This window comes from Sporosarcina aquimarina (assembly GCF_033253705.1).
Lineage (GTDB): Bacteria > Bacillota > Bacilli > Bacillales_A > Planococcaceae > Sporosarcina > Sporosarcina aquimarina.
On sequence record NZ_JAUBDH010000004.1, the window covers coordinates 230,687 to 288,035 of the forward strand.

Consider the following 57,349-nt stretch of genomic DNA (forward strand, 5'->3'; position numbering starts at 1 on the left):
AGTGGCTGCCGAAATTATCCCTACACCTTTCTTTTCCAATAACTGTCCCTATCGGAAAAGGCAAACCTACGAAGGATTATCCTTATGTTTGGTCGATTAATAAATGGATAGATGGAGAAACCGTGACACAAGATAATGTGGATCTTAATCAGTTCGCACGAGATTTAGCCAAATTCTTAAAAGAAATGGAGAGCATTGATGCCAGCGAAGGTCCAAAAAGCGGTGCTCATAATTTTTATAGGGGTGGAGATTTAAGTATCTATGACTCTGAAACAAAAGAAGCTTTAGATAAACTTGATATAAGGGTAACATCTCTGATTTACCCTGAACGATGTTAGCTTTAGTACTTTCTTTAAAATTGTGACTCAGCAAAATGTATGAAAAACGAGCAAAATTTGTTGAGGAATTGAATGATATTGATTAATGATGGAAGAAAGAATTACTTTAATATCCTATTTTCATGTGTGTTTTCATATTGTTATTGCTAGCCAAGCTTACGAATTGGTCAGGCATTGCTGGACTACCTACAAGTAGAGTTGCTCCTGATTTATAATACGCTTGCCAAATAATTAATGAACAATATAGAGTAGACAAATTAAATGAATCTTTAAGAGCACCTACAGTTACTTTATAAGTTTTATTAGAGCTAGGACCACCTGTGCCAAATTGAGAATTTGCCCAGTTTGCTGCGTTATTTGCTAATGTGGAGTTGTTATGTCTTACAACTATAGTTTTGGGGTACTTTGTAAACCACTCTTTCATAGGAATAACTTTTGGTTTTGCCCAGGACCTGCTATGTGTATTACATGAAGTGTAGACGGGTGTACTAAGCCTGCATGACCGCTTATATTTTTACAGATATCTGTGTTGTTAATGCATTGAGTATTTGGAGTATACAAGATATCTCCAGACTTGGCAGTGTAGTTATTGGATGTTGCTAAAGTACTTAGTATTTGATCTTCCTCGTCTACATAAACCCCTGAAGGAGTTTCCTCTAGAATTTTCTCAAATAATATTTGTTGTTCTTTTAATTCCTCTTTTGAAAAATCAGTATTCCCTGAGGTGTTGGCAAATGCATTTCCTAAGTTAAAGTTAAAGCTGAGAAGTAATACTAGTAGTCCCAATAATGTTTTTTAAAATTCTGACACCCTTTCTGATTAAACAGTTTTTTTGTATTTTACAGTAGAATACCATAATTGGATTTCAAATACGCCATTTTTTTTGAAAATTAGTAAACCATGGAGAAGTTAAAAGTACAAACTATCGGAAAAAAAGAGGTGATAATGTAATGAATAAAAATATTTTAATTTATATATTGATAATTTCTCTAATAGCAATGTTTATCTATTTTAATTATGAAAATTACAAGGTTGGCGAAGTGGAAGAGCGGGAAGAACTTTTAGTTGCTACTACATTTGATTTGGTTGAAAACCAGAATATTAAAATGGAAGATATCGAAAATATAAAAGTTTATAGATTAAATACAGGGGTATATCCTTTTTTTTATAATATCGTAGTTGTATTGAAAAACGGAAAAGAATTTTATTATGAATGGGCAGATAAAGACAAGAAAAAGTTAAATATAAAGTGAGAATGAAAATTCGTTGAGATGAAAGCGACAGGAGTTAGAAGATTTTTGGTGTACCTAGCTGACAAAACAGATGAGGTATATGAGCGAGAAGTGCAACAGGCAGTCAAGCGGTTTTTATAGGAACAGGTGACCCCTTTCTTGGGCGACATCCTGACCTGATCTAAAAGTTAGACGTGACGTTTGTCAATGTCTAGAAGCGGTAGCGGAGCGAGGGTGGTTTTTCCGAGTGAGCATAAGGAGCGGAAAGGCATTGACAAACAGATTACACCCGAACCCTCTCGGCTTGGAACAAACCACGTTTGTTCCTGCCTACCGGCGAGGAGTGAAGATATGAAGAATTCTATACGATTTACATTCGGGTATTTAGGATACTTCTTAATTGGTCTAATGGCCATACGGGCATTAATTGTTCAAAACGATAAAATAGTGTTTGCTATATTATTAGTTGGATCATTGTTACTTATTGACTATATTGCCTCTTTCGAAAAAAACATGGAACACCGAAATATAGTGGATACATAAAATCTATTTTAATTGTTGCTTTTTTATTTTCGGGATTTTTAATGCTTTAATTTTCTTAATCAAACGGGCCAGTATCTGAATTCGGAAGTCCTTCGAAACATATCTTATTAGAAAGTATGTTCGAAAAGGTGATGGGGGATATTGGATAGTCAACTTATTTCATTTATTTATGGTTTGCAAACGGAAAACCCTAAACAAGCAGTAGAATTATGGATATTGGGCGTGAAGAATCGAAGTGGTGCCGTACAATATGCCGTGTTTTCACCGTCTCTTCAGAAACGTACACAGAAACAGTTTGAAGAAAAGGGTTGGGTGACTGGACAATCAAGTCCGTGGGTTGGCAATGTTCATTTTGTAAAAGTAAATAAGATTAGCGATTCAAAAGTAAGATATACAATTGCATATGATTTATTAACTTCATACGCAAACTTTGGAAGAGGATATAAGGTTATTACTGTTGAAAAGAATCCAGATCCTAATAGAACAAATTGGTTTATTACTATAATAAAAACAACGTATTTTCCAAATGAAGCTATTACTCCTGCTGAAACAGTGGCTAAATAAAGCCCAATTTATATCAATTACTTGAAATAGAAAAAATATCTTCTTCAAGTAACGGGCGCAATTCCAAAGTAGGGTTGTGCTGTAATCGAGCCATTTTGTGAGAAGTAAACGATGGAGGAGAAAAAAATGGGTGTTAAAAGAAAATTAGGAGCACTAATTTTAACAAGTGTTATTGTAATGTCTGTTGTATTTTGGTTCGTGCAAAAAGAGCCGTATAGTACAGAGCTAGTTATGGATTCATTGTGGGATAAATATGAAGTGCAAAGTACTCAAATTGGCATTACTGATCCTGTTATAACGATAGACGTATACGATAAAAATGATATACCTGAAGTTGAAAAGTATTTAAAAGCCAAATTGTATAAAGATGATTTAGAGCACTATGAAATCGAGATATTTTCTCGGTGGTCGTGAATTATTTGTAAGACTATAATAAACTATTTAACACAATAGGGCGCATTGACGGAATATGGTTTACACAGGAATTGGGCCAAAATTGCGAACAAGATAAATCAGAAGTTCTGATATTAAAAAGACTAGATAATCAGTATTTTATATTTGTGGAAGAGGTATATTGAATGCGAAATAATGAATTAAAAGCGTTGGAAATACCGAAGTGGGGACGCTATTTACGAAGGAAATGGCTTGAAAACTTTGCTGGTCATTTGACAGATGAAGAGCAACGAGAAATATATATGGATTCATTTTTATGGCATTTATGCAGTTATGAAAAAACGGAATGTCTTGAAAAGGAAGAAGCAATAGCAGCATTCGAAAGACAAAAAAAGAAGAAATGTACGATTTTTTATCAATATATGAATGATGCATTCTTAGTTGAAAATGCGAAAAACCTCAAAGTGAATGATTTACCGTATGACGAAGATGCAGACCTAGATTCCAGAGATATGTACGTTATGGATTGGGACGGTAACTGGACATTTATTATTACACATGAAAACGATTATCTCGGTCCATATTTTATTTTAAATTTCTAAACACAACTCCGCTAACGGGCGCGTTTGTGTGATAAGGACAGTGCATCAAACGGGCCACTTTGCAGCATAATTAAACTTAATGAGGTGAGCAATGAAAACGTTATTAAAAATATCTTTAGTGTTTTTATTAACATTATCTTTAACTGGTTGTCTTGGAGAAGACTACGATTTTTCTCCCCCAACAGTTTCTCTAATTAATCCAGATGATATTAACCAAGAAGTAGAATTAGAAGAAACCAATATCGAGTGGTATTCGGATGAACAATACAATAAGAAAACGGATGATATTCAAGCGTTAGCAAAAAAACAAGAACCAATGCACTTTAATTCCGGACAGAAAGTTGAATATACCCTTGAAGAAGGACATTTCGATTCTGATGGAGTAAGTGTTTCAGTTTGGCAAAACAACAGTGAGACAAAGTTGGAAATTGAAGAAATTCAATCCTTCTATTTACCAAATGAAGCCGGTGAATATGTAATTGTGTTTGATCTAGATACTAATAAAGGAAATGCTCAATATGTAGGGAACATTGTGATTGACTAAATAATATTCCATGCCTGCTAATCCCTGCCGAATAGCATTCCGTTTCAATCTTCTTGCCATGTATTGCATTTATTCAGGAATCTACATTCGATTACGTCCATTCCCCAATCGGGTGCGTTTGCGGGATAAGGACAGTACCTCAAACGGACCATATTGAGAACGGAGGAATTAATATGATTAACGCAACAATTCTAGGTTCGATTGTGCTTGTTTTTGGGCTTGCCTTAATTGCACTTGTGATTTGGTTAGTAAGGAGTTTGAAATCTAAAAACAACTAATTAAATTTACATAATCGGGTGCGATTGTAGCACAAGAAATTAAAGGGGTGGTGATTGCCATCTCTTTTTTATTTTGACCTGTGCAAAATAATACTTAAAATAGGTGCAAATTAACTCCTAAAGTGACAAGCAATCACAAAAACGACAACAGGGTATACTCTGTTGTCCACTGCCGAAGGGAAAAACTAAAAAAACGCCCGCGTGGAGGACGGTTGTTTATAGAAAGAGTGATAACAAATAAGTGAGTTTGAAAACTATTGCAAAAAAATGATGAAAGACATTAAACAAAGATTTCAGACGAACTGCTTGTAGAAGTCGTCTGGAATGCACAGAGAGAGGGGTTAACTATGAGTGAACAGGTTCTCTTACAAAAGCTCAGGAAGAATATGCAGGACAAGTAAAGAGGAACGGTTCCTATGAAGGGATCCGTTGCTCTTTTTTATCGCAGATATACTATGGGGTGTAAGTGTACCAGTAAGCTTAGCCCATAAGTTTCATTCCTATATACCTTAAATTTATTAATTAGCAAAATTGAAATCTACTGTAATTGTATGCGTTGATCCTTCCATTCCAGTTACATGAACCTTAGCGCTGCTCCAGGCTCTTGGACCACCATCTCCAAGGACTCTAGTATTATAATTAAATCCTGTATTATAGAAGAAAGTATTGTAGGCTGGAGTTTTGGACAGCTTATAACCCCAATAAGTTGAGGAATGCGCATTAACTTTTCTGTTTGTCACAACATACATAGAATCTGGTGTCCAACTACCCCAGACTGAATCTAACCTGATTTGTGTGCCACTTGCATTTAAGACATAGTCTACAAATATTTTAGCAGTTACACCATTTTCTTTTTTGTCTTTTCCCTCTTGAACGAAAGGTTTAATATCAGAAGGGTTTAAAAACTCTAATGGAATAAAAACCTCATAGCCTTCAACTGAATTATTTTCTGAGTCAACCGAATTTTTATCAGAGTTAACTGAAAATGGTTTTGTGATCTCTGTAACTATTGGATCTAAAAACGTAGTTTCTCCAGTTTGATCATTTGTAATACTAACTTGAACTGGGTTTTCTTTTAATTTTGTTTCATCTTTACTATTCGCATAACTTATATTCGGTTGCAAAAGTCCAAAAAGAAACACTGCAGTCAAGAGCGAAATAAAGTTTCTTTTCTTCATAGTAAATCCTCTCCTCATTTTTTCACTATCGTAATATATGCTCTGCCGATTAACTATATGCAAAATTCAAAGTAAATTTAGACAGATAAATTATCCGTGCTAGATGATGTTTCTAACCTTTATGTTTAAAACACAGAGTCTCATGAAAGCGACGGATATGATATCCAGGGATTGGTTTAACAAGGAAGGAATAATTAAAGTAGGATTTTGATATATGCTCATATATTGAACAGACCATTTTAGGTGAATTATTTTGAAACTCTTTTCGTTTTGGAACATATTATAATGGTAAAATAAAGGTTTGGGGGGTTGTTCATGAAAAAATGGTCAACTTATATATGGAAATTAATTTGGGTTATTGGTTTGTTTTTCTTATCAATTGCCAGTTTTGATATTTTAAATCATTTTAAAAATAGCTCACATATCAACACTACTTCTTGGGCTAGTTCTATTATCCTCTTTTTGTGGGGTATTTATCTATCACTTGTCTTTATAAAAAAATGGTCAATAAAAATAAATGTACCTTTACTTATTTGCGTATTTATTCCTAGTTTCCTCTTTTCATTAATTCCTCTACTAACATCAATTCTTTCTATTTCTATTCCAATTGGCATGTTGTTTCTAAAAATTTTTAGTTCAAATTTGATTGAAATTGTTGCTGGTTTAACATTCATGTTAAGTATTTTCGACAATTCTAAAACCGAGAGTGAATAAACCAACAGATACAATCACTTTGAAAGTTGTTTCTTGTGTACATTTAATATCAACAACTGGTAATGAAGAATTTTATCGAAAACTTGGATTGAAAAAACTGAAAACTGGAATGGGAAGGTATTTAAATCCAAGTCTAAGTGATGAATATTTAGAGTAATTTTTCTTGTTCAACAAACGGGTGCGTTTGTTGAACATCGCTTTGCCAACACGAGGGGTTTTTCAATAGCTCAGATATGAAATAACAAAAAGAATCCATTTTGAACAATTACTGTTCAAAATGGATTCTTTTAATATTCTAGCATCCATCAACCGCGGAATGGCCACCAGACGCCTCGGCCGAACGATACGGTAATCGCTGGAATCAGAAGCGGCAGGATGATGAGGCCATACAGCAAAAGACCTGTAATGACGATGGTTGCAATCTGTACAAGGCTCAATACACCGGACGGCATCATGGCACCGAATGTACCGGCCAAGATGACAGCTGCCGTGATGATGACTGTACCCATCTTCGCCATGGAAATCTTCAATGCATCGGCAATCGTACTTCCTTTGATGCTCTCTTCACGGAAACGGTCGAGTAGGAAGATTGAGTAATCGACTCCGAGTGCAATCAGCATGATGAATCCGAAGAATGGAACTGCCCAGCTGATGCCGTCGTAGCCCAGAATATTTACGAAAATCAACTCCGTCACGGAAATGGCTGTGTAGTAAGTCAGCAGCAACGAACCAATCATATACAGTGGCATGATTGCAGAACGGAAGAGAATCGTCAATACAACGAACAGTCCCACCAACATGATTACCACGGTCCGGGTAAAGTCTTTCGATGAAATATCATCAAGGTCTGAGTTCATGCTGGAAATACCGGCAAACGCAACTTCGGTATCTTCAAACGGAGTACCGATGACAGAAGTTCTTACGCTGTCCTTGATCGCATGTACGGTGGTAATCGATTCGCGGGCATAAGGATCATCTTTCAAAATGACTTCCATGAGAATTCCGGTTTCATCGCCGAATGTATAACGATCGATGACTGGCTGGAACTCTTCTTCACCAAGTGTACCTGCAGGAATGTAGATTCCTGTATCGCGGATGCTTGGTGTTTCACTCATATCTTTCAGCATATCCGTCACTTCAGTGAGCCCTTTGCTGATTTCAGTGAGACCATTTTTAGAATCAGTAACTCCTTTGGCAAGTTGACCAAGTCCGTTGCTCAGCTGCCCGATCTGAGAACCGGACCCTTCAATCTGGCCTGCAGCACCATTCAAACTTGATGAAATCTTACCGAGTTCTGTACTTAGTTCATTCAAACCGCCTGCAGCCTGAGCAGCTGGCATTCCTTGCGACAGTCCTCCAGCAATTTGACCGAGCTGGTCATTGATCTGCCCGATTCCTTGTGCTGCCTGACGTAATCCGGCACCGCCTGACGATGCTTCAGTTCCGGACGGCAGCTGGCTTGCGGTATCGTTTAGTCCGCCTTCAACTTGCCCGAGTCCGTCTTGAACGCTTTTTATGCCGTCGTTCGCTTCTTTTAAGCCATCGGAGATTAACCCTAACTGCTTATCGACATTTAAATCGTCGATCTGTTCACCCGTTGGACGAGTAATCGTACGGACGGATTTCACTCCATCCACTTTCTCTAAGTTACGGCTGATTGTCTCTAAGTAAGGGACGTCTTTTTCATCAACAATTGAATTTTTGTCTTTCAAAATGACCTGGACTGGTAGAGAATCCCCCTTACCAAATCCTTCAGAAATCAAATTCAATCCTTTTACGGATTCTTTCGACTGGTCGATTTCATCCACAGTATTAAAAGAAAGGTCGTTGTCGTACGTTAGCAATAATGGCACCGTGATGACAGCGACGATGGCCATGGAGAGCAATGGACGTGAAACCGACAGCTTGCTGAAACGGATCCACAATTTACTGTCATTGTGAGTCGTAGCTTGTTTTGCTGGCCAGAACAATTTGTCTTTCAGCAGCATCATGAACAAGGGAACAACTGTGAATAGCACGAGTATCAGAACTGCGATTCCGACAGCAACCGCAACTGCGGATTTAAAGATTGGGAAATCTGCGAATCCGATTGCTGCAAAGCCGATGAATACGGCAAGTGAACTAATAATCAAAGTTCGGCCAGCGGTTTTGTACGTATTCACAATCGCTTCTTGGATTTCATGCCCTTCAATTAACTCTTCTTTGTATCGACTCAAGAGCAAGATACAGTAATCGGTACCGAGACCGAATAGAATTGCGACTAGGAAGATCTGCGTGTAATTGGAGACCGGGAATCCGAACCAATCGACGAAGAATGCAACAAGTGATTGGCTGAGTAAGTACGTAATCCCGACAGCGATCAATGGAACGATTGGTGTCACGATTGAACGGAACACGATAAGCAGCAAAGCAAAGATAAGGACAACGGTAATGACTTCCGTTTTCTTCAATCCTTCTTGCGCGCTGTCGTTCACATCATTATTGATGATGGCTTCACCAGTCAAATAGACAGTTGTGTCTTTCGGAAGCATTTCAGAACGGATTTTATCGCTCAGATCAATGATTTCTTCTTCTGAACCGTCTACTGTAATCGGAACGAGCACCGTCTTTTTATCTTCCGAGACGAGTTGGTCCTCAATCTCTTCGCTTTCAAATGGATCCATGACATCGGTCACAGGTTTTCCTAAATCCGAAATCTCTTTTGCTGTGGCCTGGACTGCTTTTTTGTCTTCATCAGTCACGGCGTTGTCGAAGTCATAGACGAGCGAAAGTGTATCTTCTGAGGCACCTGCTTTTTCCAGGATATCCGCAGCTTTTTGAGAATCGGCATCATCGGCCAATTGGAATGAACCGGCATCTTCCGCCTGCTTCGCAAGATCTGGAGCAACGAACAGTAATCCGATTGCAAGACCGAGCAGGACGATGAAAATCGGCCACCTGAATTTCAATATCGTTTTCATTGGTCATACTCCCCCATTTGTAAAATATCTTTCAGTTTACGGAACGTGCTAACGAATTGAACCAATTCTTCTTCAGATATTTCATCATGAAAGAGTTTTGCAATCGTTTCGTTAATCGCCGTATTGGATGCAGCAAGAATCTCTTGGCCAGCATCTGTTAGGCGCACCACTTTTGCGCGCTGGTCTTGCTCGGAACGTTCTGTTCTCACTAATCCTTTGTCTTCGAGTTTCTTCAATCGCGCCGTGATGGCACTTTTGTGTACGCCTTGTAAATCAGCTAGCTTGCCGTTTGATAATGAGCCATAAGCAGCTAAAAGCTTTAACGTTTGGATCTGTTCTGGTGAATATTCTTTCCATATTGGAGATTGAACTGATTTTAGGAAATGCTCAGTTCCGTAAATAATTACTTCCTCGAATAACTCAATCGCTTCTAATAGTGTTTCTTTCATAATCAGTTCACCCCCTAAACCATTTACTAGTTTAGGGGATAAACTATCAGACGTCAACTAGAAAGATTCTGATGAACTAGGTACACATTCCGGAACTGCTCATGTGCTAAACTAATAGAAAAGGAGTGATAATGATGGACGGTAAAAACAGAAGTGATATTCATCCAGGGTTAAGAGTGGCAGTCATTTTAAAGAAAGACCAAAGAAGCGGTGTGAAAACAGAGGGTGTGGTCAAAGACTTATTGACGAATTCAGCTCATCATCCTCACGGCATTAAAGTGCGTCTTGAAGATGGACAAGTCGGCAGAGTGTGTGACATTTTAGAGAACTAAAAATAGCAGCACCCGAATAGGAGGGAGATCATGGAGTTCAAACAAACTCTAGGTATTCAACATCCAATTATTCAAGCACCAATGGCAGGTATTACAACGCCTGAATTCGTTACCGCATGTGCAGAAGTGGGAATCTTAGGTTCAATTGGAGCAGGTTATTTATCTGCCGAAGACACACGTATTTCAATTCAGAAAGTGAAGTCATTAACCAAAAGACCATTTTCCGTGAATCTATTTGTTCCAGACAACACACCTTTTGACCAAGAACAACTGCGCTTAGCGTATTTAGCACTGCAGCCAATCGGTGAACAACTAGGCATGCCATTTTGGAAAGTTCCGTTGTCTGAGCCAGACTTTCATGGGCAGGTTGAAGTAGTTATAGAAGAAAAGCCAGCCGTTTGTTCGTTTACGTTTGGAATTCCAGATGAGGACTCGGTTGAAAGACTTCGGAGAGCTGGAATCATTTTAATAGGAACTGCAACAACTGTGGACGAGGCAATGGCTGTTGAGCAAGCGGGATTAGACATGGTTGTCATTCAAGGTGCTGAAGCTGGCGGACATAGAGGGTCATTTCATCCAGAAGGGCCACTCATTCCAATAGATGAATTGCTAACAGAAGTCCGTGAACTTATTCGGATTCCTATCATTGCGGCTGGGGGAATTGCCAATAACGCGCGCATGGTCGAACTGCTAAAAAACGGTGCATCCGCAATTCAAATTGGAACAGCTCTTCTTGCAACAGAGGAAAGTGGTGCAGCAGATGCTTATAAACAAGCCGTTTTGAATGCAACTTCGGATAATACGGTGATTACAGAGGCATTCTCTGGCAGACCGGCACGTGGTATTCATAATCGATTCATCGAACAGATGAACCGATCTGCAATTGCACCGTATCCCTACCAAAACGATTTGACGAAACGTATCCGAAAAGAGGCCGCTGCCCAAAGTAATTCGGAATTTCTATCGTTATGGGCCGGCACCTCAGTTCATCATACGCAAGCAGGCTCTGTTGAGAGCATTGTAAAAACATTGTTAACAAAACAATAAGCGGGGAGAATGTATTCGTACATTCTTCTCTTTTGAGATGACGGAAAATACAGTATACTTAAACGAATAAAAGATTGAGAGGTGAGGGCACAGTGGATTTACTGATCATTATGTTGGAACGTGTGGGTACGATTGTCGCAGTTGCATTCATCTTGACGCGTTTCCGATTCTTTAAGCAGCTTGTGCACCACGACACTCTCGATCGCAGGCAAACTGTTAGTGCTATTGTATTTTTCGGGTTTTTTGGGATTATTGGTACTTATTTAGGTGTTGCTTTTAATACTGAAACGTTCCATTTCAATAGTGTGACGATGAATTTAGCTGGCGACGAGGCAATCGCCAATTCCCGTGTTATTGGTATTGTAGTGGCAGGCTTACTTGGGGGCTATCGTTTTGGTATTGGTGCAGGACTGATTGCAGGACTCCATCGCATGACTCTAGGTGGATTTACTGCATTTTCTTGTGGATTATCGACCATCCTGTCTGGAATAGTAGCAAGCTATTTCTATAAAAAAGGGAAAACAGTCAAGCCACTAACCGCTTTTGCAATCGGTGCACTGGCGGAGTCTATGCAGATGGGTCTTATCCTGCTCTTGTCAAAGCCATTTACTGAAGCATGGGCATTGGTTCAAGCGATTGGTCTGCCGATGATCATCGCAAATGGTGTTGGTACGGCTATTTTTCTTCTTATTGTATATAACGTCATGAGTGAGCAGGACAGGGCAACTGCGCTTCAAGCGCAAAAAACATTACGCATTGCGAACCAAACGCTCGCTCACTTACGCAAAGGTATGACACCTGATACATGTAATGAAGTATGCCAAATTCTATTTAATGAGCTTTCACCAAGCGCAGTTGCCATGACGAATCGGAACGAAATACTTGCACACGTTGGTGTCGCTAGTGATCATCACCGCTCATACAGTCTGATTAAAACACATATTACAAAAGAAGTGCTTCAGCACGGAAACCGTGTTGTGGTAAATGACCAAGCGATCCACTGTGTCGACACGGATTGTCCGCTAGGGGCTGCAGTCATTGCACCGTTAAAACAGCGGGACCAAGTAGTCGGCACCTTGAAATTATATTACCCTTCTGAAAAAGCGATTACAGACGTCACAATTGAATTGATCGATGGCTTAAGTTCACTATTGAGTGATCAGTTGGAAATTGCCGCTGCGGACCAAGCGCACGAACTGGCGAAGGATGCAGAGATAAAAGCATTGCAAGCTCAAATCAGTCCGCATTTCTTTTTTAACTCACTGAACGTAATCATTTCACTAATACGTACCGACCCTGATCAGGCTCGTCAGTTATTAACCTCGTTGTCAAAATTCCTCCGTCAAAATGTTGAAGGAACAACAGCGTCCAGGGTGACGCTTGAACAAGAATTGGCACACGTTCGTGCATATCTTCAAATTGAAGAAGCCCGTTTTGTTGATAAACTGACGATTGACTTTGACATCGATCCGACCGTTCTATCACAGCTTATCCCGCCTCTTACGCTTCAACCCATTGTCGAAAATGCGGTTAAACACGGAATTGCTGATATGGCACGGGGAAGTGTCGTAAAAGTGATCATTGCTGCAAAAGATGGCGAAACCGTTATAACAGTTCAAGATAACGGAAAAGGCATCACATCCGAACGGCTGCAAAGTTTGGGAGAGCACCCGGTTGAGTCTGAGTTCGGGACCGGCATGGGACTGTATAACGTACATCGACGTTTGATGATGACGTTTGGAGACCAAGCAGGACTTCAATTTACAACAGAAAATGGCAAAGGCACAATCGTACGTTTTGCGATTCCAAAAGAAGAGGTGATCCGTCATGCCATCTAACATTCGAGCACTTGTCGTGGATGATGAACGCTATGCACGTGAAGAACTCATATTTTTACTGAGCCGTCATCCAAATGTGGAGATTGTAGGAGAAGCAGATTCAGGAGACACCGCAATTATGCAGGCGATTCGACTGCAGCCGGACGTCGTGTTTTTGGATGTGGAAATGCCCAAGATGAACGGAATCGAAGTTGCAGCCGTTTTGAAAGAATTGAAGACACCGCCTCAAATCGTTTTTGCAACTGCCTATCCTCAATTCGCTGCAGATGCATTTCGTGTGAACGCAATCGATTACCTATTAAAACCATATGAAGAAGATCAGCTCACTCAAACATTACATCGCATAAAGGTTAAGGAAACAGTAGAAACGGCTAACGATTCTCTTCATCAGTTAGGGAAACTTGCTATGGAGAAGGATGGAGAAATCGTCTACATTCCCATTAATAGTATTTTATACGTTTGTCGTGAAGGCAGCGTCACACGTATTACTACCAAGAAAGAAGTATACGAAGTGAAATTGACACTGAAAGAGTTGGAAAAGCGTTTACTTCCTTTTTCGTTTTATCGGATTCATAAAAGTTACCTAGTCAATCTTTTACATGTCAGCCGTCTATCACCATGGTTCAATGGCGCTTATCAGCTTGAAATTGAAGGGATCCCAGAAAAACTGTCGGTGAGCCGTAATTATGTAAAAGGATTACGCGCAACACTTGAACATTGAACAACACGTAAGCATGCTTAAAGTGCATCTTGATCCTGAATTATGACATCTTAGCGTAAAACCCATCCATTGTTTGAATAATTAATCTAGACTGATAACAGATTATAAAAAGACAAAGGGGTGGGAGTTGCATGTATACATTTCTATTTGGGGTAGTGTTACTCGTTGTCGGTTATTTCACGTACGGGAAATTCGTGGAGCGCGTTTTCGGTGTGAAGGAAGAGCGTCAGACGCCGGCCTATGCAAATGCAGACGGCATTGACTATGTACCGATGAATACAAAGAAAAACTCATTGATTCAGCTGCTTAATATCGCAGGAGTGGGACCAATATTCGGTCCAATCATGGGCGCACTATACGGCCCTGTTGCGTTTCTCTGGATCGTCCTTGGAGCCATTTTTGCAGGGGCAGTACACGACTATTTAACAGGCATGATCTCCATTCGAAACCGCGGAGCACACTTACCAGAACTTGCCGGTAAATTCCTTGGTAAATTCATGAAACATCTTGTAAACGCTTTCGCAATCTTGCTTTTACTGCTCGTTGGAACGGTATTTGTTTCAGCCCCTGCAGGCTTACTTTACAACTTGATGAATGGTTGGGTCGCGATGGGCTTCATCATTGCTGCTATCTTCATTTACTACATTCTTGCTACGCTGCTTCCGATTGATAAAATAATCGGACGTTTCTATCCGATTTTCGGATTGCTGCTGATCATCAGTGCACTTGGTGTTGGCGGAGGGATGCTGATTACAGGTGCTCCGATTCCTGAATTGACACTTTCAAACTTACATCCGGATAATATTCCGATTTTCCCACTTCTATTCTTAACGATTTCTTGTGGGGCGCTGTCTGGTTTCCATGCAACACAAACACCCATCATTTCACGTACGACACAAAGTGAAAAGCAAGGTCGTAAAATCTTCTACGGTATGATGATTGCTGAAGGCGTTATCGCAATGATCTGGGCAGCTGCTGGTATGGCATTGTTCAATGGACCTGTGGGATTGAACGAATTACTTGCTGCTGGCGGTCCTGCAATGATTGTTAGTGAGGCTTCTGTGCTTATGCTTGGTGCTGTTGGAGGAACACTTGCAATTCTTGGAGTAATTATCTTGCCAATCACTTCAGGCGACACGGCTTTCCGTAGTGCGCGTATGATTATTGCGGACTATTTCAAATTACCACAGTTGAAAATCTTAAGCCGTCTGTGGATTGCACTTCCGTTATTTGCAGTATCTGTTGCATTAACATTTGTTGACTTTAATATCCTGTGGAGATACTTCTCATGGGCGAATCAGTCCACTGCGGTTATTGCGCTCTTTGTGGCAGCGATGTATTTATTCATCGCCAAAAAGAATTACTGGATTGCACTCGTGCCAGGGACATTCATGCTCATGGCAACTACGACATATATCTTGAATGCTCCAATTGGGTTCAGATTGCCGATGGAAGTTTCGTTGATAGGTGCTAGTGTGATTTCGATTTTCCTGGTGGCATTGTTCTTCTTTGCAGCCCTCAAAGCGCGCAAAGAGAATATCCCGCTAGAAGTGACAGCCCCGGATTGGGACGATGCATTAGCTGGCGCAGCGACTGCTGCAACGACAACACCGGAATAATAGATAGACCTTCGGTAACCAATCCGAAGGTCTTTTCATATTCTTCTATACTTGAATCCCAGATCCCTTGTATACTTATCAAAGACAGGGGGATGCTGGATGCGTAAATACATTGGTGAGATTGGCCTGCTTGTGACGGCCATCATTTGGGGGACAGGATTTCCCGTCAGCGCGATTGCGTTAGATTATTTTAGTCCATATCAAATTCTAGCTGGACGGTTTGCCATTGGCGCTGTTTTGCTGGGAGTTGTGTTTTATAAAAAACTGTTTAACCTTTCTAAGACAGTTCTTTGGAAGGGAAGTCTGTTAGGGGTATTTCTCTATGGGGCCTTTGCTTTTCAAACGGTCGGTCTGCAATTTACAACGCCGTCCAACAATGCGTTTTTAACTGCTGTGAATGTGTTGATCGTGCCATTCATCGCCTTCGTTTTATACCGCAGAAAAGTGAGTCGATTTGAACTCATCGGGGCATTTTTAGCGATGGCGGGTATAGCGCTTTTATCGTTAAATGGAACGCTCACTGTCAACCCTGGTGATATGTTATCTCTACTGTGTGCGATACTTTTTGCATTCCATATTTTTTACACAGGTCAGTTTGTCCGTAAGGAAGATGCGATTACACTTACACTCATACAAATGACGGTTGCTGCAGTCATCGCGTGGGTTGTGACGGGGGTAAAAGGTGAAGCAGCTCTACCAATGACAGCAACTTCAGCAACTTCGCTCCTCTATTTAGGTGTGTTTTCCACAACACTCGCGTTCCTGTTGCAAACCGTTGCGCAGAAACACGTCACAGAAACAAAAGCAGCTATTCTATTATCAATGGAATCCCTATGGGGAATGATCTTTTCCATCATCATGCTTCGCGAAATTGTCACAGGACAAATGATAATCGGTGCTGCACTCATTTTACTGGCAATTCTGCTCGCAGAAACAAAGCCTTCGTTTTTACTAAAAAGAAAAATTCGCAAGTCGATTTTGTGACTGTGTATTAGGAAGGCATCGCAATTCAACACCAAACGTGCGATAATAAAGAAAATGCGCGAACGGACATAACTATCCGTAGAAAAGGATGAAAACATGAAAATAATTGATGTACTCGTAAACGATAAAAGTGGTATTGCTTTAAAGAAAGGCTACCCGCTTATTTTAAAAGATGCTGTCATGAACCCGGAAGTCTTAAAAGAAGAAGGCGACTTACTTCGCCTGATTGACCGGAACCGCCGCTTCATTGCTAAAGGCTACTACGGTAACCAAAACAAAGGAATCGGCTGGGTGCTAACGAGAAAAGAAGAAGAAGCAATCGACTTCAACTTTTTCGAATCCCGTATCAGCGCGGCAATCGAGCGACGCAGTAACTTTAAGCTGAATACACAAACGACTGCCTACCGCCTATTTAACGGAGAAGGCGACGGAATTGGCGGATTGACTATCGATTATTTCGATGGCTACTACATGGTAAGCTGGTATAGCGAAGGCATTTACTCCATGAAGCATCACGTCTACGGCGTGTTGGACAAAATCGTGAATGCGAAAGCGATTTATGAGAAAAAGCGCTTTGACACGAAAGGTCAGTATATTGACCAAGATGATTACGTATCAGGAACTCCTGGAGATTTCCCGATCATCGTTAAAGAAAACGGCATGAATTTTGCAGTAGACTTGAATGATGGTGCAATGACGGGGATATTCCTTGATCAGCGTGACGTCCGTGCAGCACTTCGCGACAAATACTCAGAAGGCAATCATGTGCTGAATACGTTTTCTTACACGGGTGCGTTCTCAGTCGCTGCGTTAAGCGGCGGTGCTGTGAAAACGACAAGTGTTGACCTAGCGAAGCGCAGTTTAGCGAAAACGATTGAACAGTTCAGTGTGAATGGCATCGACTATGAAGCACAAGATATTAAAGTAATGGATGTCTTCGATTACTTCCGTTATGCCAAACGTCACGAACTCAAGTTCGACGTAGTCGTGTTAGATCCACCCAGCTTTGCGCGTTCTAAAAAGTACACGTTCAGTTCAGCAAAAGACTATACAGCATTACTGCAGGATGCGATCGCGATTACGGAGAAAAAGGGCTTTATCGTCGCATCGACGAATAACGCAAGCTTCAGTATGAAAAAGTTCAAGACGTTCATCGACGAAGCATTCAAAACATCTGGCACGAAGTATAAAATTCTAGAGGAATCTTCTTTACCAAAAGACTTCCGCACAAACCGGGATTATCCCGAGTTCAACTACTTGAAAGTATGCATTATCCAGAAATTGAAATAAGGGAAAGCGTCTAAGTGCTATTTTGCACTTAGGCGCTTTTTGTCACAAAAACGTTGAAGACACGACCGAATTTATGAAGTATTCTTGAAGTGATAGAACAATTCGGGAGGTTTTTCATATGAAGCGGATGGCCGGAATACTCATTCTAGGCATGTTGCTGTCTGGTTGCTCCTATACGTATTCCCATGACGATGGCTATCGGATGGCCGTCATTAACGAAGGATTCCCTGTACCTAAAAATGCGTATGAAGTGAGACCGGAAGATTGTACGACAGAAATTGCCAAGTCTGCTAAATATAAAATGAAAAACATCGGGGACGAAGAAGGAACGCCTTCTGATGATTACTTACACGAGATCGAAAAGTGGGGCTGGGAAGAAATCGAAGAAGCTCGAGTCGGAAACGTCCATTATTTCAAAAAGAACAAAAAAATCATATCCTTAATCATCCAGCGCGATATTTTTGACGTTTTTGAAATGAGCGATGAAGTGAAACTTTGACTATGTTGTTTTTAGATACATATTTTACTGATTTTAAGCCAACCTCTCCTTAAGGAGGTTTGAAATCGATATGAAACAATTGTACAAAGGAATCTTCACAGTTGCTTTAATAGCCGTAATGTCGGGGTGCGGCTCCATGAACTCGACAGCACCCGTGAACTCAGGAGTAACAAAATCCATAGAAACGACACTGATTGATACTGCTGGAGAGCAAATTGGGGAAGCCCATTTAACAGAGAACGATGGGGTTTTGACGATTAGTTTGAAAGCCGAAGGGCTCGAACCCGGCACTCATGGTATTCATCTACATGAAAAGGGAGTATGCACACCGCCTGATTTCAAGTCTGCGGGCGGACATTTTAACCCGACCGATAAAGAACACGGTTTTGATAATCCGAAAGGGTATCATCTCGGCGATTTACCGAACTTGGAAGTAGGGAAGAATGGAAAAGTTGCTGTTCAGCTATCCATGCATAATGTTGTGCTGCAGCCTGGAAAACCGAATTCGTTGCTTGATGAAGACGGAAGTGCCCTCGTCATTCATGCAGGTCCGGATGATTACAAAACTGATCCCGCGGGGAATTCAGGCGATCGAATTGCATGTGGAGAGATTAAGGAGAGAAGCAAGTAAAGAAACAAGTAAAGAAACAAGTAAAGAAAAAGCCGAAACCTGCGGACGACTTAGCAGGTTTCGGCTTTTTTTATCTGAGTAGAAATTCTTCTGAAAAATATGGCTGCATGTCTTTATTGAAACTGACGCCGACACCAAGACTGCTATAATCTTTCAGTAAAATGTTTTCACGGTGCCCTTTGGAATTCATGAGGCCTTCATGTGCAAATATACTGCTGGATTGTCCGTAGGCAAGATTCTCGCCTGCGCGTTTAAAGCGTATTCCATCGTCTTTTATACGGTCGAATGGTGACAATCCTTGTAAGTTATCATGAGCGAAATAATCATTTTCTGCCATATCAGTACTATGTTTACGCCCAGTTCCAGCTACCGCATTATCCCAATCTAAAATAGAACGGCCATGTCTGACGCGTGCGGCATTTGTTAAATCGAATAACTGGCGTTCAAACCCGTTGCGAAGTGCTTCGCTGCGATCAGCATACAGTGATTTTTTCTTGTTTTCAAGGGCAACAGATACGAGCTCCACTGCCGTCACCTGGCTGTTTTGATGTAAATCATAAAATACATACGCGTACACGTCTTCTATTTTAAAAAGATCCATTCCTTCGTCCTCTTGAAGGACAAATAGGTTAAGGCCTTTTCGCATTTTGGTAAGTGGTTGTCCGAGCGCTTTTCTGACATCCGCTTTTTCTGCCCCATACGTAACGCCTATTGTAGAAGAAAGCAGATCGTCGTTTGTATACAGTGCACCTACCCGATTCGATTCATCGAATGATACCATGACGAAGTTTTGATAATCCGTGTGGAACGTTAGCCATTCAGTTCCGTATTCATTGATGGATTGGGATTTGGGTTCTCCCAATTCTGCTGTAACTTGTTCAGATGAATCGCCGATTTCCAGGTTGTTAACCGAGATGGGTGATGCTGTCGGCTGTGCCAGGGTAGGTTTATCTACAGGTTGTTTCGCATCGCGTAACCGTTCTGTTTTAGAAGAAATGATACCGACAAGATCTTGGGTAGATGTACGAAGTGAATCGATTGTCGATTCAATTGACCCTTTATTGACCACGTTTTCGAACTTTTCATCTATTGGATCCAGAAAGGACAGGTTCACATACCGAGAAACAGGCTCTTCCCAGTAAGGCTTCGCTATATAGACAGCAACTAATAATAAGAAGAATAGGAACAATCGTTTCAACTATTTCGCCTCCTCACCTTAGTATACCTTGCAGAAGTCGTTTGAATACAGTGTGAGCACTTTTTAAAAAGGGTTCTGTTTTCGAAAATAGTAGAAAACAGGTATACTTTGGAATGAAGAGAATGTTGAACGGGAACGGGTGTAAAGGAGAGGGTAAAATGTTTAGTGGACTCAGTACCATTCCTGATTGGTTTTATATCGTAGCGTTTTCCGTCGTCATTCTTATTGTAGTAATTACCGAATGGAAAACGAGATAGGAGCATGTATATGAAAAAAACGGCACGCCAAAAGCCGAAACTATCGATAAGCCATGAAACGTTGACTGCTGAACAGATTCCGACGGATCCAAGAACACTGCGCGGTGTGACTGTTCAGAATGGGGACTTACGATTTACATCCGGTATGCAGCTTTCAACTGATGATTCAATTTTTACAGACTGCAGTTTTTCAAGTATGGATTTGTCGGGTGCGTCGTTTGTAGACACCGTATTTGACCGCTGTGATTTTTCGAATGCCACGGCAGGCCACGCTGACCTTTTACGCTGTGAGTTTAAAAACTGCAAACTGACAGGTGCAAATTTCGATCATTCAACACTTAAGAATGTCTTGTTAGAAGAATGTGATGCTAGATACAGCAGCTTTAGTTTCAGTAAGCTGCAACTCGTTGAACTGGAGGATTCCCAGTTTTCGGAATCGGACTTTTTTGAATGTGTGTTAAAAGATATGAAGTTGACACGGATTCAATTCGAAAACGCGAATTTCAGAGAAACGAACCTTGCAGGCTTGGATTTGTCTAAATGCTCATTTGAGCGACTAGAAGTATCACCTGCAAAAATAGCGAATTGTATCGTCTCGAAAGAACAAGCTGTAGGATTCGCACGGATGTTCGGGTTATTGATAAATGAAGAATCGTGATATACTGAACCGAAACTAAATGAAGAAAAGAGTGAGCAAGTTATGCTAACATTTGAAGAAAAACAAGCGATAATTGAATCTTTCCCGCAACTAACACGAAAAGATATTTCCATGAAGCGCGTTAACTATCATTATGCAGATAGTAAATTCGACAAGACTGTAGTCGTACAGCACCTTCATCCTAATGGGAACGCTTTCGTTTATGTTGCAGATGTACCGGGTTACGAACCAGATGACCGCGGATTGGTTAACGTGCGCGAAGCATCAGAATCAGAACTGCGCCAAATTATTGAAGACGCTATCCAAGGGTTGGCAGAAGAAAGTTCAGAAGCAGAACCAATTGAAGAAGTCTGGTTGGATGGGCATAATTCAAAACTCGAACTAAAAGAAGAGCTTGGTGCTTGGAATATTTATCACGGTCTGAACCTGGAAGACAGTTTCGGTGACTATAAAGAAGCGTCCGATTACCTAAAAGAAGAAGGATTTAAGAAAGTGGAGGACGGAGGCGTTATCCGATGAAAGGCAAAACAATCGCGATTGCAATGGTTGTCGTAACAATTGTAACGGTTGCTGCAATTTACTTTCTCGTGATGGCAACGTTTAAACACGACCAGCCTGATGAAAACACATTGATGGAATCGCCGAGTGTTATTGAATTGGCGGAATCCACTGAGCGAAGTCTATAAAAGAGGCACACACCCAGATGTACAGGGTGTGTGCCTTTTAGGGTTTATCCTTTATTTTTACGGAAGGGCAGCCACCAATTCCAATCACCGAAAAGTTTCATAAGGCTTGGAACGAGTAACAGTCGAATAATTGTTGCATCAATCGCAACGGCAATTGCAATTCCAACTCCAATTTGTTTGACGGGCATAACATCCGTAAACGCGAATGCACCTGTCAATACAATCATAATAAGTGCCGCGGAAGTAATGACTTTACTTGTAGATGCTAAGCCCTCGACAGTCGATTTATCATTGTCCCCTGTTTCCAAATAAGACTCTTGCATACGGGAGATTAAAAATACTTCATAGTCCATGCTGAGCCCAAACACCAAGCTGAATACAATAACCGGGATGATCAGTGCAATAGTACCTGGATGAATTCCAAAATGACCATACTGGAAAATGTAGACGAGAATGCCGAATGACGCCGATAATCCTATTATGTTCATCAAAATGGCTTTAAACGGTATGAGCAGCGAACGAAATGCAATCATTAAAATAATGAAAGTTGAAACGACAATGATGAGAAGGGCATAGACGATGTTATCAGCGATTTCATCAAATATTTCTTGATTGAATTTCGCTTCTCCTCCAATTTGTAAGTTCCATGGAGTCTTTTTCTCCGACCAAGTACGAGCCCATTCCTGCGCTTCAGTGGAAGAACCGTCCGCATCTAGTGTAACAGGGATCATCAGCAGATCATCATTTATGAATGTTTCAAGTAACGGTTTCAATTGAGCAGCTTGTTCCGGAACCTGCAGTGTCTGTGAAAGCGTCATAGGATCATCAATACCGCTTTCAGAGAAAACCGTGGTCACCTTGCTTGTTAGCTCATCGGATTCTAGTGATTCTTGAACATCTTTCAGTGCAGAGAGGCCGTTCTCATCCTCCCATCCATTTTTTCGTTCAGCGATCACAAATGCAGTGGATTCATCACGCATCCCGAATGCATCTTCCATATTTTCATATGCAGAACGTGTGTCGTAGGAAAGAGGCAACGAATCGATTTGCGGAATTGTAAGGGTCATGTTGCGCACAGGAATTAACGCAATGCCGAGGATAACCAAAGCGACTATCGTAATAATGACGGGGCGCTTAATAACTGTTTCCGCAAATGAACGCCAACGATCTGTATCGCTTTTCACGCGAAGAACTTTTCCTTTGTCGATTCGTTCCTTTAAAACAAGTAATACAGACGGAAGCAGTGTAATCGACGCAAGAACTGCCATAGAAACGACGATCATGCCGCCGAGGGCAATGTTTTGGAAAATATCCACACGGATCAGCAGCATGGCACCAAGTCCGATGAAAACGCAAAATGCAGAAAAAATTATGGAGCGGCCGGCGGTTTCAATGGTTGTGAGAACAGCACTCTCAATAGGCTGGATTTTACGTTCTTCACGGTATCGGCTGATGAATAACAGTGCAAAGTCGATGCTGAGTGCGAGTCCGAGCATCGGAATGATATTGAGGACAAAAATCGATAAGTCTACGTGTTTGCCGAACAATGCCAGAATCCCGAATGAGGTGCCGATTGTTACAATTCCGATAAGTATTGGAACTAACGAAGCCGTCACCGTTCCGAATGCAAACAGCAACACAATAAGTGCTATCGGCAAACCGATGGCTTCAGCAACCATCAAGTCTTTTTGGCTTGCTGCATTGATATCCTTTGTAATAGGGGATTGCCCTGTTAGCGTAATCCCGTCGCCAGTTCCGACAGCGTCACGAATGTCGCCTACAAGACCCGATTTATCACTTTCACTGTCGTCAAATTGAAGCATCGCATAGGAAATATCCTTTTTATACTGGGATTTTTCATTCAATGGTGAACTGATGCCAGTTGTCACGTCCAGGTTCCCTACAGAGGTTAACGCTTCACTGATTTCGTCATCATTTTTTCCTTCAAAGACTAAGAACATCGTCTCATCGGGCTGATCAAATTCGCGGGTCAGTGTTTTCGCAACGTCCTCTTGTTCACCATCCATGCGGAAGCCATCGCCTTCTAATAGACTCGGCAGACGAACGGCGAATACCGCAAGTCCAACGAGTAATAGCACCCAGACAGTGATCAGCCACTTATAGCGAGCGGTAACAAATCCGGAGAATGCTTTCATGTAAATCCCTCTTTCTTATGTAAAAGTCGTTATGTTCATCATATCGGGTAGTAACAAGGAATGGAACTATTTAGTAAGTGAAATTCGGGTTCATCATAAAACAGCATAAAAAAACCGTCCCCCTAAAGGGAACGGTTTTGAAAGGTTGAATTTAATTAGTTCTTTTCAACGTTTGTAGCTTGAAGACCGCGTTGGCCTTGCTCGATTTCAAACGTTACATCCTGGCCTTCTTCAAGAGTCTTGAAGCCTTCGCCTTGGATTGCTGAGAAGTGTACGAATACGTCGTCGCCATCTTCACGTTCGATGAAGCCATAACCTTTTTCTGCGTTAAACCATTTTACTTTACCATGTTCCATGTTTGTTTCCTCCTCGTATGCTGTTGTGCATACATTGTGTTACTATCCTTGCTCAAGTCTTGAAAAGGTGGAGTAAACTCTACCATCGCGTCGAACAAAAATAATTCTTCTTTATCATAACAGACGCTAGTTTACGACGCAACCGAAATGTTTCGTATTAGAAAAACAAGATAAGCAATTGATACAACAATGCAGCGACAATTGCTGAGATTGGCATGGTGATAATCCACGTGATAACAATCGTTTTTGCAGTTCCCCATTTTACGCCTTTCACTCGTTGTGCTGATCCAACGCCCATTATAGAAGATGAAATAACATGTGTTGTGGAAACAGGCAGGTGCAGTAAAGTCGCCCCAAATATAATCGCAGCCGAGTTCAAGTCCGCTGCAGCTCCGTGTATAGGACGGATCTTCATAATCTTTCCGCCGACAGTTTTTATAATTTTATATCCACCGATGGAAGTTCCGATACCCATTGAAGTCGCAGCAGCAATGCGCACCCACATTTGAATGTCATCGCCTGTTTGGAGGTTGGCTGCAATGAGAGCCATTGTAATGATACCCATTGCTTTTTGAGCGTCGTTTGTGCCATGTGTAAACGACTGGATCGCAGCTGTTAGTATTTGTAAATAACGAATGCGTCTGTTCGCTTTGAATAGATTTCGGTTTTTTAGCACAGTCCGAAGAATCGTCATGACAATATATCCACCGACTATTGCAATGACGGGTGAAATTAAAAGAGCTTCCATGATTTTGATGAACCCGCTGTAATTCAAAATACCGACACCTGCAGCAGAAATCGCTGCACCTGCAATCGATCCAATAAGCGCATGTGACGAACTCGAAGGAATTCCGAAGTACCATGTTACTAAATTCCAGATGATTGCGGAGAGCAGGGCAGCTAAAATCACAATGGAACCATTTTCTAACGTGAACGGATCCACAATGTCTTTTGAAATTGTTTTGGCAACACCGGTAAACGTTAAGGCGCCTGCAAAGTTCATCGTTGCCGCTAACAAAATCGCTACGCGCGGTTTCAGCGCGCGAGTGGATACGGAGGTCGCGATTGCATTCGCTGTATCGTGAAACCCATTAATAAAGTCAAAAGCGAGTGCAAATATAACAATTAATATAGTAAGAAATAAGACAGTATCCATCAGTATGCCTCCTTAGGCGTTACGCATGATGATCGTCTCAATCATGTTGGCGACATCCTGACAGTAATCTGCAATATCTTCTAGAAGTTCATAAATGTCTTTAAATTGAATGATACGGATAGGATCTGTTTCCCGGATGAATAGCTGCTTGATAGAAGTTCGAAGCACTTCATCACAAACGCGTTCATACTCTTTAATGGTAACTGCATGATCACGCATTTCTACAAGCTTTCTACGTTCCAGTAACTTCATCGCCTTCACAATTTCGTCTGAACTTTTCACAATGTTTGTCATGAATGTCTGAACGTACTCGTCAATGTCAATCAATGAAAACATTTCCAAGTTTGCAGCGAAATGTTCAATACCATCCAAAATATCATCCATCTTAATAGCAAGTTGTAAAATATCTTCGCGCTCAATCGGCGTCATGAAGGATGTGTTCAATTTTGTGATGAGTTCGTGAATCAGATCATCACCATCCGTTTCGTATTTCTTTAATACAATGCTGACTTCTTTCAAGTCCGCAACGGATGTCACTTTATAATCATTTGCATAATGCATCGCTTCTTGTACGTGTTCTGCAATCGTTAGCAATGCAGCAAAAAAAGGATCTGTTTTTCTTGGACTAAACATGATTGGCCTCCATCCGTTACCGGAAAATGTAATGGGTTAATAACTTATCTATCATAGCAAATTCAACAGCAGAATAGGAACAATTTTTGACTGGATTCGACAAAAACAGTAAGTTTAAAAAACTTACATCCCATCAGTTGTTTACATTTACTTAAAGAATCATACAAAATGAGGGAGGTGTAACAAAATATTCTTTCAAGTGAATCCTTTCTGATAGTTAATCGTATACAATAGATATAAGGGGGTGTTTGAAATGGAACTGTTCGGTATGACGATTTCAGAACTGTATTTGCCGATCCTGATCATTGCTGGAATTGCTACGTTACTCTATTTGTTTTTCAGTGATTTAACAGACGGGGCAGGTGATGCATTTCCTCTGCTGGATCCTGCTGTTATCTTACCCTTCATCACATTAACTGCGACGTGGGGGTATGTACTGGAGCTTGCTACGAATCTCAGCAGTGTCTTCGTCTTAGTTATTTCTTTAGCAGCTGCGGGCATATTAGACTTCTTGCTTTATTTCTTTATTTTACTGCCGCTCAAATCTGCTGAAGTCTCGATAGCATACACAGATGAATCACTTGCAGGAAAAGTCGCTAAAGTAATCGTGCCGATTCCCGAGGATGGGTTTGGTGAAATTGTCATCGAAACGGTCAATGGTGTGCTGTCAAAGCGCGCTTCTGGTTACGATAACGTGCCTATTGACTATGGAAAAGAAGTACTCATTATCGAGGTGGTTACAGGGACGTTCATCGTCAAAGAATACGAGCCTTTCCGTTTCAAATAATCTAACCAGTTTAAGGGGGACATGAAATGCCAGTAGAATTGCCAGGGATTTGGATTGCAATTGCAGTTGCTGTGTTTGTTGTATTAGCTGTCATACTTGTTTACGTAACTAAATACCGGACAGTAGGTCCGGACGAAGCATTGATTGTAACGGGCAGTTACATCGGGACTAAAAACGTCCATACGGATGATTCGGGAAATAAAGTGAAAATCATACGCGGAGGCGGAACGTTCGTCCTGCCGGTGTTCCAACAGGCAGCACCGCTCAGTTTGCTATCGAGCAAGCTTGAAGTGACAACGCCAGAAGTGTATACGGAGCAAGGAGTACCCGTAATGGCGGATGGTACGGCCATTATCAAGATTGGCGGTTCTATTTCAGAAATTGCTACAGCTGCCGAACAGTTCCTTGGAAAATCGAAAGAAGACCGGGAGAACGAAGCAAAAGAAGTGCTTGAAGGTCATTTACGTTCTATTCTAGGATCGATGACAGTTGAAGAAATTTATAAAAACCGTGATAAGTTCTCACAAGAAGTACAGCGTGTGGCGTCACAAGATTTGGCGAAAATGGGCTTGATCATCGTATCGTTTACCATCAAAGACGTGCGGGACAAAAACGGATACCTGGATTCACTTGGTAAGCCGCGTATTGCACAAGTTAAACGCGATGCGGACATTGCGACTGCCATCTCAGAAAAGGAAACGCGTATCAAAAATGCCGAGGCTTCTAAAGAAGCACAGAAAGCAGAGATTGAACGCGCGACTGAAATTGCAGAAGCTGAAAAAGAGAACCAGTTGAAAATTGCGGAGTATCGTTTAGAACAGGACGCAGCTCGTGCACGTGCTGACCAAGCGTACGAATTGCAGACTGCTCGCTCTAAGCAGGAAGTCATGGAGCAAGAAATGCAAATCCGCATTATCGAACGTCAGAAACAAATTGAACTCGAAGAAAAAGAGATCCAGCGTCGTGAGCGTCAATACGATTCAGAAGTTAAGAAAAAAGCAGATGCGGACCGTTATGCGGTTGAGCAAAACGCAGCGGCTGAAAAGTCCCGTCAACTTGCGGAAGCCGATGCTGAGAAATACCGTATCGAGGCACGCGCAGCAGCAGATGCTGAAAAAGTACGTCTTGACGGTACTGCTCGTGCCGATTCACAACGTGCACAAGGTGAATCAGAAGCAGAAATCATCCGCCTGAAAGGTCTCGCAGAAGCAGAAGCGAAGCGCAAAATTGCAGAAGCCTTTGAACATTACGGTCAGGCAGCAATGCTCGATATGATTGTTGGCATGTTACCAGAATACGCGAAGCAAGTCGCAAGTCCACTTGCGAATATCGATAAGATTACAGTAGTCGATACAGGCAGCGGAGAAGGTGGCGGTGCGAACAAAGTAACAGGTTATGCAACGGATCTAATGGCGACTATGCAGGAATCACTCGGAGCCACTACAGGTCTTAACATTAAAGAAATGCTCGAGAGTTATGCAGGCAAAGGGACATTACGCCCAAGTCTTGACAACTTAGCAGACGAACTTAAGAAACCGCGCTCCCCCCTTGCAGCAACTACTGAAGAAGCCGCATCGGATGATCCATCAGATAAGGAATAACTAAAGTAAGCTGTTCTCCCAGGTGATTGGGGAGAACAGCTTTTTTGTGCTCTGCAGGGGAGGTATGTTCATAAACAGGGCGGATCGCTCATAAAATCGAGAAACCGCTCATAAACCTAGAAAAGTGCTCATAACGCGGCGAAAGCGCTCATAAACCTGTAAAAGCGCTCATAAATCTGCGAAAGCGCTCATAAATCTGCGAAAGCGCTCATATACCTCGAAAAGCGCTCATAAACTTGCGAAAGCGCTCATAAACTTTGAAAAGCGCTCATAAACTTGCGAAACCGCTCATAAACCTCGAAAAGTGCTCATAACGCCGGGAAACCGCTCATAAATCTAGAAAAGTGATCATAACCCCACCGCGCGCGAACCAAACCCCAATCCAACAACCTCAAACTTGCCAAAAAGTGCCCTTAACCAATCAAGACCTTGGGCTTCGCCGAAAAAAGCATTAAGTGCCGAATTCGGGCAGGCCAAACGTCCTTCATCTTAAGAAATTCTTCACTTTTTCATACACTTCTTCTAAAGATTTGACTGTCATACTTAACGTAGTAGCAAACTAGAGGAGGATATCAGAATGATTCACGTAGAACATATTCAACATTCATTCAAAATTGGTAAAAAAGGAAAAGAGCGCCCCGTGTCAGTTCTGAAAGACCTTTCATTTAAGGTGAGAAAAGGATCCATCATCTCCATTGTCGGCAGAAGCGGATCGGGGAAGTCCACGCTATTACATATTATGGCTGGATTTTTAAAGCCTGAAAGCGGGCGGATTACGATTAATGGGACGGTCACTTCTGACTTCACTGAAACCCAGAGTGCAGAATTCCGGCTTGACCAATTTGGGTTCATCTTCCAAAACTTTCAACTCATGCCTGGGCTTACGACATTTGAGAACATAGAACTTCCTTTGAAATTGAAAGGCGCCCCAAAAGCAGAACGTACAAAACAAGTGAAGCAGCTCATCCAGCACGTCGGTTTGAAAGAAGTTCAAGACCATTATCCGAATGAGCTATCAGGTGGTCAGCAGCAGCGCGTCAGTATTGCCCGTGCCTTGATAACCAATCCTCCGATCATTTTTGCGGATGAACCAACAGGGAGTCTGGATTCGGAAACGGAGCAAGAGATACTTGCACTCATTCTTTCGTTGAATGAGTCCCTAGGAATCACATTCGTCATTATTACTCATGACGATGAAGTTGCTTCAATTGCAGATGAGATTTATCAGATGCATGACGGCGTATTGAAAGCGGAGGGTGTGCATCATGCAATTTAAGGATCAATTAGATTTTGTCAGCCAACATATAAAAAAGAACAAGTTGCGTGTCTTCATGACGATTTTAGCAGCAACAATGGGAACAGCTTTTCTGATTACGTTAGCTTCTGTCGGATTTGGAATCCAGGACACATTAAAAAGTGAAATTCTTGATAATCGCCTTGTCACCCAAGTGGAAGTGTATAGTGCAGATTTAACCAAAGAAAAAGCGGACAAAATGAAGGGAATGGACCATGTAAAAGCAGTAGTTCTTAGACAGCAAGTCAGTGCATATCAGAAAACAACATTGGACAAATACACTAGCACAAGCGAACTTATCGTTTCAAATTTTGGCGAGGAACAAAAAGCAGGATTCACTTTAGAAAAGGGAAGATTACCACAATCGGAATACGAAGTTGTTGTTGGACATGATTTTGCAGAAAACTTAATAAATGAAGAAGAAGTTGAAAAATTTGAAGCGGAGCAAAAAGATAAGGATTTGAGTGACACAGAACTAGATGAACTGGAACTCCCTCACTATGAGGAAGAACTGCTAGAAAAGAAAATCACTTATGAAATGGGCAGTTACGAAACATATGAGTCTTACAAAGAACCTGTTAAGCTGACAATCGTTGGAGTTGCCAAAGCTCCTGCAAAAGACTTCATCTCAGATAGTAAAATATATGCAGACGCTTCACTGATTTCGGAGTTAGAAGCCATTTACGACCGCCACAAACCGGAAGCGAGCGATGAGACACTTTTCAGTATGAATTTAAACATTTATGCTGATGAACTTCAAAACGTAAAAGAAATCACAACTTCGTTAAAAGAAGACGGATATTCTGTCTATTCCATATCGGAAGAATTGGAACAAATCGATGTCTTTTTCTTAGCGTTAAAAGCAGGACTCATCTTTGTCGGAACCATCGCGATCTTGATTTCCTCTATAGGGATCTTCAATACGATGACGATGGCGGTTACTGAGCGTACTCGTGAAATCGGGGTGATGAAAGCGCTCGGGGCGAAACCGAAACTGATTCAACGGCTATTTTTACTGGAAAGTGCGTGGATTGGTATCATTGGGACCGTTATTGCGGTCATCTTGTCTTATGCGATTAGTATCCTGGCGAATTACGTCTTACCGCTCATAGTTGGTGCGGCGCTGGGAGAGGAAGAGTTTGGGGAGCTGAACGTCACGTTCTCCATCATTCCATGGCAGCTTGTTGTGATTGCGTCAGCCATAAGCATCAGTGTAGCTATGATTTCAGGATGGCGTCCAGCCCGGAAAGCCACTCAAATAGATGTCATCGATGCACTGCGCCAAGAATTATAAAAGGAAGACTCGCTTACTGCGGCGAGTCTTTTTCTCATTCTACCGATTCAAATATCTTTGATTTTACAGAAGAATTCCGGCATGATAGATAAGAAGAGATTGAATTTAATTGCGAAAAGGGGTTTTTAGGATGGAATACCGTATTGAGCATGATACATTTGGTGAAATTCAAGTCCCAGCAGACAAACTATGGGGCGCACAAACGCAGCGCAGTAAACAAAACTTTAAAATTGGTGGAGAGCGCATCCCGACGGGCGTCATCCAAGCCTTTGCACATTTGAAAAAGTCCGCAGCAATTGCGAGCCACTCCTATGGAAATTTGTCAGAAGTGAAGATGAAAGCAATCTCTGCTGCAGCGAATGAAGTATTAGAAGGTAAATGGGACGACCACTTCCCGCTCGTTGTATGGCAAACAGGAAGCGGAACACAGTCCAATATGAACATGAACGAAGTACTCGCTAACCGCGGTAACCAGTTGTTGGAAGAATGGGGCGAAGAAGAGCGTCTGCATCCGAATGACGATGTGAATAAGTCACAGAGTTCAAATGATACATTCCCTACAGCGCTACATGTATCCGGAGTAATCGCTGTGGAACGTGAACTGATTCCAGCACTTGAAAAACTAAAGAAAACGCTCGGGGACAAATCCGAGGCGTTCATGGATATCATCAAAATCGGACGTACTCACTTGCAGGACGCAACGCCTCTTACACTAGGACAAGAGATGAGCGGCTGGCATCAAATGCTTGTGAAAACTGAGAAGATGCTAAAAGAAAGTGTCCAATCAATGAAAGAACTTGCAATCGGCGGTACAGCTGTCGGTACGGGTCTGAATGCACCAAAAGGATTCGGAGACAAAGTGGCAGAAGAAATTTCAAAATCAGTAGGTATCGAATTTACATCAGCTGAAAACAAATTCCACGCATTGACGAGCTATGACGAAGTCGTTTACACACACGGAGCAATGAAAGCACTTGCGGCGGATCTTATGAAGATTGCCAATGACGTACGCTGGTTAGCAAGCGGTCCGCGTTCAGGTATCGGTGAAATTACAATTCCTGAAAACGAGCCAGGCAGCTCAATCATGCCAGGGAAAGTGAACCCTACACAAAGTGAAGCATTGACGATGGTCGTTGCACAAGTGATGGGGAATGATGCAACAATCGGTTTTGCAGCGAGCCAAGGAAACTTTGAGCTCAATGTATTTAAACCAGTCATCATCTTCAATTTCTTACAGACAGCAAAATTGTTAGCAGAAGGCATGATCAGCTTCAACGACAACTGTGCAGTTGGAATTGAACCGAATCGTGAAGAAATCGACAACAAAGTGAAAAACTCACTGATGCTCGTAACTGCACTTAATCCGCATATCGGGTACGAAAATGCAGCTAAAATCGCGAAAACAGCTCACAAAGAAGGAACAACACTGAAAGAGGCAGCTCTTAAAACAGGATTGCTAACAGAAGAACAGTTCAATGAGTGGGTAGATCCTTCTAAAATGACCGGCTTGTAAGTTGCCACAATATTGTAACCGCACAAGCATATCGGATGCTGTATGCTGAAAGGACAACCTTCAAGATAAGGAGTCGACATGTCCATGAAAAAACGTTTCATGCCGGTCTTAGCGATACTTGTGATTGTCCTCGCAGCATGCGGTAGTAAAACAACTACAGAACAGCATCACGACAATGCGCAAGCACTTGCTATTGGCGAAGAAAAACAGCTTCCAAATGGTGATTTACAACAAGTAACAGCTTCTGCGGATGAACTTCCGGCATTCCTTAATGACAAATCGGAGAATCTTCAACTTGTCTATCAAGTTGCGGGAAATGCAGAGGATATTTTGAAATATATGCCTTGCTATTGTGGGTGTGCGGATGGTGCTGATCACGGAAGTAATTTGAACTGTTTTGTGGATGAAATCCGAAAAGATGGTTCAGTTGTGTGGGATGATCATGGAACGCGTTGTGATGTCTGTGTAGAAATCGCAATTAAATCAGTTACCATGGCACAAGAAGGTAAATCGTTGAAAGAAATTCGCAAAACAATCGATACGGATTACAAAACGGGGTACGCGCGTCCAACTGACACGCCAATGCCATCATAAAATGAAGAAAACAGGTTCTCATAAGAGGGCCTGTTTTTTGTTGGAAATGGTGAGGTAATTACATTTGTTAAAACAGCTGAAAACCCTTTCACAATAGGCTTAACCCATAAAGGTTGTATTCAGAAGAAAGGTGGTCTATGATCGGTGTCAGATGAGCTGCAAAAGGAACGGGAATTTACTATTCTGACAGTTACTAATGGGGTTCCTTTTTTATGAATATGAGCGTATGCTTTCTAGTAGATTTCAGAGAGAATGCAGACGCGAAAACTGCGTAGGAGGGGTATCATGGTATTTGAAGGCAACAACAAAGTCCGTAAGAAAATTTTACAGGCAGTCCAAGGACTGACGAATGAGGAACTTAACCGGAAGCCTGCCAATGGTGGCTGGTCACCGAAACAAATCCTCGAGCATCTCTCGCTCATGGAAGCGCTCATCGCCTCGAACGTGGCAAAGGAACTAAAAAATCCAGAAAGCCCGAAAGCGATGAAAAAACCGATTTCCATTTCAACGAACCGCATCATTAAAGTAGAAGCTCCGGGACGTACAGTTCCTTCGGATACATTTAAAACACTTTGCGAGATGAAACAAGAATTACACACATCCCGATTGTTCTTGCTGGATGTATACGATAGCAGCAACAAAGAAGCGTTGATGAGTAAATCTTTCAAGCATCCGATTTTTGGCCAGATTCCATTGTGTCAATGGTTCCCATTTGTCGGGTTGCATGAAAAGCGCCACTTGAAACAATTGCGTGATACGATTGAATCGCTGCAACTTAAGAAAGCAATATAAACACAAGTGAACAGAAACTGTTTGAATAAAGTGAACAGAAACTGTTTGAATAGCGAGTAGAATCGCTTTTCAAACAGTTTTTTGCATACATAGATAGTTAAACTAATTTAACGGAGGGTGTTATCGAACTGTGAAAAGGCCAGATAGATCTTACAGTGACTAGTGCCCTTCACATGAAGTTTGCTATACTTTTAGCAATTCGAAATTTGGAGGGAATCATATGAATGCACGTAAATTCACAGCATCTTGGAGTGGTGGAAAAGACTCTGCTATGGCTGTCTACAAAGCACTGCAGAACGGTGACACACTGGAACGGGTATGGACAATGTTTGAAGAAGAGGCAGATCGCTCACGCTCACATGCACTGCCCGAATTGGTTATCCGTGCGCAAGCGGAACAAATGGGCGTCCCCTTCATGAAGCGCCAGGCTTCATGGGAAACTTACGAGCAGGAATTCATCAGTGCGATGAAGGAATGTACTGATGCTGGTATTCTTTACGGTGTTTTTGGCGATATCGATTTGGAGGATCACAGAGTCTGGGTACAGAAGACGAGTGAAAAAGCCAGGATGACGGCATTGCACCCATTATGGTTAATCCCGAGAAGACAATTACTGGAGGAATTCATTGAAGCCGGATTTGAAGCGTATATTATTGTAATCGATACGAACCAGATGCCAAGTCATTTCCTTGGCAGACAATTCACCATCGAACTTATGGATGAACTGGAATCGCTCGGAATCGATAGTTGTGGAGAATCCGGGGAATTTCATACGGTCGTTGCAGATGGACCCATTTTCAATAAACGAATTCCTCTTGAATTTGGAGAGCAAATTAAAAAAGGGAATTATGTCTTTTTGCCAACTAGCTGTAATACAGAACGCTGACAGATAAAGGGGATGCGTGTGAAACGAATAGGAATCAGCGGAATAGTGATGACGGTAGCACTGCTGTTAACCGGTTGCCTTGGCGGCAAATCGGTCACACTGACGCAGCGGGTTTTAACTGAAGATGAGCGGCAGCTGATCTATAGTGCGGGTGGTATAGAAGCTTTGCACTTTACATCAGAAGACACGTTATCAGCAGGTAAGACAATTCAATTTTCGGTTGAACAGTTTGAACAAGGTGAATTTGTAGGGACACTTGCTGAAATGCCGTGGAACGGTTCATCGGATGGAGTTCCTGCACATATTGCATTTGGTGTTCAGTCAACGGAAGAACAAGCGATTGACCGCATTCTATTCAGTGGACCTGGAGAGTTGCTGCGACCGGAATTGGAGATGATACCTGGAGGTTCTACTTTGCTGCCAGGCTTTGAAGGCGAACTGAAGCTGAAACAAGGCGAATCCGTCTATCTTGCTTATTATATTGTTTCGTCCAGCGGAAGAGTTCAAGCACTTCCGGTTAGTGAAGAAGAACAGCTGACTCATTTAAAAGAATACGACCGATGTCTGCTTTTGAAAGCAGAATGGGTACAGTAACCCGAACGCTGTGTGTTGCCTTCGGGGTTTTTACCTTTCAAAAAAAGCCGTTCTGATGTTTCCAGAACGGCGTTGTATCGCGCAGTTATTCATTGGTTGTATGGGAACGATTGTTTTTCAGTTTTTCCTGCTCTTCCAACCGGTCACTTTCAATCGCATCTTTTTTATATTGCTTACTGAAGGCCACGGCAATGACAATAATCAGCATCGCCATAACAGCAGTTGTTAAATAGATCGGCTGGTAAGCCGCATGAGCGGCCTGTTGAAATGCCTCGTGCAATGCATCGCGTACTTCAGGCGAAGGAATTTGGTCGATCTTAGATTGAAGCTCACCGTAACTTGCCCCTTTCAAGTCCTCCATCGCGCCTTCAGGAAGCGTGTCAGGGTCAATTCCGTGTTCTTGCAGCTTCTGAGGAATGAAGTTGTTAATTTTATTGAACCCCATTTGGATGAATGCAGCAAAGAACGCGGGTGAAATAGTTAGTCCGACTTGACGGGCGACCGATAACGTTCCGATTGCAGACCCTTTCTGATTTCCAGCAGCATTGGATGTCAGTACGGTTAAAGGTGCACCGAGAACAAATCCAAAACCAATTCCTGCAATGACGGAGAATACAATGAATAATAACTTTGTATCTACAAAGAACCCAAGTCCGCCAAAACCGATAATGCCGACGATACCAGCAAATATCAGTGTAGGAACAGGCCCTTTTTTATCCACAAAGTAACCGCCGCCACCTGCACCGATACCGGAAGCAAGTGCCAAAGGGGTCATCCAATAACCGGACTTGGCTGCAGAGATTCCAAGAATCTGCTGGGCAAAGGATGGGATGAAAATAATCGCACCGATGAATGTACCTGACAGCAATCCCATTACCATTGTCATCGCATACGTCGGTTTACGAAGTAAGCTGTATGGGAGAATCGGGTCGATAGAATCTCCTTTTTCATTTCTTTTTTCTACAAAGATAAGTGCAGTAAAGATTATAACGCCAAGGATCAGCAGTCCGAGTACACTCCATTTTACAATGGCTTCTGTAAAGGAGCCGCCTCGTCCGATGTTATTGATAGCAAACATTACGCTTAATATCGAGAAAGACAAGAGCGAAATCCCCAGGAAGTCAATTTTGGACATTACATAGGATTTTGTTTCGTGCAGTGAGAAATAACCGACTGCAACCAGTGCAATACCGATAGGCACATTTATCAAAAACAGCCAGTGCCAGTTACCTGTAATATCAATGAGGAAACTTCCGATATTTGGACCGACAACGGAGGCGATTCCGTTCATCCCTCCGAGCAATCCGAGCATACTGCCTTGCTTTTCTTTAGTAAACGTACTCAGCACATGTGAACTTGCGATGATGAAAATACCGCCGCCGCCAAATGATTGAAATAGGCGTGCAGCGAGAAATAGTGTGAAATTAGGGCTTAACGCTACGCCAAGTGAACCGATTGTGAAAATCGCAATTTCAATAAGGAAGAGTTTTTTTCGGCCATATCGATCTGCTAATTTACCTACAATCGGCGTCATGACAGCAAGGCCAAGCGTGTAAAGGGTAATCCCCCAAGATCCTTGCGTGGCATCTACCCCAAACGAGGTATTGATGGTGGTAAGAGCAGCACTGATAATTCCGTTATCCAGGGCTGCCATGAAGACACCAACTAGTAAGATGATGAAGCCAAGATTGACTTTTGATGTTTTTTCGACTGCCATTGAGTAACCTCCTTGTATGAAACTCTGTTAGCTAATAAACCATTTAAACAATTTACTTTATGTACGTGAATTTTACATAAACTGTAGATTACAAAGTTGAATCAAATGTTTACAGTGGTACTATTTGTCGCATATGTAACTTGTAAATTATGGAAAGTGGTCACTAGTACATAAAGTACCCAACTCAGTTGGGTATGAACCCGGATTAGACACCTAATTCCATTAGAAAACAGCTATTCTCGTTGGCGGAGAATAGCTGATAGGTAGGGCTTACTTCCAATCACGTGTGAGAATACTATAGACAGCTAAATCATGGAAATGATCGTACAAAAACTCCCCATCACGCTGGATCCCCTCAAGATGAAAGCCAAGCCGCTCTGGAATGGCGCGGCTTTTTTCGTTTTCCACCCCGCAGCGAATCTCTATCCGATTTAACTTATAAGTTGAAAATGCACAGTCAATCATCGCGCGAACGGAATCTGTCATAATTCCTTTCCCTTGAAAACGGTCACTGATCCAATAACCTAAACTCGTGCTTTTGTTTATCCAATCAATCTTATGGAATCCGATCATTCCCGCGAGTTGACCATTGTACACGATCCCCGCCTGAAAGCCATTGTGTTCTGCAAATTGGCTGAGCCACATGTTAATGACGGGGCGATAGCTTTCCGGCGAGAGCGCGCCGTCGACCCACGGAAGCCATTCCCGTAAATGAGTGCGGGAATCATTCACTAAAGAGAATAGTTCTGCTGCATCTTCTTGTTCAAGTAATTTCAATGAAACGTTTTCTGAAACAGTCAATGTAAACATATGAAACCTCCCGTGACGTACTAGATTTTGTTAATTGTAGCAAAGTTTATAGTCACATGGAACTTATTTGAGGATGTGATGGTGAGTGATCAAGCGAGAGTCGAAAGTGGTCAAACAGCAGCGAATCCGCTCAAGCACCCCTCCAAACACAAAAAAGAGCACCTGCATCTACAGGCACTCTCCTCTTATTTCCTCAAAACTTCCAATTTCAATTCTTTCTCTAAAAAAGGTTTTGCGTGCAGCAAGTCGCGGAACGCCGTATAACGCTGAACGGAATCTGCAGAAGGTTCTTTGCCTGTTTGATAGGCGCGAATGAGAATATTCTTTGGTGTATGTTCCATATCGATGAATTCGAGCAGCTGCGTCTCGTATCCCGCCAACGTCAGTAACTCCGCACGGAGGGAATCCGTAGCGAGTGCGGAGAATCGTTCTTTGATGAGTCCGTGTTGAAGCATCACATCGAGTGAGGATGCATGAACTTGATTGAATAATTCATGCTGGCAACATGGCACACATAAAATAACGCTGGCGCCCCAACGAACTGCACGGGCTAATGCCATATCAGTCGCAGTGTCACAGGCATGCAGTGTCACGACCATGTCTACAGAGGTTTCATCCTCATAGTCATTAATGTCACCAACTAAGAATTCTAAACGGTTGTACCCAAGATCTTTCGCAATATCAGAGCATTCTTCGATAACTTCTTTCTTCAAATCGAGCCCGGTTACGTGAATGTCGAGACCTTTTTCGATGTGAAGGTAGTGGTATAACGCGAATGTCAAATAAGATTTACCGGAACCAAAATCTAGAATTCGGACAGTCCGATCTTTTGGAAGGTGTTCCAGAGCATCGTCAATGAATTCGATAAACCGGTTGATTTGTCTAAACTTATCGTGCTTTTGTTTTTTTATGAGTCCGTCGGTAGTTTGCACCCCTAACCGGATTAAAAACGGATAAGGAGTTCCTTCTTCGAGTAAATAATTCTTTTTTCGATTGTGAGACAAGTCGGCTGTTCGAGAGGATTCCGATATACTCGATTTCCAAGATACTTTGAATTTTTTGGTCAATTGCACCTGGATTATCTCACCCGTAAATTCGGCTTGTACTTGTCGAAAGCGCATTAAGGCATTTGTTAAAAATAGATCCAAACCGTCTGCTGAAATATTATGATGCTTGAGCACGCGTTCGAATTGCTCTTCGAATTGAATGTGCAGCTCACCTTTTAATTCAACCGGTTTTGCTTTAATCCGCAGAAGACCTTCTGCTTTAGAACGGGGCTGACTGAATGTAGCGCGTATGAATTTACCATCCGTTAAGCGGCGCTTCAAATCAGCGATTAAATTTTCAAACTCCATTAGGTTTGACTCCTTTCATAGAGAGGTAGGGAAGAAGAGGACGTCTGTCATTCAAATTTGAATCCTCGGGCTCTCAAAAAATCTTTCATATGCGGGCGTTGCGGTGATTCTAAAAAGTCGGCCATTTGTTCAGTCCACTCAGCCTGTTTTCTATTCGAATTGCGTGTTTCATAATAATCTTTCATAATGGCATCGTATTGAGGAAGAATTGTTTTATACTTCTCTTCATCATACATATTTTCATGCAGGACTGCATCAACGGGAAGGCGCGGTTTGACTTCGTTTGAAACGGCAGGCACGCCGATTGTCATACCGAACATCGGAGCAACCCCTTCAGGAAGTCCTAACAATTCGCTGATTTCAGCCGGATTATTTCGGACGCCGCCAATGTAACAAATCCCGTAGCCTTTGGATTCAGCCGCGATTGCAACATTCTGGGCAAAGAGAGCTACATCTATTGTACCTACGAGCATTGCTTCTGCATGCGTATAATCGATTGTACGATTATGCAGAGCTGCAGCCGCTTGCAAACGATTGAAATCTGCACAAAATACAAGTGCAGCCCCTGCACCATTGAATTGATGAGGGTTTTTTGAATACTCTCCAAGTTTTTCCCGTAGTACACGATCTGTGATGTGTATGACGGAGTAGGCTTGGACAAAATGAGAACTGGCCGAATGCTGTCCGGCATTTATCAATTCCCGTACAGTTTCGCTTGATAGCTGCTCGTCAGTATAGGATCGAACAGATGCATGTGATTTAAGTAAGTCAATGACCATTAATAATCCCCTCCGATTAGTGATTGTGACTAATGGTACACCAGATTTATACAAGAGAAAAGGAGTGTGTCTTATGAGCTGGCTGGAAGGCATATCAATAACAACGATGATAATAGTCTTAGCAATTATCATTATACCAATTGCAATCGTAGTATTTTTATATTTATTTGATAGAAGACAGAAACAGCATGCGATTTTGAGAAATTACCCAATACTTGGGCGAGTTCGATACATGATTGAAAAAGTTGGCCCTGAATTTCGGCAATATCTTTTCGATAATGATAACGATGGGAAACCATTTAGTCGAGAAGAATATTTGCATACCGTCATGCCTGGAAAATACTTAAACAGTGTTATTGGATTTGGTTCGAAACGTGATTTTGAAGCACCCGGCTATTATTTACGGAATGCTATGTTTACAAAACAAAATGAAGAAATGAGGGTGGATAATCATCGTAAAATCGAAACAATGCGTTATACAGTAGACGATGAAGGACTATTTTCACGTCGTGAACATCGAGAGGAAGTTACTGCACAACCGTGGCTGCTGCCCGATGAAGACGCAATTGTCATTGGACCGACATGTGCCGAACCGTTCCGCGTACATAGCTTACTAGGCCAGTCAGCCATGAGTTATGGGGCATTAGGCGATCATGCTATTACTGCACTTTCCAAAGGGATCGGCATGGCAACAGGTGCATGGATGAATACAGGGGAAGGCGGCCTTTCTCCTCATCATTTGGCAGGAGATGCAGATATCGTTGCACAAATTGGTTCGGGGCTATTTGGATTCCGGACGCATGAAGGCGAATTTGACTGGAAGTTGCTAAAGGAAAAAGCTGAGAATCCTAGAGTAAAGGCTTTTGAACTAAAACTGGCACAAGGTGCTAAGATGCGTGGAGGACACGTGGAAGGCTCTAAGGTAACGGAAGAAATCGCTGCCATTCGTAATGTACCGCCTTTTAAAACTATTAATAGTCCAAATCGATTTCATCAGTTTGATGATTTTCCTTCAATGTTTTCATTCATCGAACAGATTCGAAACCAATCAGGCAAACCAGTAGGCATAAAAGTCGTGATTGGCGGTCAATCAGACGCTGAAGAGTTGGCATCTTTCATGAAGGAAACTGGAATGGGACCTGACTTTATATCGGTAGATGGAGCAGAAGGCGGTTCGGGTGCAACGTATCAAGACCTGGCTGATTCCGTCGGATTGCCAATTCGATCCGCGCTGCTGTTATTAGATGATGCACTTAGAAAGTACGAAGTGCGAGATCGAGTGAAGATTATTGCTTCTGGAAAAATTACAACCCCGGACAAAGCAGCCATAGCTCTTGCAATGGGTGCAGATCTCGTTCAAATTGCTCGTGGTTTTATGATTTCTGTTGGCTGTATTATGGCACAGCGATGTCATACAAACGAATGTCCTGCAGGAGTTGCGACAACGGATCCGAATCTGCAGCGCGGACTTGTCGTTGAAGAGAAAAAGTACCGCGTAACGAATTATATATTAACAATGCGGGAAGGCTTATTTAGGATAGCTGCAGCTGCGGGACTCGATTCTCCTACAAAATTCGAACGGCATCACGTGTTTTATAAAGATGAAAGAGGACGGGTCACCCCAATCGAAAAAAGTTAAATCATTATATAAAAGGGCAGTGGAATTTGACTCCATCTGCTCTTTTTTTGATTTCTAAAGTTATAAAATTTCTCTGCCTAGTTGTCAGAAATATATGATAGTATAGAAATATCATTGAAACTCATAGGGGGATGGAGAAATGGAGCTGCTAAATAAAACAGTTGGTGCAATCGTAAGGGAGCAGGGAAAACAGATTCCTGAAAACGAGGCTTACGTCTATCCAGAACTGAATTTAAGGAAAACGTATAAAGAATTTGATGAAGAGACAGACCGATTGGCTAAAGCCTTCATGGGCATGGGTATTCAAAAGGGAGAAAACGTTGCCATTTGGTCAGATAACAAACCTCAATGGCTGCTTAGCCAGTTCGCAACTGGTAAAATGGGAGCGGTTTTGGTAACTGTAAACACAAACTACCAGGCAGCCGAATTGAACTACTTATTGCAACAATCCGAAGCAACCACACTTATTCTCGATGAAGGTTTCAAAGGTACAAGTTATCTTGAAATTTTAAAAACGGTTTGTCCATCTTTACCAGAAAGCGATGGAAGCCATATCCACTGTTCTTCATTGCCTAATTTAAAACGTGTGATTCTTATGTCTGAGAAAAACGAACCCGGTATTTTCAATTGGTCTGAATTTTTGGAGCATGCAGAAAGTGTATCTGATGATGAACTCAGTCAACGTCTGAATACGCTCAATCCAGATGATGTTATTAACATTCAATATACATCTGGAACTACCGGGTTTCCAAAAGGCGTGATGCTGACGCATAACAACGTTGTCAATAACGCCAATATCATTGGGGGAACGATGAAGCTTACTAGTCAGGATCGAATGTGTATCCCGGTTCCGTTCTTCCATTGTTTCGGATGTGTGTTAGGGACACTTGCTGCAGTTACTCATGGTTCCACAATGGTCATTTTGGAACAGTTCGAGCCAACGCGTGTTTTGAACGCAGTACAAGATGAAAAATGTACGGTTTTGCATGGTGTTCCTACGATGTTCATTGCTGAATTGAATCATCACAATTTCAAGCAGTACGATACATCTACACTGCGGACAGGCATTATGGCAGGATCTACATGTCCGATTGAAGTGATGAAACAAGTGATTGAAGACGTGGGTGCCGAGGAAATAACGATTTGTTATGGACTAACGGAAGCATCTCCTGTTATCTCACAGACAAAAACCAATGACCCCATCGAGAAAAGAGTATCTACCGTTGGAAAACCTCATCCGAATGTCGAAGTGAAAATTATCGATCCTTCTACGGGCATTGAACTTCCATTAGGGGAGTCAGGAGAACTCTGCACGCGAGGTTATCATGTGATGAAAGGCTATTACAACAATCCAGATGCAACAGCCGAAGCAATTGATGAAGAAGGATGGCTTCATACGGGGGACATCGCAAGATTGGATGAAGACGGGTACTTAGATGTCACAGGACGTATGAAAGATATGGTAATCCGCGGAGGCGAGAATATATACCCTCGTGAAGTTGAAGAATTTTTGTATACATGTCCCGGGGTAGCAGATGTCCAGGTTGTTGGGGTGCCGGATGAGAAATACGGAGAAGAACTCATGGCTTGGATTATTCCAAAAGAAGGGGTTCAGCTCCGAGAAGACGAAGTGAGAACGTTTTGTAAGGGTGCTATTTCGCATCACAAAATACCGCGCTATATAGAGCTTACAGATTCCTACCCAATGACAGCATCCGGTAAAATTCAAAAGTTTAAGTTGCGTGAAATGTCTAGGGAGAAAGTCAATCTTTAATAGAAAACACGCATGCCAGCAAGGGGCATGCGTGTTTTCTATTCATACAGTGTACTTTCTTTTGTACCATCAGCATGATACACCGTTAGAACGCCATCGTGATCTGTTACGTAAGGTTTGGCTTTTTCGAGTAATACATTTTTCGTGTCTTCACTGTAAATGACGCTTGTACTGTTCTTTTTCCTCAACACCCAATCATCATCTCTTGCCTTTACTTCATAGTGCGGCCGATCTTCGGACTTACCCTCAATCGCCTCTCTCGCTTGGGATAGACCGATAGAGATTGCTCTTCCTTCTTCATAGCCTTCTTTAAGTAAAGCATTGGATATTTCAATCGCTTTGTTACGTACATCGGTACTCACATTTTTAAAAGTATCTGGATAATCATTTTTTGACCATGGCATAGCTAGCTCCTCCTTCTAAATTAGTAGTTAGAATACACATGAAATTACGTAGACTGCTGATTTGCTGCAGCTTCAAAAGGATTTAACCTTTGTGAAGTTTGAATGTGGATGAAAGGCACGTCACGTAATGGACCTGACTTATTCTGGTCGCTGTAGAAGTTCTTTGTTTTATCAGGTTTCGGAAGGATTTCCAACGCTTCTTCTTTACTGCAGGCATAATAGATTTCTCCCACTCGTGCTTGATAGGATGCGGCTAGACACATTGGGCAGGGCTCTCCGCTAGCGTATAAGATTGTGTCGGACAAATCAGTGGTAGCCATAATTCGACACGCTTCCCGAATTGCTACGAGCTCTGCATGAGCAGATGGATCATGGTCAGTCTCTACAGAGTTCCTGCCGCTTGCGATAATCTCTCCATCTCTTACAATGACCGCACCATAGGGACCTCCCCCTTCAAACACACTGTCTGTTGCTAAATTAATGGCATCATTTAAAAAACGTTCGTGATCCATTTTAACTTCCTCCTTGTCGAATATTCAGTATTCCCCGGGAAATAAATCGAAATAGGGATAGCGCAACGATTGAATCTTCCCTATAATGAATTTACCGGACTTGTTTTTTGTAATGAAAGCGTTTCCGGAATAATACAAATTATTAAGGGGGTCTTGCATATGACTGAAGATAGTTACAAACTGATTGCCATAGTTCTTTACATGGCAGCAATGGTTTTTATAGGCTGGTACGCGTTCCGTCGTACATCAAATTTAACTGATTATATGCTAGGCGGACGTTCTCTCGGACCAGCAGTTACTGCACTTAGTGCCGGTGCTGCTGATATGTCAGGATGGTTACTACTAGGATTGCCGGGTGCGATTTTTGATAAAGGACTTCCGGAAATCTGGATTGCTATTGGTCTTACTACAGGTGCTTATTTAAACTGGTATTTCGTTGCACCTCGTCTTCGTGTCTATACCCAAGTGACGAATGATTCAATCACGATTCCAAGCTTTTTGGAGAATCGATTGAAAGATACTTCTAGACTATTGAGAATTGCTTGCGGACTTATTATTCTTGTATTCTTTACCTTTTACGTATCATCAGGAATGGTTGCAGGAGGGAAGTTCTTCCTCAGTTCATTCGGATTAGATTATCACGTCGGACTTGTCATTGTCTCGATAGTAGTTGTTGGTTACACTTTGTTTGGCGGATTCCTTGCGGTTAGTTATACCGACTTTGTCCAAGGACTGATTATGTTCTTAGCACTTATCCTTGTACCGGTAGTAGCAGTATTTGTAACTGGGGGACTGCCAGAAACTGCTGCATCTATCCGTGAAGTGAACCCGGATATGCTGAGCCTTGTAAAAGGGGCAACAGTTCTTGGAGTAATTTCTTCACTCGCGTGGGGGCTGGGATATTTCGGTCAACCACACATTATCGTGCGATTCATGGCAATTAGTTCAGTTAAAGAAACTAAAAATGCGCGTCGCATCGGAATTAGCTGGATGATTTTAAGCTTAATCGGAGCAGTTGCAACTGCACTCGTTGGTATCGCTTATTATCAACAAAATCCAGGGGCGGAGTTAGTTGATTCTGAAACTATCTTCATTGCACTTGGTCAAATCATATTCCATCCATTTATTGCTGGAATTATGTTAGCAGCTGTTCTTGCAGCTGTTATGAGTACAATTTCTTCACAGCTTATCGTAACTTCGTCTGCATTAATCGAGGATTTATACAAAGCGGTTATTAAAACAGATGGAACGGATAAGCAATATGTATTCCTTGGCCGTATGGCAGTTCTTGTTGTCTCTCTAATTGCGATGGTTCTGGCATGGCCAAACAACGATTCCATTTTGAAGCTTGTATCATTTGCTTGGGCAGGTTTCGGCGGAGCGTTTGGACCAATTATCTTACTCGCGCTATACTGGCGTAAACTAACAGCCAAAGGTGCACTGTATGGTATGATTTCAGGTGCAATCGTCGTCTTCGTATGGGGGAACGTTCCCGTCTTGACAGATACATTGTATGAAATTATCCCTGGATTCCTTGTTTGCTTACTTGTTACGTATTTTGTTAGTCTTGCAACGTATAAACAAAACAAGGAAATTGAACGGGAGTTTACAGAGTCACTGGAACTTCTAGAACGCGAACGTTAATCAGCAAGCCGTCCATTCAAATGGACGGCTTTTTTTATGGTTTCTTGGGATACCTGATGTATGATGAAAGGTAAAGGGGGATGGATCATGAAATTGGATCATGTCGTATACTTTACAAAACGAACACCCGAAAAAATCGCTGCACAATACGAAGGGGCGTTTGTAGGCGGAAGGCACGAAAAATGGGGAACCTATAATGCATTAAAATACGTGCGCAATGCGTACATTGAATGGCTGGCAATCGAAAATAATGACTTAGCTGAAAGTTCCTCCCATCCTTTGGTTACGCAACTGCGACAAGACTTAGCAGCCTATGGTGACGGCTGGGGAACGTTGTGTTTTTCAACAGAGGATATCGGAGAATTGGATGAACGATTGAAGCTTGCTGGAATAGAAACATCTGGAGTAATAGATGCATCCAGAAAGACTTCTTCAGGAGCGCTTAAAAAGTGGAAAATGTTATTCATCGAAGAACAAAACAATAATGATTTGCCATGCCCTTTTTTCATAGAATGGGAAGAGGACGAAATAAGCCGTCGAGAAACATTACGTAAAGACGGGTCAATTACAGAACAGAGTGAAGCAGAATGCATTCAGGAATGTGTCTTGGTAACGGAGAATCTTAAAGAAACAGTAGCAAAGTGGTCGACTATTCTTAATGTAGAAGTCGAAGACAGCAATAGCTTGTTGTTAAACGGCGTCCGTTTCCGTTTTGAGACGGATTTAGATGAACGAAATCGTATGCTAGCAGTCGTGACGGGGTAAGCTTAACTATAAGGTATGGAATAGAAGGAAGGTAATTGAATGGATGAAATGGAACTGTTAAAAGAAACTGCAATTCTGGTCGGCGTGGAAGAACAAAATGACGACCATTTCGATTATGAGCTGGAAGAACTCAAAAACCTTGCTGCAGCTGTTGGTGTTGAAGTTGTGGGGACTGTCATGCAAAAGCTGGAACGGAGACATTCAACAAGCTATATCGGTAAAGGGAAAATCGATGAAGTTCGTCTTTTTGCAGATGAAACTGGAGCGAATTTAATCATCTTTAACGACGAGTTGTCTCCTTCGCAATTACGTAATTTAGAGCGTGACTTAGAAGTGAAGATTATCGATCGAACGATGCTCATTTTGGATATATTTGCACGCAGGGCTCGAACGCACGAAGCGCGCATGCAAGTGGAACTTGCGGAATTACAATACACATTGCCCCGGCTTGTAGGACTTCGAGCTTCCCTTGGACGTCAAGGCGGCGGCACGGGTGGCGGATTCCAGAACAAAGGTGCCGGAGAAACTAAACTTGAGCTCGATCGAAGAAAGATAGAAGAACAAATTTCCAAACTCCGAAAAGAGTTGGAAGCGATGAAACAACAGCGGGACATTCAACGAAAGCAGCGTTCAAAAAGCGGAACGCCGGTCGTTTCAATTGTAGGGTATACGAATGCGGGGAAATCCACCCTGATGAACCAAATCCTCGCGAATGCAGAAGGAGACAAAGCAAAAACGGTTTTTGAGAAAGACATGCTGTTTGCGACGCTTGACACATCTGTACGTAAAGTGGCAATTTCAGATCGAAAACCGTTCATCTTAACAGATACTGTTGGTTTTGTATCTAAGCTCCCTCACCATCTGGTGAAAGCATTCCGTTCTACACTGGAAGAAGCTCGAGAAGCAGATTTGCTGCTGCACGTAGTCGATGTGTCGAATTCCGAATACAGGCATATGATTGAAGTGACGAACGAAACATTACAAGACGTTGGAGTAGAAAACGTTCCCGTACTATACGTGTATAACAAAGCGGACCAGGCAGAAGACATACGTTATCCGCGCATTCAAGATGACCAAATCTGGCTGTCAGCAAAAACAGGTGAAGGGCTTCCTGAGCTTTTGGAACTGATTGAGCAAAAAGTGTACGAGCATTACGTGACATGCAAAATGCTTATTCCATTTGATAGAGGAGACCTAGTTGCTTATCTAAATGACAATACCCATGTGAAAACGACGGTTTATGAAGAGGATGGAACAATCGTAACGGCTGAGATGGCAGAAAGAGATCGTAAAAAGTTTGAAGAGTTCATTGTGAGCCATTAAGAAATAGCGAACAAAACAAAAGAACGGCCACGCATTTAGCGCAGCCGTTCTTTTTCTATAAGAGAAAGGGGGTGGGATAGTAGTAGTATGCCCGCTCCATCTATTCTTAAACCTTTTGAAACTGATTTGTATGAAGTTTTGCAAAAATACCACCTTGCGCTACGAGTTCCGCATATCCGCCGTCTTCTGCAATTCCTTCAGGTGTTACCACAACGACGCGATCTGCATCCCGTATGGTTGCGAGTCTATGTGCAATAACGAGCGTTGTTCGGTTCTCGGAAAGTTCTGTGAGGGATTCCTGGATAATGTGTTCTGTCTCCGTATCAAGCGCGGAGGTTGCTTCATCCAAAATTAGGATTGGCGGGTTCTTTAAAAACATACGGGCAATGGCAAGACGTTGTTTTTGACCCCCCGAGAGTTTCAGACCGCGTTCTCCAATTTGTGTTTCATAACCGTCCGGAAGATTGGCGATGAAGTCTTCTAGATGCGCCCGTTTTGCAGCAGCATATATTGCCTCATCCGGTGCTGTCAAATCTCCATAGGCGATATTTTCTTTCACGGTGCCAGTAAATAGGAAAACGTCTTGTTGAACAATGCCGATTTGACGACGCAATGATTGCTGCGTCATTTGACGGATATCTATGCCATCGATTGTGATAGATCCTTCATTCACGTCGTAGAATCGTGGTATCAATGAACAAATCGTTGTTTTCCCAGCACCTGAAGGTCCGACGAAAGCAATGGTCTGACCAGATTGAATAGATAAGCTTAGATGATTTAGCACTGGCTTTCCACCATCATATCCAAAAGTGACATCAGATAACGCAATATCACCAGTTAAGTGTGGGATATCAATGGCATCGGGAGCATCCTTGATTTCAGGTTCTTGGTCTAGCAGATTCTGAAAACGGCTAAATCCAGCCATCCCTTTCGGATAAAGCTCAAGAAGTGCACTAATTTTATCAACGGGTTTAATGAGAATATTGATGAACAAAATGAAACTGACGAGTTCACCAATAGATAGTTTGTTTTGGATGGTGAACCAAGCACCGACCACTAAAATTACGAGCGTCACAAGACGGGTCATCATGTACATAGAGGAAGTCGTAAAAGCCATTACCTTGTATGCTACTAACTTAGCGATCCGGAAATTCCCGTTATCTTTACGGAAACGTGTTAACTCAAAAGATTCATTTGTAAATGATTTAACAACACGTGAGCCAGACACCGAGTCTTCTACACGTCCATTCACTTCAGCGATTTTCCCGTACATATTCAGCCAAGCAGAGTTCATCGCTTTGTTACAAAATACAACGAGTACAATTAAGAACGGCACCATGACAATCGCAATAAGAGCGAGTTCAGGATTAATAGAATACATAAGAACGAAAGCGCCAACGATGGTCATGACGGCAATGAACGCATCCTCTGGCCCGTGGTGGGCAAGTTCCCCGATATCGAAAAGATCCGTCGTGATGCGAGTCATAATGTGGCCAGTTTTCGTATTATCGAAAAAACGGAATGACTGCTTCTGAACGTGATTGAATAGCTTTTCCCGCATATCCGTTTCGATATTAATGCCTAGTTTGTGCCCTAAATAACTCACAATGTATTGAAGAAATGTACTAAAGAGATAAACGATAAGAAGTAAAATACTAACCGTCGTGATCATACCCCAATCTTTGGTTGGGAGAAGTTTGTCTATGAACTCTTGAACTGCTAAGGGAAATGCCAGTTCAAGCAATGCGACAAATACAGCACTTGAGAAATCGATCATAAATAACCGTCTATGCGGTTTGTAATAGGAGAAAAATTGTTTTAGCATGGCACTCGTCCTTTTTATGAAATTTAATAGCTAGTATACATGGTTTACTCAATAAGTTCGACAAAGTCCTCTGAAAGTTGGATTAGTTATGACTTTTGTAGGGAAAAGAACTATTGAATATAAGGGTCTGTTTGGTATTTTTCTGTGAAATTATGAAACTGTTTCAAATATACTGCGTATGAATAGATGACCCCAATTATGGCATAAAGGAGAAGAGTAAAATGAATAAATGGACAAAAGGAGCGGCTGCTGCCTTATTAGCTCTTGCACTCAGCGCGTGCGGAACGTCATCAGAGCCAGAAAAATCTGTTGAGGCTCAGGGTGATACTGGAAAGAAGACGGAAGTCAGTAAAAAGGAGCCAGTTACAGCAGAAAATATTTTTAAGAAATCGATGGAAGCATCCGAGTCGATGAACAGTATGCATGCAGATTTCGCAATCACTCAAAACCTTAAGATAACAGGTGAGGAAGAAATGAGCATGAAAAATGATCTGTCAATCATGCTGGATATTGTGAATGAACCGGAGGGACTCCACCAAAAAGTAACATCTGAAGGAGATGCTGAAGGTTCGATGGATATCGAAATGTACGGCGCAAAAGGTGAACTGTATATGCAAATGCCTGACATGAATGGCAGTTGGATGGCTGTTCCACCTGAAATGCAAGGCGAGCTGATAGAAGGAATGAACAGTTCTAATGCAATGATGGACTTAGAGGTGTTCGAAGACTTTAGGAAGAAGTTCACTGTCGAAGAAGAAAAGAATGAGTATATTTTAAAATTAGATGCATCCGGGGAGGAATTCCAGGAACTATTACATGAGCTTATGAACCAAGGAGCTATGGCTGGTCAAGAATTCGGAGATGAAGATGCAATAGAAAACATAGATGTAAGGAAGATTGAGCTATCTCTTCACATAGACAAAGAAACTTATTATACTAATTCACTTGATATGATCTTAGATGCGGTTATGGATATGGAAGGCTTTCAAGCGGAAATCAATCAAACAATTCATGTGGAAATGAGCAAAATGAATGAGCTTGAAGAAATCATCATTCCGGACGAAGTACGAAACAACGCATTTGATATGGAAGGAAATCCAGTAGTAGAAAGTGAATGATAGGTGAATTAAACACTAGGCTAGTTCTAAGAAAGAACAAGCAGCGGAACCTAAGGGTTTTTGCTGCTTGTTTTCTTATTGCTCTGAAATGGTCGTATTGAAAAACTTAATACAGTGAAATAAACACGTCCTTTTAACGTAATATACTGACGTAATTCTTCCTGATTCTCACTCTAAACCTATTCTTATTGCGTTCACAAATAAGTGAGAATCATTGTCAGTTATGTGTTGACTTCCATTTTGAGTTTGCTATAATGGGACTTGCGGCTAACTGATAATAGTTTTCATTTAAACAAATCGTATCCGCAAATATCTAGATATCGGAGTTCTTCATGAAGAAACGTTATTTGTTTATTGCGCTGATCCTCCTCTCATTACTTTCTTTGTTTGTGGGAGTGAGTCATATTTCACCGAAAGACCTGCTCGACTTCCGCTCTGAGGAAACGGAAATCTTTCTAATTAGCCGATTGCCGCGATTGCTTGCGATTGTGCTGGCAGGTGCAGGGATGAGTATTACAGGTCTGATCATGCAACAGCTGAGTCGCAACAAATTTGTATCCCCCACAACAGCGGGGACGTTAGATGCGGCTAAGTTAGGGATTCTCGTTTCAATGTTGATGTTTACGAACGTTTCAACGATTGAGAAAATGCTAGTTGCATTTGCTTTTGCACTAGGTGGAACTCTGTTGTTCATGAAAATTTTAGACCAAGTTAAATTTAAAGATGCAATTTTCATTCCGCTTGTTGGACTAATGTTCGGTAATATTCTATCGTCCATTACGACATTTTTTGCTTACAAAGCGAATGTAATCCAAAACATGGCCTCTTGGTTGCAGGGAGATTTTTCCCTCATTATGAAAGGCCGCTATGAATTGTTATACATAAGTATCCCCGTCCTCATTATTACGTACCTGTATGCAAACCGGTTTACCGTTGCAGGTATGGGTGAAGATTTCTCGAAAAACTTGGGGCTTGCTTATCGAAGGATTGTGAATATCGGGCTGATTCTCGTTGCCCTCATTACAACTACGGTTGTTTTGACGGTCGGCGTAATTCCATTTCTCGGTCTTATTATCCCGAATATTGTTTCCATCATTAAAGGCGACAATTTAGAAAAAACACTACCGCATACAGCTATGCTGGGTGCAATCTTTTTGCTGATTTGTGACATACTTGGACGAGTGATTATTTATCCGTACGAGATTTCAATCAGTTTAATGGTTGGCGTCATCGGCAGCGCAATCTTCCTCTATATGCTGTTTAGGAGGAAAGCCTATGCGTAATCGAACAAAGTTACTCATATTTGCTGGTATTGCACTCGTTTTTTGTGGATTGTATTTGTTCCATGGACTAAATGGAAGTTATGACTATGCACTGCCGCGCAGAGCTGTAAAAGTCCTCGCTATGGCGGTTACTGGCGTCGCGATTGCTTATTCTACAGTCATCTTCCAAACGATTACACATAACCGTATTCTGACGCCGAGTATAATGGGGCTGGACTCCTTATACATTTTGCTGCAGACGGTGCTAATCTTTTTCCTTGGATCTACACATGTAACTATTGTGAACAAACAAGTGAACTTCGTATTATCTGTTGGAGCGATGGTTATTTTTGCTTTGCTGCTCTATCAATTCTTGTTCAAAGCAGGAAAACGTCCAATTTACTTCTTGTTGCTCGTCGGGATTATCGTAGGAACCTTCTTCCAAAGTATCTCAACGTTCCTGCAAGTGCTGATTGATCCGAACGAATTTTTACGGGTTCAAGATAAGTCCTTCGCAAGCTTCAATAACATTAACGGTGACCTTGTCTGGTGGTCTCTTGGGATTCTCGTTATAACGCTCATCATTGGATGGCGGAAGTTTAACGAATTAGATGTACTGTCACTCGGTCGGGATACAGCCATCAATCTTGGGATAGACCATGACAAAATTGTTAAAATGATGCTCATACTCTCTTCAGTACTCATTGCAGTTTCGACTGCACTCGTTGGACCTATTACATTTTTCGGTTTGATTGTCGCGAATCTGTCTTATCAGTTCTTTAAAACTTACAAGCATTCCATACTGATAATGGGTGCTTCAGTAATGAGTATTATTGCGTTAGTCGGTGGCCAGTGGGTTGTTGAGAGAGTGTTCAGCTTCTCTACAACACTCAGTGTAATCATTAACTTTGTCGGTGGAGCATACTTCATCTACTTACTATTAAAGGAGAGTCGATCTGCATGATCCAGGTTCGGGAATTGACCAAGTCATATGGCAGTAAAGCAGTCGTTGAAAAGGTAAGTGTGGATATTCATCCAGGCAAGATCACTTCTTTCATCGGACCAAATGGAGCAGGAAAGTCGACACTTTTGTCTATGGTAAGCAGATTGCTCGATGCAGATACAGGCGAAGTCCTCGTTGATAATGACAATGTCAAAAAGATGAAGTCCAACGAGTTTTCAAAACGTGTCTCCATTTTAAAGCAGTCGAACTTTATGAATGTGCGTCTAACGATTCGCGAACTGGTTTCGTTTGGTCGTTTCCCACACTCCAAAGGGCGTCTGCAGGCTGAAGACATTCAAATTGTGAACCAAGCACTCGATTATATGGATTTAATGAGCATGCAAGATATGTACTTAGAAGAGCTCTCAGGTGGTCAAAGGCAACGTGCGTTCATCGCAATGGTCATTGCGCAAGATACGGATTACATCTTGTTGGATGAACCGCTGAATAACTTGGATATGAAGCATTCCGTCCAAATTATGAAGATTTTGCGCAGGCTCGTCGATGAACTCGGCAAGACTGTCGTTATCGTTCTTCATGACATTAACTTTGCCTCTGTCTATTCAGATCGTATCGTTGCATTAAAGGAAGGCCGTGTTGTGAAAGACGGTCCGACAAACGATATTATTAATTCAGAATCACTTCGGGAAATCTATGACATGGACATCCCGATTCAACAAATGAACAATTGTCGCATCTGTGTGTACTTCAACTCTTAAAACAAAAAGGATGGTAACAAAAAGATGAAAAAACTTACAGTATTATTTATGGCATTCGCATTGATGCTAGTTTTGGCAGCATGTGGATCTAAAGACGAAGATAAGAAACCTGAAGCAAGCAACTCAGGATCAGACAATACATCTGAAAATAGTGAAGCAGCAGAAACAAAAGAAATGACATTCAAGCATGAGCTTGGCGAAGCAACATTAGAAGGCACTCCGAAAACAGTAGCAGTCTTTGACTTTGGTGTACTGGATACATTAGACGAACTAGGTGTTGAAGTTGCAGGTGTTCCACAAGCAACGATTCCATCGTACTTAGAGAAATTCGCTGGTGATGACTATACAAACCTAGGAAGCTTGAAAGAGCCGGATTTTGAAGCGTTGCACGCAATGAAGCCAGATGTTATTTTCATCTCTGGACGTCAAGCAGACTTGTACGATCAGTTTGAAGAAATTGCGCCAACTATTTATATGGGACTAGACTACACAAACTACATGGATTCGTTTAAGAAAAACATGGATGTTATCGCTCAAGTCTTCGACAAAGAAGATGAAATGAAAACAGAACTTGAAGATGTAGATAAGCAAATCGAAGACATTAACGCAAAAACAGCTGAAACAGACAGCAAAGCATTAATCACTCTTGCAACTGAAGGTAAAGTAAGTGCGTACGGTCCTAGCTCACGTTTTGGTCTAATTCATGACGTATTTGGATTCACACCTGCAGATGAGGGAATCGAAGCATCTACACATGGACAAAACATCACATTCGAGTACATTCTTGAAACAAACCCGGATATTCTCTTCGTAATTGACCGTGATGCTGCAATTGGTAACGGTGCAAATGCTGAAAAAACAATTGAAAACGACTTAGTAAAGAAAACAAATGCTTACAAAAACGAAAAAATCATTTATCTGAATGGCGAATACTGGTACCTTTCTGGTGGCGGATTGAAGTCAATGAAAGAAATGATTACAGAAGTTGAAGCAGCGCTTTAAAGATTTGAAAGCCGATTCCTCAAAGGGAGTCGGCTTTTTCTTTTTGTGTGTTTCTCTCGAAGTTATAGTCGAGAGAATACACGGCTAGTGGCAGATTCACCAGGTCAGTCGGAACATGCAGATGTAAAGTGGCTTTGCTGAGAACTAATGATTAGACTATTCCGCGTATTTAAAAGAGCTTTACCCCGCCTGTTCTTAATTGTATAATTACATGTGTCATGACAGTAGTTTAGACAGTGGAGGAGAAAAGAAAATGGCGAATATGGCAGAACAGGTGTCATCGAATTCGAAGAAACCCCGAACTATTTCTCGCAACAAACTATTAGTAATATCCGGAACAGGCTGGATGTTCGACGCAATGGATGTAGGAATCTTGTCATTCGTCATTGCAGCGATCGCAGTAGAATGGAATCTTGCGCCTGCAGCCATTGGATGGGTTGGAAGTATTAACTCATTAGGAATGATGGTAGGGGCAATCGGTTTTGGACTATTGGCAGATCGAATCGGCAGAAAGCAAGTTTTCATGTTAACGTTAGTACTATTTTCTGTAGCAAGTGGATTATCTGCACTGACAACCACTTTGCTGGCTTTTCTCATATTGAGATTCTTTGTAGGAGCAGGTCTTGGGGGAGAACTCCCGGTCGCATCGACACTAGTTTCAGAAAGTGTGGAAGCGAAGGAGCGGGGGAGGGTCGTGGTTTTGCTGGAAAGTTTTTGGGCAGCCGGATGGCTCATCGCCGCTCTGATTGCATATTTTGTTATTCCTTCATTCGGATGGCGTGCAGCATTGATCATTACAGCATTGCCTGCATTCTATGCGATTTACTTACGCCGCAACTTACCAGACTCACCGAGGTTTGTAAAAGCGGGTGCATCCAAACAATCCGTCGTGGAAAAGATGTCCGCTCTTTGGGCAAAACCATATAGAAGACGTACACTTATGCTTTGGATTGTGTGGTTTACAGTTGTCTTTTCATACTACGGCATGTTTTTATGGTTACCGAGTGTCATGGTGTTGAAAGGGTTTGCGATGATCAAAACGTTCGGCTATGTCCTGCTGATGACACTGGCACAGTTGCCAGGCTATTTCTCCGCGGCATGGCTTATTGAGCGGACAGGACGAAAGTTTGTACTTTCAACCTATCTAATTGGCACAGCATTGAGCGCGGTTGCTTTTGGAAGTGCAGATACCTTACCTATGCTGCTGTTATTCGGGGCACTGTTATCGTTCTTCAACTTAGGTGCATGGGGTGCGTTATACGCGTATTCACCAGAACAATATCCAACGTCAATTCGCGGAACGGGGACAGGTATGGCTGCGGGGATTGGAAGAATTGGAGGCATCTTTGGCCCGCTGCTCGTCGGTTCCATGTTAACGGCTGGCTATGGATTCGGATTGATATTCGGGATTTTCTGCGGAGCAATTCTCATAGGAGTTCTTGCTGTTATTTTCCTAGGTACTGAAACGAAACAGTTGGAACTGGAATGATCATAATATAGATTTATAGAATAGACAAACAAGCCATTAACGGGTAGATGATTCCGCTAATGGCTTGTTTTGTTTTTTAGTAACTAATCGCAATAGACGGGGACGATTATACCGTTGGGCAATAATGATGGGAACGTTGAATAGAATAGCATACGCAACATTCAGCCAACCGGCCCAGAGAGGATTCCAAAGAAAGAACAGCGCTGCAGGTGCAATTGAAATCCAATGCGTCAATTCAGCTCTGCGAGATTCGACGATGAATTCTTGTAGTGCATACATATCGCTACCGTGAAGCGCTTTTTTGTTGTAGCCATTTCGTATAAACATCGTCCCGTCAGGAATTAGTTGTTTCCATTGTTTGACACGAAACATTTGTTGCCACAGATCACCTTGTCTTTCGAATTTAAAGGTTTTAAATAGTTTTTCATGACGCATGAACCAACCTGTAGGAATCCGGACTGTATAGAAGGAGAGTGTGAGATGGAAAAAGCTCCAAGCAATGGCGTCCCAAAATAGTATCCAGCCTAGTGGTAATTCAATTATGGGCATGGTCGAATCACCTCGCCAATTGATTTATACATTTATCTTGCGTCCTCGCCAGCTCACTGTCTTGCGGACGTGAGTCAAATAGAGTGAATACATAAATACAGCAGTAAAGAAAACTAACAACAACGGATAGAACGGGAAAATCCACCATGAGAAATTACCAGTTCTTCGCGCTAACCATGCCATTTTCAAAACATTAAACAAGTAGAGAACTGTAGCTATTATAATCCAAAAGAGTGATCCGAATAAGGAGGTGAGTATCAGCAAAGCGGGACTCACGAATCCACCTGTAATCCAAAGATTGACGAGTATCATCACAAATGGATGAGTGGACTTAGAAGCGGTACCAAAATTCTTTGTCCATCCTTCCAGTAATTGGTGGAATCCTTCGGGATACATACGGAAATGGATAAGTCCACGTCCTCCGAAGCAATGTACAGGCAGTCCTTGTT

58 protein-coding genes and 2 pseudogenes (2 of these 60 cut by a window edge) are annotated in these 57,349 nt (G+C 41.9%); 41 read left to right on the forward strand and 19 right to left on the reverse strand.

Features of this window, described 5'->3' with window-relative positions; genetic code table 11:
• A pseudogene (locus QT716_RS08345) lies at positions 1-290 on the forward strand (phosphotransferase); its annotated part reaches 184 nt to the left of the window's first position; the annotation flags it as partial.
• Between the two features lie 154 nt (positions 291-444).
• Here the strand turns inward: QT716_RS08345 and QT716_RS08350 are convergent.
• Positions 445-762 (reverse strand): hypothetical protein, encoded by a 318-nt coding sequence (locus QT716_RS08350; RefSeq protein ID WP_317935591.1) that lies wholly within the window; start codon positions 760-762, stop codon positions 445-447.
• Positions 759-1,124: a hypothetical protein gene (locus QT716_RS08355; RefSeq protein ID WP_317935592.1), complete on the reverse strand. Its 366-nt coding sequence runs from the start codon at positions 1,122-1,124 to the stop codon at positions 759-761. The genes QT716_RS08350 and QT716_RS08355 overlap by 4 nt, the downstream gene beginning before the upstream one ends.
• A 164-nt stretch (positions 1,125-1,288) precedes the next feature.
• Here QT716_RS08355 and QT716_RS08360 point away from each other — a divergent pair, with 164 nt between their 5' ends.
• From QT716_RS08360 to QT716_RS08385, 6 genes are all read left to right on the forward strand, one after another.
• Entirely contained in the window at positions 1,289-1,591 is a 303-nt protein-coding gene (locus QT716_RS08360; protein WP_317935593.1) for a hypothetical protein, read from the forward strand.
• Between the two features lie 330 nt (positions 1,592-1,921).
• Complete coding sequence (locus QT716_RS08365) at positions 1,922-2,113, forward strand: hypothetical protein (RefSeq protein WP_317935594.1); 192 nt, start codon at positions 1,922-1,924, stop codon at positions 2,111-2,113.
• Positions 2,114-2,254: 141 nt separating this feature from the next.
• Positions 2,255-2,677 carry a hypothetical protein gene (locus tag QT716_RS08370; protein ID WP_317935595.1) on the forward strand — a complete coding sequence of 141 codons (423 nt, stop codon included), beginning with the start codon at positions 2,255-2,257 and terminating at the stop codon, positions 2,675-2,677.
• A gap of 126 nt (positions 2,678-2,803) precedes the next feature.
• On the forward strand, positions 2,804-3,091 hold the full coding sequence (locus QT716_RS08375; RefSeq protein WP_317935596.1) for a hypothetical protein: 288 nt from the start codon (positions 2,804-2,806) through the stop codon (positions 3,089-3,091).
• A 164-nt stretch (positions 3,092-3,255) separates the two neighbouring features.
• A complete protein-coding gene (locus QT716_RS08380) occupies positions 3,256-3,672 on the forward strand; it encodes a DUF4275 family protein (RefSeq protein WP_317935597.1) in 417 nt (138 codons plus the stop codon).
• A 91-nt stretch (positions 3,673-3,763) separates the two neighbouring features.
• Positions 3,764-4,216: a hypothetical protein gene (locus QT716_RS08385; protein ID WP_317935598.1), complete on the forward strand. Its 453-nt coding sequence runs from the start codon at positions 3,764-3,766 to the stop codon at positions 4,214-4,216.
• Between the two features lie 796 nt (positions 4,217-5,012).
• On the opposite strand, the gene QT716_RS08390 is transcribed toward QT716_RS08385, so the two are convergent.
• Entirely contained in the window at positions 5,013-5,672 is a 660-nt protein-coding gene (locus QT716_RS08390; protein WP_317935599.1) for a hypothetical protein, read from the reverse strand.
• Positions 5,673-5,987: 315 nt separating this feature from the next.
• Between QT716_RS08390 and QT716_RS08395 the strand changes: the two genes are divergently transcribed.
• Both QT716_RS08395 and QT716_RS08400 read left to right on the forward strand, forming a co-directional pair.
• Positions 5,988-6,386, forward strand: a complete 399-nt coding sequence (locus tag QT716_RS08395; RefSeq protein WP_317935600.1) for a hypothetical protein — start codon at positions 5,988-5,990, stop codon at positions 6,384-6,386.
• 19 nt (positions 6,387-6,405) lie between these two features.
• Positions 6,406-6,543, forward strand: a pseudogene (locus QT716_RS08400) (GNAT family N-acetyltransferase); the annotation flags it as partial.
• A 148-nt stretch (positions 6,544-6,691) separates the two neighbouring features.
• Here the strand turns inward: QT716_RS08400 and QT716_RS08405 are convergent.
• Both QT716_RS08405 and QT716_RS08410 read right to left on the reverse strand, forming a co-directional pair.
• Complete coding sequence (locus QT716_RS08405; RefSeq protein ID WP_317935601.1) at positions 6,692-9,346, reverse strand: MMPL family transporter; 2,655 nt, start codon at positions 9,344-9,346, stop codon at positions 6,692-6,694.
• Positions 9,343-9,795, reverse strand: a complete 453-nt coding sequence (locus tag QT716_RS08410) for a MarR family winged helix-turn-helix transcriptional regulator (RefSeq protein ID WP_317935602.1) — start codon at positions 9,793-9,795, stop codon at positions 9,343-9,345. Before QT716_RS08410 ends, QT716_RS08405 begins: the two co-directional genes overlap by 4 nt.
• Before the next feature lie 134 nt (positions 9,796-9,929).
• Between QT716_RS08410 and QT716_RS08415 the strand changes: the two genes are divergently transcribed.
• The 9 genes from QT716_RS08415 to QT716_RS08455 all read left to right on the forward strand — a co-directional run bounded on the left by QT716_RS08415 (position 9,930) and on the right by QT716_RS08455 (position 18,756).
• On the forward strand, positions 9,930-10,127 hold the full coding sequence (locus QT716_RS08415; RefSeq protein ID WP_317935603.1) for a YwbE family protein: 198 nt from the start codon (positions 9,930-9,932) through the stop codon (positions 10,125-10,127).
• A 30-nt stretch (positions 10,128-10,157) separates the two neighbouring features.
• Positions 10,158-11,174 carry an NAD(P)H-dependent flavin oxidoreductase gene (locus tag QT716_RS08420; protein ID WP_317935604.1) on the forward strand — a complete coding sequence of 339 codons (1,017 nt, stop codon included), beginning with the start codon at positions 10,158-10,160 and terminating at the stop codon, positions 11,172-11,174.
• 92 nt (positions 11,175-11,266) lie between these two features.
• Positions 11,267-13,012, forward strand: a complete 1,746-nt coding sequence (locus QT716_RS08425; protein ID WP_317935605.1) for a sensor histidine kinase — start codon at positions 11,267-11,269, stop codon at positions 13,010-13,012.
• Positions 13,002-13,733: a LytR/AlgR family response regulator transcription factor gene (locus QT716_RS08430; RefSeq protein ID WP_317935606.1), complete on the forward strand. Its 732-nt coding sequence runs from the start codon at positions 13,002-13,004 to the stop codon at positions 13,731-13,733. The genes QT716_RS08425 and QT716_RS08430 overlap by 11 nt, the downstream gene beginning before the upstream one ends.
• A gap of 131 nt (positions 13,734-13,864) precedes the next feature.
• Positions 13,865-15,352: a carbon starvation CstA family protein gene (locus QT716_RS08435; RefSeq protein ID WP_317935607.1), complete on the forward strand. Its 1,488-nt coding sequence runs from the start codon at positions 13,865-13,867 to the stop codon at positions 15,350-15,352.
• 99 nt (positions 15,353-15,451) lie between these two features.
• The gene (locus QT716_RS08440; protein WP_317935608.1) at positions 15,452-16,336 is read left to right on the forward strand and encodes a DMT family transporter; all 885 of its coding nucleotides are present in this window, start codon (positions 15,452-15,454) and stop codon (positions 16,334-16,336) included.
• Between the two features lie 96 nt (positions 16,337-16,432).
• Positions 16,433-17,626, forward strand: coding sequence for a class I SAM-dependent rRNA methyltransferase (locus QT716_RS08445; protein ID WP_317935609.1), 1,194 nt, complete (start codon positions 16,433-16,435; stop codon positions 17,624-17,626).
• A gap of 118 nt (positions 17,627-17,744) precedes the next feature.
• A complete protein-coding gene (locus QT716_RS08450; RefSeq protein ID WP_317935610.1) occupies positions 17,745-18,125 on the forward strand; it encodes a hypothetical protein in 381 nt (126 codons plus the stop codon).
• A 70-nt stretch (positions 18,126-18,195) separates the two neighbouring features.
• Positions 18,196-18,756, forward strand: a complete 561-nt coding sequence (locus QT716_RS08455; RefSeq protein WP_317935611.1) for a superoxide dismutase family protein — start codon at positions 18,196-18,198, stop codon at positions 18,754-18,756.
• A gap of 70 nt (positions 18,757-18,826) precedes the next feature.
• On the opposite strand, the gene QT716_RS08460 is transcribed toward QT716_RS08455, so the two are convergent.
• Positions 18,827-19,954: a CAP domain-containing protein gene (locus tag QT716_RS08460; RefSeq protein ID WP_317935612.1), complete on the reverse strand. Its 1,128-nt coding sequence runs from the start codon at positions 19,952-19,954 to the stop codon at positions 18,827-18,829.
• 267 nt (positions 19,955-20,221) lie between these two features.
• On the opposite strand from QT716_RS08460, the gene QT716_RS08465 reads away from it, so the two are divergent.
• From QT716_RS08465 to QT716_RS08475, 3 genes are read left to right on the forward strand one after another with little or no spacing between them, the layout of a single operon-like run.
• A complete protein-coding gene (locus QT716_RS08465; protein ID WP_317935613.1) occupies positions 20,222-20,869 on the forward strand; it encodes a pentapeptide repeat-containing protein in 648 nt (215 codons plus the stop codon).
• A 42-nt stretch (positions 20,870-20,911) separates the two neighbouring features.
• Positions 20,912-21,388 carry a hypothetical protein gene (locus QT716_RS08470; protein WP_317935614.1) on the forward strand — a complete coding sequence of 159 codons (477 nt, stop codon included), beginning with the start codon at positions 20,912-20,914 and terminating at the stop codon, positions 21,386-21,388.
• Positions 21,385-21,555 (forward strand): hypothetical protein, encoded by a 171-nt coding sequence (locus QT716_RS08475; protein WP_317935615.1) that lies wholly within the window; start codon positions 21,385-21,387, stop codon positions 21,553-21,555. Before QT716_RS08470 ends, QT716_RS08475 begins: the two co-directional genes overlap by 4 nt.
• A gap of 44 nt (positions 21,556-21,599) precedes the next feature.
• Here QT716_RS08475 and QT716_RS08480 read toward each other — a convergent pair whose 3' ends face one another.
• The 4 genes from QT716_RS08480 to QT716_RS08495 form a co-directional block, all read right to left on the reverse strand.
• Positions 21,600-23,711 carry an MMPL family transporter gene (locus tag QT716_RS08480; RefSeq protein ID WP_317935616.1) on the reverse strand — a complete coding sequence of 704 codons (2,112 nt, stop codon included), beginning with the start codon at positions 23,709-23,711 and terminating at the stop codon, positions 21,600-21,602.
• Between the two features lie 155 nt (positions 23,712-23,866).
• Positions 23,867-24,067, reverse strand: a complete 201-nt coding sequence (locus QT716_RS08485; protein ID WP_025783780.1) for a cold-shock protein — start codon at positions 24,065-24,067, stop codon at positions 23,867-23,869.
• Between the two features lie 157 nt (positions 24,068-24,224).
• Entirely contained in the window at positions 24,225-25,223 is a 999-nt protein-coding gene (locus tag QT716_RS08490) for an inorganic phosphate transporter (protein WP_317935617.1), read from the reverse strand.
• 12 nt (positions 25,224-25,235) lie between these two features.
• Positions 25,236-25,856 carry a DUF47 domain-containing protein gene (locus QT716_RS08495; protein ID WP_317935618.1) on the reverse strand — a complete coding sequence of 207 codons (621 nt, stop codon included), beginning with the start codon at positions 25,854-25,856 and terminating at the stop codon, positions 25,236-25,238.
• Between the two features lie 253 nt (positions 25,857-26,109).
• Here QT716_RS08495 and QT716_RS08500 point away from each other — a divergent pair, with 253 nt between their 5' ends.
• The 9 genes from QT716_RS08500 to QT716_RS08540 all read left to right on the forward strand — a co-directional run bounded on the left by QT716_RS08500 (position 26,110) and on the right by QT716_RS08540 (position 35,211).
• Complete coding sequence (locus tag QT716_RS08500; protein ID WP_317935619.1) at positions 26,110-26,643, forward strand: hypothetical protein; 534 nt, start codon at positions 26,110-26,112, stop codon at positions 26,641-26,643.
• Positions 26,644-26,669: 26 nt separating this feature from the next.
• On the forward strand, positions 26,670-28,244 hold the full coding sequence (locus QT716_RS08505; protein WP_317935620.1) for a flotillin family protein: 1,575 nt from the start codon (positions 26,670-26,672) through the stop codon (positions 28,242-28,244).
• Between the two features lie 577 nt (positions 28,245-28,821).
• Positions 28,822-29,520, forward strand: coding sequence for an ABC transporter ATP-binding protein (locus tag QT716_RS08510; RefSeq protein WP_317935621.1), 699 nt, complete (start codon positions 28,822-28,824; stop codon positions 29,518-29,520).
• On the forward strand, positions 29,510-30,832 hold the full coding sequence (locus QT716_RS08515; protein WP_317935622.1) for an ABC transporter permease: 1,323 nt from the start codon (positions 29,510-29,512) through the stop codon (positions 30,830-30,832). Before QT716_RS08510 ends, QT716_RS08515 begins: the two co-directional genes overlap by 11 nt.
• A 130-nt stretch (positions 30,833-30,962) precedes the next feature.
• Positions 30,963-32,345, forward strand: a complete 1,383-nt coding sequence (gene fumC, locus QT716_RS08520; RefSeq protein ID WP_317935623.1) for a class II fumarate hydratase — start codon at positions 30,963-30,965, stop codon at positions 32,343-32,345.
• A gap of 84 nt (positions 32,346-32,429) precedes the next feature.
• Positions 32,430-32,939 carry a PCYCGC motif-containing (lipo)protein gene (locus QT716_RS08525; RefSeq protein WP_317935625.1) on the forward strand — a complete coding sequence of 170 codons (510 nt, stop codon included), beginning with the start codon at positions 32,430-32,432 and terminating at the stop codon, positions 32,937-32,939.
• Positions 32,940-33,224: 285 nt separating this feature from the next.
• The gene (locus QT716_RS08530; RefSeq protein ID WP_317935626.1) at positions 33,225-33,731 is read left to right on the forward strand and encodes a DinB family protein; all 507 of its coding nucleotides are present in this window, start codon (positions 33,225-33,227) and stop codon (positions 33,729-33,731) included.
• Positions 33,732-33,951: 220 nt separating this feature from the next.
• Positions 33,952-34,617 (forward strand): Dph6-related ATP pyrophosphatase, encoded by a 666-nt coding sequence (locus QT716_RS08535; protein ID WP_317935627.1) that lies wholly within the window; start codon positions 33,952-33,954, stop codon positions 34,615-34,617.
• Positions 34,618-34,635: 18 nt separating this feature from the next.
• Positions 34,636-35,211, forward strand: a complete 576-nt coding sequence (locus tag QT716_RS08540; RefSeq protein ID WP_317935628.1) for a hypothetical protein — start codon at positions 34,636-34,638, stop codon at positions 35,209-35,211.
• A gap of 85 nt (positions 35,212-35,296) precedes the next feature.
• On the opposite strand, the gene QT716_RS08545 is transcribed toward QT716_RS08540, so the two are convergent.
• The 4 genes from QT716_RS08545 to nfsA form a co-directional block, all read right to left on the reverse strand.
• On the reverse strand, positions 35,297-36,928 hold the full coding sequence (locus QT716_RS08545; RefSeq protein WP_317935630.1) for an MFS transporter: 1,632 nt from the start codon (positions 36,926-36,928) through the stop codon (positions 35,297-35,299).
• A gap of 270 nt (positions 36,929-37,198) precedes the next feature.
• Positions 37,199-37,738 carry a GNAT family N-acetyltransferase gene (locus QT716_RS08550; protein ID WP_317935631.1) on the reverse strand — a complete coding sequence of 180 codons (540 nt, stop codon included), beginning with the start codon at positions 37,736-37,738 and terminating at the stop codon, positions 37,199-37,201.
• Positions 37,739-37,923: 185 nt separating this feature from the next.
• On the reverse strand, positions 37,924-39,093 hold the full coding sequence (locus QT716_RS08555) for a class I SAM-dependent methyltransferase (protein ID WP_317935632.1): 1,170 nt from the start codon (positions 39,091-39,093) through the stop codon (positions 37,924-37,926).
• A 47-nt stretch (positions 39,094-39,140) separates the two neighbouring features.
• Entirely contained in the window at positions 39,141-39,872 is a 732-nt protein-coding gene (gene nfsA, locus QT716_RS08560; RefSeq protein WP_317935633.1) for an oxygen-insensitive NADPH nitroreductase, read from the reverse strand.
• Between the two features lie 73 nt (positions 39,873-39,945).
• Here nfsA and QT716_RS08565 point away from each other — a divergent pair, with 73 nt between their 5' ends.
• Positions 39,946-41,511, forward strand: a complete 1,566-nt coding sequence (locus QT716_RS08565) for an FMN-binding glutamate synthase family protein (protein ID WP_317935634.1) — start codon at positions 39,946-39,948, stop codon at positions 41,509-41,511.
• 139 nt (positions 41,512-41,650) lie between these two features.
• The gene (locus QT716_RS08570; RefSeq protein WP_317935635.1) at positions 41,651-43,285 is read left to right on the forward strand and encodes an AMP-binding protein; all 1,635 of its coding nucleotides are present in this window, start codon (positions 41,651-41,653) and stop codon (positions 43,283-43,285) included.
• Positions 43,286-43,323: 38 nt separating this feature from the next.
• Here QT716_RS08570 and QT716_RS08575 read toward each other — a convergent pair whose 3' ends face one another.
• Together QT716_RS08575 and QT716_RS08580 are read right to left on the reverse strand one after the other, a co-directional pair.
• Complete coding sequence (locus tag QT716_RS08575; RefSeq protein ID WP_317935636.1) at positions 43,324-43,689, reverse strand: DUF2188 domain-containing protein; 366 nt, start codon at positions 43,687-43,689, stop codon at positions 43,324-43,326.
• A 44-nt stretch (positions 43,690-43,733) separates the two neighbouring features.
• Positions 43,734-44,201 carry a nucleoside deaminase gene (locus QT716_RS08580; RefSeq protein WP_317935637.1) on the reverse strand — a complete coding sequence of 156 codons (468 nt, stop codon included), beginning with the start codon at positions 44,199-44,201 and terminating at the stop codon, positions 43,734-43,736.
• Positions 44,202-44,360: 159 nt separating this feature from the next.
• On the opposite strand from QT716_RS08580, the gene putP reads away from it, so the two are divergent.
• The 3 genes from putP to hflX all read left to right on the forward strand — a co-directional run bounded on the left by putP (position 44,361) and on the right by hflX (position 47,933).
• The gene (gene putP / locus QT716_RS08585) at positions 44,361-45,845 is read left to right on the forward strand and encodes a sodium/proline symporter PutP (protein ID WP_317935638.1); all 1,485 of its coding nucleotides are present in this window, start codon (positions 44,361-44,363) and stop codon (positions 45,843-45,845) included.
• 87 nt (positions 45,846-45,932) lie between these two features.
• Complete coding sequence (locus QT716_RS08590; protein ID WP_317935639.1) at positions 45,933-46,610, forward strand: VOC family protein; 678 nt, start codon at positions 45,933-45,935, stop codon at positions 46,608-46,610.
• Positions 46,611-46,658: 48 nt separating this feature from the next.
• Positions 46,659-47,933 (forward strand): GTPase HflX, encoded by a 1,275-nt coding sequence (gene hflX, locus QT716_RS08595; protein ID WP_398292964.1) that lies wholly within the window; start codon positions 46,659-46,661, stop codon positions 47,931-47,933.
• A 106-nt stretch (positions 47,934-48,039) separates the two neighbouring features.
• Here hflX and QT716_RS08600 read toward each other — a convergent pair whose 3' ends face one another.
• Positions 48,040-49,758, reverse strand: coding sequence for an ABC transporter ATP-binding protein (locus tag QT716_RS08600; protein WP_317935641.1), 1,719 nt, complete (start codon positions 49,756-49,758; stop codon positions 48,040-48,042).
• Between the two features lie 221 nt (positions 49,759-49,979).
• On the opposite strand from QT716_RS08600, the gene QT716_RS08605 reads away from it, so the two are divergent.
• The 6 genes from QT716_RS08605 (at position 49,980) to QT716_RS08630 (ending at position 56,351) form a co-directional block, all read left to right on the forward strand.
• Positions 49,980-50,876 (forward strand): DUF6612 family protein, encoded by an 897-nt coding sequence (locus QT716_RS08605; protein ID WP_317935642.1) that lies wholly within the window; start codon positions 49,980-49,982, stop codon positions 50,874-50,876.
• A gap of 332 nt (positions 50,877-51,208) precedes the next feature.
• Positions 51,209-52,159: an ABC transporter permease gene (locus QT716_RS08610; RefSeq protein WP_317935643.1), complete on the forward strand. Its 951-nt coding sequence runs from the start codon at positions 51,209-51,211 to the stop codon at positions 52,157-52,159.
• On the forward strand, positions 52,152-53,102 hold the full coding sequence (locus QT716_RS08615) for an iron chelate uptake ABC transporter family permease subunit (protein ID WP_317935644.1): 951 nt from the start codon (positions 52,152-52,154) through the stop codon (positions 53,100-53,102). Before QT716_RS08610 ends, QT716_RS08615 begins: the two co-directional genes overlap by 8 nt.
• Entirely contained in the window at positions 53,099-53,860 is a 762-nt protein-coding gene (locus QT716_RS08620; protein ID WP_317935645.1) for an iron ABC transporter ATP-binding protein, read from the forward strand. The genes QT716_RS08615 and QT716_RS08620 overlap by 4 nt, the downstream gene beginning before the upstream one ends.
• 24 nt (positions 53,861-53,884) lie before the next feature.
• On the forward strand, positions 53,885-54,862 hold the full coding sequence (locus QT716_RS08625; protein WP_317935646.1) for a siderophore ABC transporter substrate-binding protein: 978 nt from the start codon (positions 53,885-53,887) through the stop codon (positions 54,860-54,862).
• Between the two features lie 253 nt (positions 54,863-55,115).
• Entirely contained in the window at positions 55,116-56,351 is a 1,236-nt protein-coding gene (locus QT716_RS08630; RefSeq protein ID WP_317935647.1) for an MFS transporter, read from the forward strand.
• A 36-nt stretch (positions 56,352-56,387) separates the two neighbouring features.
• On the opposite strand, the gene QT716_RS08635 is transcribed toward QT716_RS08630, so the two are convergent.
• Both QT716_RS08635 and QT716_RS08640 read right to left on the reverse strand, forming a co-directional pair.
• Complete coding sequence (locus QT716_RS08635) at positions 56,388-56,900, reverse strand: glycosyl-4,4'-diaponeurosporenoate acyltransferase CrtO family protein (protein WP_317935648.1); 513 nt, start codon at positions 56,898-56,900, stop codon at positions 56,388-56,390.
• 24 nt (positions 56,901-56,924) lie between these two features.
• Positions 56,925-57,349 carry the 3' portion of a glycosyltransferase gene (locus QT716_RS08640; RefSeq protein WP_317935649.1) on the reverse strand. Its footprint extends 703 nt past the window's final position, so the window shows 425 of its 1,128 coding nt (coding positions 704-1,128); its start codon lies off the right edge, out of view — the gene reads right to left on this strand; it ends in the stop codon at positions 56,925-56,927.

Excerpts from the sequence above, each read along its gene's own strand:
- QT716_RS08410 (WP_317935602.1), bottom strand. The coding sequence starts at position 9,795 with ATGAAAGAAACACTATTAGAAGCGATTGAGTTATTCGAGGAAGTAATT.
- QT716_RS08630 (WP_317935647.1), top strand. The coding sequence starts at position 55,116 with ATGGCGAATATGGCAGAACAGGTGTCATCGAATTCGAAGAAACCCCGA.
- QT716_RS08440 (WP_317935608.1), top strand. The coding sequence starts at position 15,452 with ATGCGTAAATACATTGGTGAGATTGGCCTGCTTGTGACGGCCATCATT.
- QT716_RS08375 (WP_317935596.1), top strand. The coding sequence starts at position 2,804 with ATGGGTGTTAAAAGAAAATTAGGAGCACTAATTTTAACAAGTGTTATT.
- putP (WP_317935638.1), top strand. The coding sequence starts at position 44,361 with ATGACTGAAGATAGTTACAAACTGATTGCCATAGTTCTTTACATGGCA.
- QT716_RS08580 (WP_317935637.1), bottom strand. The coding sequence starts at position 44,201 with ATGGATCACGAACGTTTTTTAAATGATGCCATTAATTTAGCAACAGAC.
- QT716_RS08350 (WP_317935591.1), bottom strand. The coding sequence starts at position 762 with ATGAAAGAGTGGTTTACAAAGTACCCCAAAACTATAGTTGTAAGACAT.
- QT716_RS08450 (WP_317935610.1), top strand. The coding sequence starts at position 17,745 with ATGAAGCGGATGGCCGGAATACTCATTCTAGGCATGTTGCTGTCTGGT.
- QT716_RS08500 (WP_317935619.1), top strand. The coding sequence starts at position 26,110 with ATGGAACTGTTCGGTATGACGATTTCAGAACTGTATTTGCCGATCCTG.
- QT716_RS08365 (WP_317935594.1), top strand. The coding sequence starts at position 1,922 with ATGAAGAATTCTATACGATTTACATTCGGGTATTTAGGATACTTCTTA.
- QT716_RS08570 (WP_317935635.1), top strand. The coding sequence starts at position 41,651 with ATGGAGCTGCTAAATAAAACAGTTGGTGCAATCGTAAGGGAGCAGGGA.
- QT716_RS08405 (WP_317935601.1), bottom strand. The coding sequence starts at position 9,346 with ATGAAAACGATATTGAAATTCAGGTGGCCGATTTTCATCGTCCTGCTC.
- QT716_RS08495 (WP_317935618.1), bottom strand. The coding sequence starts at position 25,856 with ATGTTTAGTCCAAGAAAAACAGATCCTTTTTTTGCTGCATTGCTAACG.
- hflX (WP_398292964.1), top strand. The coding sequence starts at position 46,659 with ATGGAACTGTTAAAAGAAACTGCAATTCTGGTCGGCGTGGAAGAACAA.
- QT716_RS08550 (WP_317935631.1), bottom strand. The coding sequence starts at position 37,738 with ATGTTTACATTGACTGTTTCAGAAAACGTTTCATTGAAATTACTTGAA.
- QT716_RS08615 (WP_317935644.1), top strand. The coding sequence starts at position 52,152 with ATGCGTAATCGAACAAAGTTACTCATATTTGCTGGTATTGCACTCGTT.
- QT716_RS08420 (WP_317935604.1), top strand. The coding sequence starts at position 10,158 with ATGGAGTTCAAACAAACTCTAGGTATTCAACATCCAATTATTCAAGCA.
- QT716_RS08545 (WP_317935630.1), bottom strand. The coding sequence starts at position 36,928 with ATGGCAGTCGAAAAAACATCAAAAGTCAATCTTGGCTTCATCATCTTA.
- QT716_RS08380 (WP_317935597.1), top strand. The coding sequence starts at position 3,256 with ATGCGAAATAATGAATTAAAAGCGTTGGAAATACCGAAGTGGGGACGC.
- QT716_RS08575 (WP_317935636.1), bottom strand. The coding sequence starts at position 43,689 with ATGCCATGGTCAAAAAATGATTATCCAGATACTTTTAAAAATGTGAGT.
- QT716_RS08465 (WP_317935613.1), top strand. The coding sequence starts at position 20,222 with ATGAAAAAAACGGCACGCCAAAAGCCGAAACTATCGATAAGCCATGAA.
- QT716_RS08610 (WP_317935643.1), top strand. The coding sequence starts at position 51,209 with ATGAAGAAACGTTATTTGTTTATTGCGCTGATCCTCCTCTCATTACTT.
- QT716_RS08395 (WP_317935600.1), top strand. The coding sequence starts at position 5,988 with ATGAAAAAATGGTCAACTTATATATGGAAATTAATTTGGGTTATTGGT.
- QT716_RS08485 (WP_025783780.1), bottom strand. The coding sequence starts at position 24,067 with ATGGAACATGGTAAAGTAAAATGGTTTAACGCAGAAAAAGGTTATGGC.
- nfsA (WP_317935633.1), bottom strand. The coding sequence starts at position 39,872 with ATGGTCATTGACTTACTTAAATCACATGCATCTGTTCGATCCTATACT.
- QT716_RS08480 (WP_317935616.1), bottom strand. The coding sequence starts at position 23,711 with ATGAAAGCATTCTCCGGATTTGTTACCGCTCGCTATAAGTGGCTGATC.
- QT716_RS08360 (WP_317935593.1), top strand. The coding sequence starts at position 1,289 with ATGAATAAAAATATTTTAATTTATATATTGATAATTTCTCTAATAGCA.
- QT716_RS08530 (WP_317935626.1), top strand. The coding sequence starts at position 33,225 with ATGGTATTTGAAGGCAACAACAAAGTCCGTAAGAAAATTTTACAGGCA.
- QT716_RS08470 (WP_317935614.1), top strand. The coding sequence starts at position 20,912 with ATGCTAACATTTGAAGAAAAACAAGCGATAATTGAATCTTTCCCGCAA.
- fumC (WP_317935623.1), top strand. The coding sequence starts at position 30,963 with ATGGAATACCGTATTGAGCATGATACATTTGGTGAAATTCAAGTCCCA.
- QT716_RS08555 (WP_317935632.1), bottom strand. The coding sequence starts at position 39,093 with ATGGAGTTTGAAAATTTAATCGCTGATTTGAAGCGCCGCTTAACGGAT.
- QT716_RS08490 (WP_317935617.1), bottom strand. The coding sequence starts at position 25,223 with ATGGATACTGTCTTATTTCTTACTATATTAATTGTTATATTTGCACTC.
- QT716_RS08535 (WP_317935627.1), top strand. The coding sequence starts at position 33,952 with ATGAATGCACGTAAATTCACAGCATCTTGGAGTGGTGGAAAAGACTCT.
- QT716_RS08430 (WP_317935606.1), top strand. The coding sequence starts at position 13,002 with ATGCCATCTAACATTCGAGCACTTGTCGTGGATGATGAACGCTATGCA.
- QT716_RS08510 (WP_317935621.1), top strand. The coding sequence starts at position 28,822 with ATGATTCACGTAGAACATATTCAACATTCATTCAAAATTGGTAAAAAA.
- QT716_RS08525 (WP_317935625.1), top strand. The coding sequence starts at position 32,430 with ATGAAAAAACGTTTCATGCCGGTCTTAGCGATACTTGTGATTGTCCTC.
- QT716_RS08590 (WP_317935639.1), top strand. The coding sequence starts at position 45,933 with ATGAAATTGGATCATGTCGTATACTTTACAAAACGAACACCCGAAAAA.
- QT716_RS08600 (WP_317935641.1), bottom strand. The coding sequence starts at position 49,758 with ATGCTAAAACAATTTTTCTCCTATTACAAACCGCATAGACGGTTATTT.
- QT716_RS08620 (WP_317935645.1), top strand. The coding sequence starts at position 53,099 with ATGATCCAGGTTCGGGAATTGACCAAGTCATATGGCAGTAAAGCAGTC.
- QT716_RS08605 (WP_317935642.1), top strand. The coding sequence starts at position 49,980 with ATGAATAAATGGACAAAAGGAGCGGCTGCTGCCTTATTAGCTCTTGCA.
- QT716_RS08625 (WP_317935646.1), top strand. The coding sequence starts at position 53,885 with ATGAAAAAACTTACAGTATTATTTATGGCATTCGCATTGATGCTAGTT.
- QT716_RS08635 (WP_317935648.1), bottom strand. The coding sequence starts at position 56,900 with ATGCCCATAATTGAATTACCACTAGGCTGGATACTATTTTGGGACGCC.
- QT716_RS08475 (WP_317935615.1), top strand. The coding sequence starts at position 21,385 with ATGAAAGGCAAAACAATCGCGATTGCAATGGTTGTCGTAACAATTGTA.
- QT716_RS08385 (WP_317935598.1), top strand. The coding sequence starts at position 3,764 with ATGAAAACGTTATTAAAAATATCTTTAGTGTTTTTATTAACATTATCT.
- QT716_RS08515 (WP_317935622.1), top strand. The coding sequence starts at position 29,510 with ATGCAATTTAAGGATCAATTAGATTTTGTCAGCCAACATATAAAAAAG.
- QT716_RS08445 (WP_317935609.1), top strand. The coding sequence starts at position 16,433 with ATGAAAATAATTGATGTACTCGTAAACGATAAAAGTGGTATTGCTTTA.
- QT716_RS08505 (WP_317935620.1), top strand. The coding sequence starts at position 26,670 with ATGCCAGTAGAATTGCCAGGGATTTGGATTGCAATTGCAGTTGCTGTG.
- QT716_RS08415 (WP_317935603.1), top strand. The coding sequence starts at position 9,930 with ATGGACGGTAAAAACAGAAGTGATATTCATCCAGGGTTAAGAGTGGCA.
- QT716_RS08435 (WP_317935607.1), top strand. The coding sequence starts at position 13,865 with ATGTATACATTTCTATTTGGGGTAGTGTTACTCGTTGTCGGTTATTTC.
- QT716_RS08390 (WP_317935599.1), bottom strand. The coding sequence starts at position 5,672 with ATGAAGAAAAGAAACTTTATTTCGCTCTTGACTGCAGTGTTTCTTTTT.
- QT716_RS08455 (WP_317935611.1), top strand. The coding sequence starts at position 18,196 with ATGAAACAATTGTACAAAGGAATCTTCACAGTTGCTTTAATAGCCGTA.
- QT716_RS08565 (WP_317935634.1), top strand. The coding sequence starts at position 39,946 with ATGAGCTGGCTGGAAGGCATATCAATAACAACGATGATAATAGTCTTA.